Genomic DNA, 56159 nt, shown 5'->3' with positions numbered 1-56159 from the left:
GGGCGCCGAGATCGGCCGGGCGCAGGCCATGCAGGCGGCAGCCGCAAGGGTGGAGCCGTCCGCGCTGATGAACCCGGTGCTGCTGAAGCCCGGCGGCGACCGCACCAGCCAGGTGGTGGTGCTGGGCAGGCCCGTCGGCGAGCTGAGCGCCCGCGGCTACCACGGGGGCCGGCGCGAGCAGCTGCTCGGCACGGTGACCGACTGCCTGGCCGAGCTGCGCCGCAGTCACGACGCGGTGATCTGCGAGGGCGCGGGCAGCCCCGCCGAGATCAACCTCCGCCGGGGCGACATCGTCAACATGGGCCTGGCCAGGGCGGCGAACCTGCCGGTGGTCGTCGTCGGCGACATCGACCGCGGCGGCGTGTTCGCTTCCTTCTTCGGCACCACCGCGCTGCTGTCCGCCGAGGACCAGCAGCTGGTCAGCGGATACCTGATCAACAAGTTCCGCGGCGACGTCGGCCTGCTGGAGCCGGGCCTCGACATGCTGCGGCAGGTCACCGGGCGGCCCACGGTCGGTGTGCTGCCGTTCCGGCACGGGCTGGGCATCGACGAGGAGGACGGCCTGCGGGTCTCGCTGCGCGGCACCGTGCGCGAGTCCAGCACCGCGCCGCCGCACGGCCGGGACGTGCTGCGGGTCGGCGTGCTGGCCGTGCCGCTCATGTCGAACTTCACCGACGTGGACGCGCTGGCCGCCGAGCCCGGCGTGGTGGTGCGCTTCTGCGACCGCCCGGAGGAGATGGCCGACGCCGACCTGGTCGTCGTGCCGGGCACCCGCGGCACGGTCGGCGCGCTGCGCTGGCTGCACGAGCGGGGGCTGGCCACCGCGCTGCGCCGACGCGCCGCGGAGGGGCGTCCGGTGCTGGGCGTCTGCGGCGGCTTCCAGGTGCTCGGGGAGCGCATCGAGGACGACGTGGAGTCCCGGGCCGGAGTCGTCGACGGGCTGGGCCTGCTGCCGGTGCGGGTTCGGTTCGCGGTGGAGAAGACCCTCGCCCGGCCGGTCGGCGAGGCGCTGGGAGCCCGGGTGGAGGGCTACGAGATCCACCACGGGGTCGCCGAGGTCACCGGCGGTGAGCCGTTCCTGGACGGCTGCCGCTCGGGAGCGGTGTGGGGCACCCACTGGCACGGCTCGTTGGAGAGCGACGACTTCCGCCGCGCGCTGCTGCGGGAGGTCGCCTCGATCAGCGGACGCGCGTTCGTGCCCGCGCCGGGCACCTGCTTCGCCGCGCTCCGCGAGGAGCAGCTCGACCGGCTCGGGGACCTGGTCGAGGAGCACGCCGACACCGACGCCCTGTGGCGGCTCGTCGAGAAGGGCGCGCCCGCCGGGCTGCCGTTCCTGGCACCCGGGGCGCCGGCATGACCCCTCGCATCTCCCGCCGGGCCGCCCGGTCGTCCCGTCCCGCAGCGTCCGTGCCGTCCGGCCGGGCCACCGATGAAGGAGTGATCACCTCATGAGCACCCCGTACCCGTTCACCGCGATCGTCGGAATGGACGACCTGCGGCTGGGTCTGCTGCTCAACGCGGTCAGCCCGGCCATCGGCGGGGTGCTCGTCCGCGGCGAGAAGGGCACCGCGAAGAGCACCGCGGTGCGGGCGCTGGCCGCGCTGCTCCCGCGAGTCGCGGTGGTGCCCGGCTGCCGCTTCGCCTGCGACCCCGCGGCGCCCGACCCGGGTTGCCCGGACGGTCCGCACGCGGCGGCGGACGCCGCGCACCGGCCGACGCGCATGGTGGAGCTGCCGGTCGGCGCGTCCGAGGACCGACTGGTGGGCGCGCTCGACATCGAGCGGGCCCTGTCGGAGGGCGTCAAGGCGTTCGAGCCCGGCCTGCTGGCCGAGGCGCACCGCGGTGTGCTCTACGTCGACGAGGTCAACCTGCTGCACGACCACCTGGTGGACCTGCTGCTGGACGCCGCCGCGATGGGCGCCTCCTACGTGGAGCGGGAGGGCGTGTCGGTACGGCACGCCTCGCGGTTCCTGCTGGTGGGCACCATGAACCCGGAGGAGGGCGAGCTGCGTCCGCAGCTGCTTGACCGCTTCGGCCTGACGGTGGAGGTCGCCGCGTCCCGGGAGACCGACGAGCGGGTGGAGGTCGTGCGCCGCCGCCTCGCGCACGACGACGACCCGGCCGCGTTCACCGCCCGCTGGATGGAGCAGGAGCGGGCGCTGCGGGAGGCGATCGCGGCCGCGCGCGAGCTGCTGCCGAAGGTGGTGCTGGGCGACACCGCGCTGCGGCAGATCGCGGCCACCTGCGCCGCGTTCGAGGTGGACGGCATGCGCGCGGACATCGTGATGGCCCGCACCGCCACCGCGCTGGCGGCCTGGGCGGGCCGCTCGGACGTGCGCGCCGAGGACGTCCGGCAGGCGGCTCTGCTGGCGCTGCCGCACCGCAGGCGCCGCAACCCCTTCGACGCGCCCGGCCTCGACGAGGACAAGCTGGACGAGACGCTGGAGCAGCACCGCGGCGACGACGACCCGGACCCCGACGGCCCCGACGGCGGTGGGCGGCCCCCGCAGGACGGTGACGGTGGCCCGGAAGGGCCGGAGGGCCCGCAGGACGGCGTGACGTCCGAGGAGCAGGCACCGGCCGACGGCACCACCTCCCAGCCGCCCGAGCCGCCCGAGCCGCCCGAGCCGGTCGAGTCACCGGCGCCCGACGGGTCCGAGGCGCCGGACGGGCCCCGGCAGGAGGGGGACGGGCCGCAGCAGGAGCCGGGCGGCACCGGCGGCGGACGCCCGGGAGACGGGCAGCCCGCCGCGGCGGGTGAGCCGTTCCGTACCCGCAACCTGTCCGTGCCCGGTCTGGGCGAGGGTTCCGCGGGCCGGCGCTCCCGGGCGCGCACCGCGCACGGCCGCACGACCGGCTCCCGCCGCCCCCGCGGCAGCCTCACCCGCCTGCACCTGGCGGCGACCGTGCAGGCCGCCGCGCCGCACCAGCACGGCCGGGGCCGGTCGGGGCCGGGACTGGTGGTGCGGCGGGACGACCTGCGGGAGTCGGTGCGCGAGGGCCGGGAGAGCAACCTGGTGCTGTTCGTGGTGGACGCCTCCGGTTCCATGGCGGCCCGGCAGCGCATGGGAGCGGTGAAGGGCGCGGTGCTGTCGCTGCTGCTCGACGCCTACCAGCGGCGGGACAAGGTGGGGTTGGTGACGTTCCGGGGCTCGGACGCGGAGCTGGTGCTGCCGCCGACCTCGTCGGTGGACGCGGCGGCGGCCCGGATGGAGTCGCTGCCGACGGGCGGCCGGACCCCGCTGGCCGGCGGCTTGCTGCGGGCCCGCGAGGTGCTGCGGATCGAGCGGATGCGCGACCCGTCCCGGCGTCCGCTGCTGGTCGCCGTGACGGACGGTCGGGCGACGGGCGGGCCGGAGCCGCTGGAGCGCGCCCGGCGGGCGGCGCGGCTGCTAGCGGCCGAGGGCACCGCCTCGGTGGTTGTCGACTGCGAGTCGGGCCATGTGCGGCTAGGACTTGCGGGTGTGCTCGCCCGCGAGCTGGGCGGGCTCGCGGTGACGCTGGAGGAACTTCGTGCGGACACCATGTCCGCGCTGGTCAAGGACGTGACGAAGGGAGCCGCCTGATGCCCAAGGGACAGCCGAGCGTGGTGCCGGAGGATGGTCTGACCACCCGGCAGCGCCGCAACCGGCCACTGCTGATGGTGCACACCGGTACCGGCAAGGGGAAGTCGACGGCCGCGTTCGGACTGGCGCTGCGGGCCTGGAACCAGGGCTGGCCGGTCGGGGTGTTCCAGTTCGTGAAGTCGGCGAAGTGGAAGGTCGGCGAGGAGCGCGCACTGCGGGTGCTCGGTGACTCCGGCGAGGGCGGGACGGTCGCGTGGCACAAGATGGGCGAGGGCTGGTCCTGGGTCCAGCGCGACATCTCCTCCAGTGAGGACGCCGCCCGTGAGGGCTGGGAGCAGGTCAAGCGCGACCTGGCCGCCGAGACGTACCGGCTCTACGTGCTCGACGAGTTCGCCTACCCGATGCACTGGGGCTGGGTGGACCCGGAGGAGGTCGTCGCGGTTCTGCGGGACCGCCCCGGGCAGCAGCACGTCGTGGTCACCGGCCGCAACGCGCCGCAGCCGCTGCTGGACGCGGCCGACCTGGTGACCGAGATGGGCAAGGTGAAGCACCCGATGGACGCCGGCCAGAAGGGCCAGCGGGGCATCGAATGGTGAGCGTCCCCCGGCTGGTCGTCGCGGCTCCCTCCTCTGGCAGCGGCAAGACCACCGTGGCCACCGGGCTGCTGGCGGCGTTCGCCGCGTCGGGGATGACCGTCTCGCCCCACAAGGTGGGGCCCGACTACATCGACCCCGGCTACCACTCGCTGGCCGCCGGGCGCAGGGGGCGCAACCTCGACGCCTACCTGTGCGGCCCCGAGCTGGTCGCGCCGCTGTTCCTGCACGGTGCGGCGGGCGCGGACCTCGCGGTGGTCGAGGGGGTGATGGGTCTGTACGACGGGGCCGCCGGGCAGGGCGAGCTGGGCTCGACCGCGCAGGTGGCGAAGCTGCTGCGGGCACCGGTGGTGCTGGTGGTCGACGCCTCCTCGCAGTCCCGTTCGGTCGCGGCGCTGGTGCACGGCTTCGCGTCCTGGGACCCGGGCGTGCGGCTGGCCGGGGTGATCCTCAACAAGGTGGGGTCCGACCGGCACGAGCTGCTGCTGCGGGAGGCCCTCGACGCGTCGGGCGTGCCGGTGCTGGGAGTGCTGCGGCGCGACCGGCAGGTGCGCACGCCCTCCCGCCACCTGGGGCTGGTGCCGGCCGCCGAGCGGCACGGCGAGGCCGTCGACGCGGTCGCGGCCCTGGCCGCGCAGGTCCGGGCCGGGGTGGACCTGCCGGCGCTGCTGGAGGTGGCGCGGTCCGCGCCGCCGCTGCCGGAGCAGCCGTGGGACCCCGAGGAAGCGCTGCGTGCCGCGGCCTCCCCGGTTCCGGCCGCCACCGGGGCCGGGGAGCCCGCGGCGGCGGGCGGCGCGCAGGCCGGGCGGCGGCCGGTGGTGGCGGTGGCCGGCGGGCCGGCGTTCACCTTCTCCTACGCCGAGCACGCCGAGCTGCTGGCCGCGGCGGGCGCGGACGTGGTGCCCTTCGACCCGCTGCGCGACGAGCAGCTCCCGGACGGCACCCGGGGTGTGGTCGTCGGCGGCGGCTTTCCCGAGGTGTACGCGGCGGAGCTGTCCGCCAACGAGCCGCTGCGCCGGGCGGTCGCCGCGTTCACCGGACCGGTCGCCGCCGAGTGCGCGGGACTGCTCTATCTGGCGCGGGAACTCGACGGCAAGCCGATGTGCGGACTCCTCGACGCCTCCGCCCGCATGACGGACAAGCTCACCCTGGGCTACCGGGAGGCGGTGGCGCTGTCCGACAGCCCGCTGGCGGCGGCCGGCACCAGGGTGCGCGGCCACGAGTTCCACCGGACCGCCACCGACCCCGGGGCCGGGGACCGCCCCGCGTGGGGCCTGGTGCGCCCCGAACGCCGCACGGAGGGCTTCACCACCGACCGGGTGCACGCGTCCTACCTGCACGTGCACTGGGCGGCGGAGCCGTCGCTGGCCGCCCGCTTCGTGCACGGCTGCCGTTCGTGACCGGGGGACGGGCCTCGGCGCCGGGAGTGCTGGCGGTCGGGGTCGGGGGCTGTCGGGACGTGCCGGCCGAGGAGGTCGTCACCCTGCTGCGTGAGGTGCTGGCGGCGCACGGACTGGACCCGGCCGCGGTCGCCGAGCTGGCCACCGTGGACGTCAAGGCCGCCGAGCCCGGCCTGCTGGCCGCCGCCGCCTGGCTGGGCGTGCCGCTGCGGGCCCATCCGGCGGCGGTGCTGGCGGCGGTGCCGGTCGCCGAACCGTCCAGCCGCTCGCTGCGCTCGGTCGGTACGCCGAGCGTCGCCGAGGCGGCGGCGCTGTGCAGCGCGGGCCCCGGGGCGCGGCTGCTGGTGGGCAAGGTGAAGTCGGCCCCGGTGGGACGGCTGCCGGGAGCCACCTGCGCGGTGGCCTACCGGCCCGGGCCGGCGGCGCACCCGTCGGCGCCGGCTCAGGACCACGAGGAGAAGCGGTGACCGCCACCCCCGCCACCGGCCGCAGCGCCGTGCCCCAGCCCGACCGCCCCGGCCCGATCGGGGACGAGCCGGACCTCCGCCACCACGGCGACGCCGAGCTGCGCGACGCGGGTGCCGGGCTGACCGACCTGGCGGTGAACGTCCGGACCGGCACTCCCCCCGACTGGCTGCGGGAGCGGATCGCCGAGGCCCTGGGCGGGCTGGCCGCCTACCCGGACGGGCGGGGGGCCCGCAGGGCGGTCGCCGGCCACCACGGCATGCCCGAGGAGTCGGTGCTGCTGACGGCGGGCGCGGCCGAGGCGTTCGTCCTGCTGGCCCGCGCGCTGGGCGGCAGCCGGCCGGTGGTGGTGCATCCGCAGTTCACCGAGCCGGAGGCGGCCCTGCGTGACGCCGGACTCGCGGTGCGGCGGGTGCTGCTGGACGCCGCGGACGGGTTCCGGCTCGATCCGGACGCGGTGCCGCCCGAGGCGGACGTCGTGGTGGTCGGCAACCCCACCAACCCGACCTCGGTACTGCACCCGGCGGAGGCACTGGCCCGCCTGGCCCGGCCGGGGCGGACGCTGGTGGTCGACGAGGCGTTCATGGACGCGGTGCCCGGCGAGAGCGAGTCGCTGGTCCCCCGGATCGGGACGCTGCCCGGCCGTACGGTGGTGCTGCGCAGCCTCACCAAGACGTGGGGACTGGCCGGTCTGCGGATCGGCTATGTGCTGTCCGATCCGCAGACCGTCGCCGGGCTGGCCCGGCAGCAGCCGCTGTGGCCGGTGTCCTCCCCCGCGCTGGCCGCGGCCGAGGCGTGCTGCACCGAGCGGGCGGCGGCCGAGGCCGCCGAGGCCGCCGCCCGTTTCACCGCCGACCGGGCCCACCTACTGGCCCGGCTGTCCGGTTTTGCCGAGCTGACCGCGGCCACGCCCGATCCGCGCGGTCCGTTCCTGCTGGTCCGGCACCCGGACGCGGCGGCGCTGCGGGAGCGGCTGCGCACCGCGGGCTTCGCGGTGCGGCGCGGTGACACCTTTCCCGGCCTGGGGCCGGAGTGGTTCCGGCTGGCCGTGCGCGACCGGGCCACCACGGACCGCTTCGCCGCCGCACTGACCGCCGCCGGGGTCCGCTGACCGGCGTCCGCTGACCGCCGCGGACCCGAGAACGGTCCAGGCGGCGAGGCTGACCGGCCGCGCCCGTGAGCGGGCAGCGGCCGGTCGCTGCCGTCAGCTGCGGCGTCGCCGGGCGAGCACCAGGCCGCCACCGGCGCCGAGCAGCAGGGCCGCACCGCCGACGAGGTACGGCGTGCGGGAGTCGCCGCCGGTCGCCGCCAGGTTGGGTCCGTTCGGCTCCTCCTTCTCCACCCGCACCGCGGGCTCCTCGTCGGCCTCCTCGCCGGCCTTCTCCTCCGGCTTCTCCTCGGGCTGCTCGGTGGGCACCGTCTGGGTGGTGACCTCCTTGGCCGCCTTCGGCGTGCGGCAGCTGACCTCGGCGAGCGTGACGCTGCCCTCGACCTCGGCCACGTTCAGATCGAGCGGGTTGACGGCCACGTCGAGTGAGAGGGCTGCGGCAGCGGCGGTGCGGCTGGTGGTCTCGGTCCTGGAGAGCTCCAGCGTGACCTTGCCGATCTTGGGCACTTCCACGACCGTCGGTCCGCCCGCGGTGAGCTTGACCTTCTTGCCCAGGACGGAGACCGACCCCAGCACGTTGGACTCGGCGGTCGGCTGCGCTCCGGCCGCGCAGACCGCCTTGGAGGTGACCTTCTCGACCTCGATGACGGACAGCAGCGGTAGGCCGGGCACGTGGACCCGGGCCCGGGCGAGCACCACCTCGGCCTCGGCCTTCTTGTCCTGGACGTCGGCCCGCGCGGTGGCGACGTCGGCGCGCAGCACGCTGAACGGCTTGCCGCGGTTCACCCCGTCCAGTTCGGCGGTGAGCGCGGTGTTCTCCGCGCTGCCGCCGCTTTGACCGGGGGCGGAGACCTCGTTGAGCGTGACGGAGAGCGGCACGTCGACGGTCTTGTTGAGCAGTCCCACGTCCAGGCCGGTGCGCAGCACGGACGCCCTGGCCTCGCCGGGGTCGGCGTCCCCGGTGGCGTGGGCGGGGACACCGGCGACCCCGACGAGGGCGGCGGCGGCGAGCAGGCTGAGAGCGGGACGGCGAACGGTCGAATACACGGTGAGAAACCCCCACATAAGGCATGGCGTCACCGGCACGGCCATGGGGGACATCGCTCGTACCGGTGACGGAGACCACGCCATCGTTGACGCACGGAGCGTGGTCTGCCAGCTACGTCACGTGGGTTCACTCGTACGGGGGGTTTCCGCACGAGTACTCGAATCCGCAGTCGCTACTGCACGACGCGCCCCCGCAGCACCACGTGCCGAGGCGCGGCCAGCACCCGGACGTCGGCGCGCGGGTCCGCCTCGTAGACCACCAGGTCCGCAGGGGCGCCCTCCTCCAGGCCGGGACGGCCCAGCCAGGTACGGGCCCGCCAGGTGGTGGCGGACAGCGCCTCCAGCGGGGGGAGGCCCGCGCGGACGAGTTCGGCGACCTCCTCCGCGACCAGGCCGTGCGGCAGCGACCCGCCCGCGTCGGTGCCGACGAAGACGGGGATGCCGGCGTCGTACGCCGCGCGCACGGTCTCGTAGCGGCGGGCGTGCAGCGCGCGCATGTGGGCCGACCAGCGGGGGAACTTGCCCTCACCCCCGGCGGCGAGCTGCGGGAAGGTCGCGATGTTGACCAGGGTGGGCACGATCGCCACCCCGCGCTCGGCGAACAGCGGGATGGTGTCCTCGGTGAGGCCGGTGGCGTGTTCGACGCAGTCGATGCCCGCCTCCACCAGGTCGCGCAGCGACTCCTCGGCGAAGCAGTGCGCGGTGACCCGGGCGCCCTCCTCGTGGGCGGCGGCGATGGCCGCCTCCAGCGCGCCGCGCGGCCAGCACGCGGTCAGGTCCCCGTGCTCGCGGTCGATCCAGTCCCCGACCAGCTTCACCCAGCCGTCACCCCGGCGGGCCTCCCGCCGTACGTAGGCGGGCAGGTCGCCGGGCTCGATCTCGTGCGCGTAGTTGCGGATGTAGCGGCGGGTCCGCGCGAGGTGGCGGCCGGCCCGGATGATCTTCGGCAGGTCCTCCCGGTCGTCGACCCAGCGGGTGTCGGCCGCGGAACCGGCGTCGCGGATGAGCAGCGTTCCGGCGTCGCGGTCGGTGAGCGCCTGCTTCTCGGTGGTCGGTTCGTCGACCGCGCCGTGCGCGTCCAGCCCGACGTGGCAGTGGGCGTCCACCAGCCCGGGCAGCACCCAGCCCTCCAGCACGGTGGCGCCCAGGGCCGCCGGGGGCCGCTCGAAGGTGACGCGGCCGTCGACCGCCCACAGCTCGTCCCGGACGTCGTCGGGCCCCACCAGGACCCGCCCCTTGATGTGCAGCACCGCGCTCTGGCTCATGCCCGCACTGTACGAGCCGGACTGCGGGCGACGGCAGGGGGACGGGCCGCTACGGGCGGTGAGGAGGGAAGGGGGCCGCCGCCGTGGGGCGGTTTCTCCCGCGCCGGGCCGGTAAACCGGGAGAGCGGAGGATGAGAGCCAGCTCACATTCCACCGGGGGTATAGTGGGCGCGGAATCTGCCACATGAATTCGCGTGCAGAAGCCCACATTCTTCTGCCCCGTTTTCCGGACTTCAAACATCCTTCTTTTCAAGGGTGAGCGACGACTCTTAATTCGGACAGGTTCCGGCAACGTTACGCAGCTGTGATCGACCCAACAGCGGGTGCGGTTCGTCCGGTATTTTCCCCATATGGCGTCCCGTTCTGAGCGCGTCCGCATCGGCGGGCGAGTGCGCGCGATAACATATCGACGCCGCTGGCGTAACCCCTCACCGCGATGCATTTTCAGATTCTGCTGGGTAAATTTGATGCCATGACCCCCGCACAAGCAGACCATGCACGTGCCCCTCGCACATTCCTGGAAATGCCGGAAGGACTGAAGCTCGACGCCCCACGCCTGGAGGACGGATCCGCAATGTGGCGGATAGCCCGTGACTCCCGGGTGCTCGATCTCAACTCCTCCTACAGCTACCTGCTGTGGTGCCGGGACTTCTCCGCCACCTCCGTGGTGGCGCGCGACGGCGACGGCGGGCCGGTCGGCTTCATCACCGGCTACCTGCGCCCCGAGCAGCCCGGGACCCTGCTCGTCTGGCAGGTCGCGGTGGACCACTCCCAGCGGGGCCGGGGCCTCGCCGGGGCCATGCTGGACGGGCTCTTCGCACGGGTCGCGGAGCAGTCCGGTGCCGACCGCGTCGAGACGACCGTCACCCCTGACAACGCCCCCTCCAACCGACTGTTCACCTCCTTCGCCGAGCGGCACGGCGCCGCTGCGGAGCGCGAGGTGCTGTTCGACGGCGAGGTGTTCCCGGAGAGCGGACACGAGCCGGAGGTGCTGTACCGAATCGGCCCCCTGACGCCGGAGCCGGCGCCGGGCGCCGCACAGCGCTGACCCCGCCGCTCCGCTACAGGTCCGCCCCCAGACTTCCCCACACTTCAACTCTTCAGGAGTTCCCTGTGACCATCACGCAGCCCGACCTGAGCGTTTTCGAGACCCTTGAGTCCGAGGTCCGCGGTTACTGCCGCGCCTGGCCGACGATCTTCGACCGTGCGCAGGGCAGCTACATGCACGACGAGGACGGCCACACCTACCTGGACTTCTTCGCCGGCGCCGGCTCGCTGAACTACGGCCACAACAACCCCGTGCTCAAACGCGCCCTCATCGACTACCTGGAGCGGGACGGCGTCACGCACGGCCTGGACATGTCCACCGTCGCCAAGCGCGCCTTCCTGGAGACCTTCCAGAACCTGGTGCTGCGCCCCCGCGACCTGCCGTACAAGGTCATGTTCCCCGGCCCGACCGGGACGAACGCCGTCGAGGCGGCGCTGAAGCTGGCGCGCAAGGTCAAGGGCCGCGAGTCGATCGTGTCCTTCACCAACGCCTTCCACGGCATGTCGCTGGGATCGCTGGCCGTCACCGGAAACGCCTTCAAGCGCGCCGGAGCCGGCATCCCGCTGGTACACGGCACCCCGATGCCCTTCGACGACTACCTGGGCGGCGTCACCGACGACTTCATCTGGTTCGAGCGGCTGCTGGAGGACTCCGGCTCCGGTCTCAACAAGCCGGCCGCGGTCATCGTGGAGACCGTGCAGGGCGAGGGCGGCATCAACGTCGCCCGGGTCGAGTGGCTGCGCGCCCTGGCCGACCTCTGCGAGCGGCACGACATGCTGCTGATCGTCGACGACATCCAGATGGGCTGCGGTCGCACCGGTGCCTTCTTCTCGTTCGAGGAGGCCGGCGTCACCCCGGACATCGTGACGGTGTCGAAGTCCATCAGCGGCTACGGCCTGCCGATGTCGCTGTGCCTGTTCAAGCCCGAGCTGGACATCTGGGAGCCCGGAGAGCACAACGGCACCTTCCGCGGCAACAACCCGGCCTTCGTCACCGCCACGGCGGCGCTGGAGACCTACTGGGCCGACAACCAGATGGAGAAGCAGACCCTTCTCCGCGGCGAGCAGGTCGAGGCCACGCTCAAGGCCATCGCCGAGGAGCACCCCGAGGCCGTGGTCGAGTACCGCGGACGCGGACTCGTGTGGGGCCTGGAACTGCATGACAAGCCGCTGGCCGGGAAGGTGGCCAAGCGTGCCTTCGAGCTGGGACTCCTCATCGAGACCTCCGGCCCGGAGAGCGAGGTCGTCAAGCTGCTCCCGGCACTGACGATCAGCCCGGAGGAGCTGGACGAGGGGCTCCGCATCCTGGCCCGCGCGGTCCGCGAGACCGTCTGACCCGAGCCGCCACGGCCCGCCCCTCACCACCAGGGGGGCGGGCCGCCCCCTTTACCGCAGAGCGCGGGACGCGGGCACGGCACGCCCGCCCGCGTCGTGACGAGAAGACCACGAAAAGAAAGGCAGCACACGCTGTGATCGTGCGATCCCTCCAGGAAATCGAGGACACCGACCGCGACATCAGGTCCGCGTCCGGGACGTGGCGCAGCAAGCGCCTCATCCTGGCGAAGGAGAGGGTCGGGTTCTCCTTCCACGAGACCGTGCTCTACGCGGGTACCGAGACGTCGATGTGGTACGCGAACCATGTGGAAGCCGTACTCTGCGTAGAGGGTGAGGCAGAGCTCACCAACGACGAGACCGGCGAGAAGCACTGGATCTCGCCCGGCACGATGTACCTGCTCGACGGGCACGAGAAGCACACGCTGCGCCCGAAGACCGACTTCCGCGTGGTGTGCGTCTTCAACCCGCCGGTCACCGGCCGGGAGGACCACGACGAGAACGGCGTCTACCCGCTGCTCACCGAGGACGACGCGAGCTGACGAGCGGCCCGCTTCGTCCGGTCTCACGAAGGACAGACCGTACGAGAGGAGAGGAAGGCAAGCCCATGACCACCGCACCGATGCGAACCGCCGACCTGTACCCGACACGCGGCGCCACCGAGGTCGCCGTCCCGCGGCAGGACCCGGTGGTCTGGTCCGAGCCGGGAACTGCGGGGCCGCTGGACGGCTCCGAGCTGGACGGCTTCGAGCGTGACGGGTTCCTCGCCATGGAGCAGCTCATCACCCCGGAAGAGGTACTGCTCTACCGCGGTGAGCTGGAGAAGCTGACGACCGACCCGGTGATCCGGGAGGACGAGCGCTCGATCGTGGAGCCGAAGTCGCAGGAGATCCGGACCGTCTTCGAGGTCCACAAGATCAGCGAGATCTTCGCCGGCCTGGTCCGCGACCCGCGCCTGGTCGACCGTGCCCGGCAGATCCTCGGCTCGGACGTCTACGTCCACCAGTCGCGGATCAACGTCAAGCCCGGGTTCGGTGCCAGCGGCTTCTACTGGCACTCCGACTTCGAGACGTGGCACGCCGAGGACGGCCTGCCGAACATGCGGACCGTGTCGGTGTCGATCGCTCTCACCGAGAACTTCACCACCAACGGCGGCCTGATGATCATGCCTGGGTCGCACCGCACCTTCCTCGGCTGCGCGGGGGCAACGCCGGAGGACAACTACAAGAAGTCGCTGCAGATGCAGGACGCGGGCATCCCCTCCGACGAGGCGCTGACCGACTTCGCCTCGGAGCACGGGATCAAGCTGTTCACCGGCCCCGCAGGATCGGCCACCTGGTTCGACTGCAACTGCATGCACGGGTCGGGCGACAACATCACGCCGTACCCGAGGAGCAACGTCTTCATCGTGTTCAACAGCGTGGAGAACCCCGCCGTGGAGCCGTTCGCGGCTCCCGTCCCGCGTCCGGAGTTCCTGGGCGCCCGGGACTTCACCCCGGTGAGGTGACCGCCCGTCCGGGAGCGGCCGCGACCGCTCCCGGACCACCGCGCACGGCGACGGGCGCCCCCGCACACAGCAGGGGCGCCCGTCGCCGTGCGGCCCGGTCAGCGGGCCGGGGTCACGCCGGCGAGTGCGTCGAGCAGACGGTCCACGTCCTCGGCGGTGTTGTAGAGGTGGAAGGCCGCGCGCAGGCTGCCGGCCCGGACCGCGACCCGCACCCCGGCCTTCTCCACCTGCTCGGCCGCCTCACCCAGACCCGGCACGGCGGCCACCGCCGAGTCGCCGGGGACCGGGCGCAGCCCCAGCTCCAGCGCTCCCGAGCGGAAGCGGGCCGCCAGCGCGCGGTCGTGCGCGCCGACGCGCTCCTGGCCCAGTTCCTCGATCAGCGACAGCGAGGCCGCCGCTCCCACGTACGGCAGGAACGCCGGGGCCTCGTCGAAGCGCCGCGCGGAGCGCGCCAGTTCGGTCACCGGCCCGTAGCAGCTGTCCCACGGGTGCTCGCCCGCGATCCAGCCGGCGTGCAGCGGGCGCAGGTCGCCGCCGTCCTCCGGCACGGTGAGGAACGACGTACCGCGCGGGCAGAGCAGCCACTTGTAGGCGCCGCACACCGTGTAGTCGAACAGGTTGTGGTCCAGCGGCAGCCAGCCGGTGGACTGGGTGGTGTCGACGAGGGTGCGGGCACCGTGCGCGCGGGCGGCGGCGGCCACCGCTTCGAGGTCGGCCACCCGCCCGTCAGCCGACTGCACGGCGCTGACCGCGACGAGGGCGGTGTCCGGACGGACCGACTCGGCCAGTTCCGCCAGCGGCGCGATGCGCACCACAAGGTCGCCGCGCATCGTGAAGGGGTTGATGACGGAGCTGAAGTCCCCCTCCGCCACCAGGACCTCCGCTCCCGGCGGCAGGGAGCCGGCGATCAGGGAGGCGTGCACGGCGACGGTGGAGCCGGTGGCGACCTGCTCGGGGGGCAACCCGGCCAGGCGGCCGAAGGCGGCACGGGCGCGCTCCACGTCCTCGAACCAGCGGAGCTGGTCCATGCTGCCGTCGGCGGTCTGCTCGACCACGGCGCGCAGCGCGGCGGTGGTGCGTGCCGGGTGCAGGCCGTGCGAGGCGGTGTTGAGGTAGGTGGTCCGCGGGGCGAACTCGGCTGCTGCCAGTGACTGCTGCATGCTCCCACTGTCGTGTCCTGGTGCTGCCGTGTCCATTGCCGCCCTCCTTGCGCGGAGGCCAAGCGCTGCTTATCCGCCCTGCTCGGAGCGGTTGCCGGGCGCTTCGAGCAGGGCCGAACACGAGGGGCGGGCGCGGCCGGTCAGCCGCCGACGCGTCCGCCGTCGGTGCGGCGGATCACGAGGGTCGCGGACCGCGGCCGGCCCTGCGGGTCGAAGTCGGGCCAGTTGCTGACCGCCCGCGGGTTCTGCGCGGTCGCCTCGCCCCAGGCCGGCGTGGTCTCCCCCGGGTGCTGGACGTTGACGAACATGGTCCGCTGGTCGGGTGTGGTGACGACGCCGGTGATCTCGCAGCCGCGCGGGCCGACGAGGAAGCGGCGGATCTCACCGGTCGCGGGGTCGGCGGCGAGCATGGCGTTGTTGCCGATCCGGTCGTACCCCTTCTCCGGCAGGTTCTGCGAGGAGTTGGAGACGTCGGTCTGGATCCACAGGCGCCCCTGCGGGTCGAACCACAGCCCGTCGGGTGAGCCGAAGAGGTTGTCGCCCAGCTCGACGCGGTCGTCGCGCTCGGGGTCGCCGGCCAGGACGAAGATGTTCCAGCGGAAGGTGGTGGCGGTGTTGTCGCCGTGCTTCTCCCGCCAGCGGATGATGTGCCCGTACGGGTTCGGTGTGCGGGGGTTGGCCTCGCCCGGGTGGCCGCTGCCGTTGGTGAGGGTGCAGTAGACGTCGTTGTTGCGGGGGTTGACGGCCGTCCACTCCGGGCGGTCCATGCGGGTCGCGCCGACCGCGTCGGCGGCCTCCCGGGTGCGCAGCAGCACGTCGGCCTGGTCCCGCCAGCCGTTGGCCGAGGTCAGCGGTCCGCGGCCGAACTCCAGCGGCAGCCAGGTGCCGGACCCGTCGTCGTCGAAGCGGGCGACGTAGAGCGTGCCGTGGTCGAGCGGGCTGCGGCCCAGTGCCCGGTGCATCCGCCAGGGGCCGGACCCGACGAACTTGTAGACGTACTCGCCGTCCTGGTCGTCGCCCATGTAGGCGACGATCCGGCCGCGGGAGACGGTGATGGTGCAGCCCTCGTGCTTGACGCGGCCGAGCGCGGTGCGCTTGACGGGGGTGGCGCGGGCGTTCATCGGGTCGATCTCGACGACCCAGCCGAAGCGGTTCACCTCGTTCGGGTTCACGGCGATGTCGAACCGGGGGTCGGCCCGGTGCCAGCGGTAGCCGAAGCCTTCCTTGCTGACGCCGTAGCGGGCCTGCTGCGGTGAGGGCGCCCAGGACGGGTCGTCGGTGCCGAAGTAGGAGTTCCAGTTCTCCTCGCAGGTCAGGTAGGTACCCCACGGGGTGACGCCGTGCGAGCAGTTGTTGAGGGTGCCGCGGGCGGGCCCGGCGGCGCGCAGCGCGGGGTGCCCGGCGACGGGGCCCGAGAAGGCCACCGGGGTGTCGCCGGTGACCTTGCGGGCCCGGGGCGAGGCGACGACCTGCCAGCGCCCGCCGCGGCGGGCGATCTCCACCGCGCTGACGCCGTGCGCGGCCAGTCCCTTGGCGACCTTCTCCCGGGTCATCTCCGCGTCGCCGTCCCGGTAGAGCAGCGCGGGCTGGACGTACTCGTGGTTGAGGACGAGCATGCCCCGGTCGCTCCGGCCGCCCAGCGGGAAGAAGTGCATGCCGTCGTGGTGCATGCCGATCTGCTGGGCCTGCTCGGCCGCGCTGTTGGAGGCGTCCTTGCGCCAGGCCGGTCCGTCGGGCTGGATCGGCGTGCCCCACGGGATGAGGACCTGCACCTGGTAGCCGTCGGGCACGGTCACGGTGTCGGCGTCACCGGGCGGGACCTGGCGGAAGCCGAGCAGGCCGCGGCCGGGCCGGGACGCGGCGGGTGCCGGCGCCGCCGCCGCGGTGCCCGGCAGCGACGCGGTGCCCAGGGCGAGGAACCCGGCGGCAGCCGCGGTACCGCCGCGCAGCGCGTCCCGGCGGGTCAGCGCCGCGGCGGCCACCTCGCGGAAGGGCCGGTTGGCCGAGGGGTTGGAGCTGACGTCGTCGGGGTCGTGTTCGGGGAAGACGGGACGGTCCTCGGTCATCTTCGGTCCTCACTTCGATGCGGCGCCCGTTCCGGAGTCCGGCGGTCACCCGGGTGAGCAGAATGGTGCGCCCGGTCGCCGGAACGGCGCCGCGACACCCGTGCGGGGCCTGCGGACCGTCGCCAACCGCACGGATGGACGACGTCCGGCCGGCTTGCGGGCCGTTCTCCGACTGCGGTCCGCAAGCCGGGAGTTCCGCTGCTCTTCCGGTTCCGCCCGGCTCTCCCGTCCGGCTCGGCGTGCGACGGGACGCGGCACGGCGTCCCGGTGGGGGGATGGACTGCTTGGGACGGTACGACCGCGCGCACGGGAGGGTCAACAGGGGCGGCAGCGGCGGTCCCGGCGCCGCCGCCGCCCAACCCCGTGGTGCGGGGGGAGGTTTGACGGGCTGGTGGGGCGTCACCTCCCGCCCCGCGGGGGCCTGCGGGCCGGGAGGACGTACGGGGTTGCGGCTCAGCCGACGCCCAGCAGTTGCTGGATCGGGTCGATGGCGAAGTAGACGACGAACAGCGCGGCCGTGCCCCACAGCAGCCAGTGCACCTCGCGGGCCTTGCCCAGCACGGCCTTCAGCAGCACGTAGGCGAGGAAGCCCGCGCCGATGCCGTTGGTGATGGAGTAGGTGAACGGCATCACGGTGATGGTGAGGAAGGCCGGGATCGCGATGCTCAGATCCGTCCAGTCGATGTGCCGCACCTGCGTCATCAGCAGGAAGCCGACCGCCACCAGCGCGGGGGCGGCGGCCTGGCCGGGGACGACGGCGGCCAGCGGCGCGAGGAACAGCGCCACCACGAACAGGCCGCCGGTGACGAGGTTGGCGAAGCCGGTCCTGGCCCCCTCGCCGACGCCGGCCGCCGACTCGATGTAGGAGGTGTTCGACGAGCCGGACGCGGCGCCTCCGGCCACGGTTGCCAGGCCGTCGACGAACAGCAGTCGGCCCAGGCGCGGCACCCGGCCCTGCTCGTCGAGCAGTCCGGCCTCGTTGGTCACCCCGACGGCGGTACCCATGGTGTCGAAGAAGTCCGTCAGGAACAGCGTGAAGACCAGCAGCACCACGGTGATGGCGCTGACCTCGGCGAAGGCGCCGAACAGGCTGAACGCGCCGAGCAGCCCGAAGTCGGGGGCGGCCACGATCTCGCTGGGCAGCCCCGGCACGGTGAGGCCCCAGGAGGCGTCCTCGATGTCGGCGAACTGGTTGATCACGACGGCCAGCACGGTCATCGCGACGATGCTGATCAGGATGGCACCCTTCACTCCCCGGGCGAGCAGCGCCAGCGTCAGCAGCACACCCAGGCAGAACACCAGGACCGGCCAGCCGCTCAGCTCGCCGCCGGCTCCCAGCTGCACGGGCACGGTGGTGCCGGCGGCGTCGGGCATGCGGGTGGCGAACCCGGCGTTGATGATGCCGATGAAGGCGATGAACAGGCCGATGCCGACGCTGATGGCCTGCTTCATCGCCACCGGGATGGCGTGCATCACCGCCTCGCGCAGCCCGGTGGCCGCGAGCAGGCAGATCAGGATGCCCTCCAGCACCACCAGGCCCATCGCGTCGGGCCAGGTCATCAGCGGCGCGATCTGGTACGCCACCATGGCGTTCAGGCCCAGTCCGGCGGCGAGCGCCAGCGGCAGGTTGGCGGTGACGCCCATCAGCATGGTCATCACCGCGGCCACCAGGGCCGTGACGGTGACCAGCTGCGAGTAGGAGAGCTGGTCACCGTTCACGTCGGTGGCGCCGCTGAGGATGATCGGGTTGAGCACCAGGATGTAGGCCATGGTGAAGAACGTGGCGAAGCCGCCACGGGTCTCCCGGCCGAGGGTGGAACCGCGCTCCGAGATCCGGAAGTACCGGTCGAGGGGTTCGAAGCGGGTGGTGGGCGGCGACGACATGGGTCTCCTCGGCGCGTACGCGTGCGGGGTTACGGGTCCGAGGGGGGATTCTGCCTGGTCGGCGGCCGGGTTGGGTTACCGGTGTGTCACGCCTGCCGGGAGCGCCGGGAACGCGGGTCGGCCTGGCCTCCTGCGCCGGGCTCCTCCGCCGGGCGGGGGACCCCCGTTTGCCACGTCTCACCCGTACGGCGCAGCGCACCCCGGCTGAGCTGGCACGGGACGCCGCGGCTGCGGCACCCGGCGCACGCGTTCGGAGCAGTCCCGGGGTGCGCCGGCTCGCGGGGGGCTCGGGTCGGCGGTTGGCTCGACTGATACCGAGTGCGGCCCGGTCCCTGTGCAGCGGCCCCCCGACGCCGCAGCCGCGCTCGAAGGAGGAAGAGCAGCTCATGCGATCCGTCAGTGTGTTCACCGGTGCCGCCCTGTCCATAGCCGTGCTCGCCGTTCCGGCTTCCTCCGCGTTCGCCCAGGAGGACGTCAGCGGTGCGAGCGTGTCGCTCTCACCGCCGGCCGTGACGGCGGGAGGCGTCGTGGAGGTCCGGGTGGACTGCACCGCCTACAACGCGCCGAGCCCGACCGTCGTGCAGTCGGACGGCTTCCGGGACGGTCCCCTCACGCTCAAGCCCACCGGCCAGGAAGGGCGGTTCTGGGGCCAGGCCACCACCGTCGCCAAGCCCGGCAGCTACGCGGTCAAGGGCGCCTGCACCAGTGTGCCGGGCGGCTCCTCGGCGTTCTCGGCCACGCTCACCGTCAACGCCGCCCCCGCGCCGCACTCCCCCTCGCCCTCGCCCTCGGCCTCGCACAGTGCCGCCCCGGCGCCCAGCGGCCCGGTGCGGACCGGTACGGGAAGCACCGCGGACCCGGCCGGCGGCGGTCAGCTGCTGGCGGGCGCCGCCACCCTGCTGGTCGCCGCCGCGGGCGGCGTCTGGTTCCTGCGGCGGCGCGGCGAGCAGCGGCCGTAGGAACCCGTCGCGCCGCGCACCCGGGCGGGTCGGGGGCCCGCGGGTCCCGACCCGCCCGGGGGGAACCGCCGCCGGGCTCCGCCGCCCCTCGCGCCGCCCCGGCCCCTGCCGGAAGGAGGGCTCCATGGACCGATCGCACCGCCGCCGGGAGACCGTGGCCGCCACCCTCACCGCGCTCGGGCTGTGCACGGGTGTGTGGCTGATCGACAACAGCCCCGAGGACAGCTCGCCGCCGCAGCCCTCCCCGGCGGAGGCGGTACGGCCGGACCGGGCCGAGAAGCCCAGCGGGGTGGAGCCGCTGCCGTCCTCGGTGCCCGTGCGGGTGCGCATCCCGGCGATCTCGGTGGACGCCCCGGTCACCGGTCTCGGCCTGGAGCGGGACGGCAGCCTGCAGACCCCTCCGGAGGCGGACGCCAACCTCACCGGCTGGTACCGCGACGGCACCTCCCCCGGCGCGCCCGGCACCGCCATCATCGCCGGCCACGTGGACAACACCGAGGGGCCGAGCGTGTTCTACGGACTGGGCTCGCTGAAGAAGGGCAACACCGTGGCCGTGGACCGGGCGGACGGCCGGTCGGCGGTCTTCACCATCCACGCGGTGGAGGTGCACGACCGCGAGGACTTCCCAGACGACAAGGTCTACGGGCCGTCGTCGCGCCCTGAGCTGCGTGTCATCACCTGCGGCGGCGGCTACTCCGCGGCCGAGGGCTACCAGGGCAACGTGGTGGTGTACGCGCATCTGACCGGCACCCGGTGACCCGCGGCCCCGCCGGCGCCGCGCGCGGCGGGGCGGCCTGCGGCGACCGGATCGGGTGGAACCGCCTGCCGTCACCGGTCGTTACGCTGGGCATGACCGCTATGACTCCCGGCTCGAACCTCGCCCTGCCCGTCGCCCGTGTGGCGGTGGACGTCTCCGCTCCGGTGCGGCTGGACGTGTCGGGTCTGCTCGTCGGCGCCGACGGCAAGGTCCGTTCGGACGCAGACTTCGTCTTCTACAACCAGCCCGCGGCACCCGGTGTGACGCACAGCGGCGGCGGCAGCGCCGACACCATCACGGTGGACACCGCCGCCGTGCCCGCCGACATCGACAAGATCGTCGTCACCGCCAGCCTGGACACGGCGGGGGCGACGTTCGCGGGCACCGAGCCCACCGGCACGGTGCGCGACGCCGCGACCGGCGCGGTCGTCGCCAGTTTCACGCCGCCGCGGCTCGGTGCGGAGACGGCCGTGGTCGTCGTCGAGGTGTACCGGCGCGGCGGCGCCTGGAAGGTGCGCGCGGTCGGGCAGGGCTACTCGAACGGCCTGTCGGGCATCGCCACCGACTTCGGTGTCACCGTCGAGGAACCCGCGCCGGCCCCCGCCCCGACCCCCGCCGCACCGGTTGCGGCGCCGACGCCGCCGGCCGCCGCACCGGCACCCGCCCCGGCCCCGGCCCCGGCGGCAGGGGGCCCGATCAACCTGGACAAGGGCCGCGTCGACCTGCGGAAGAACCAGACCGTCTCCCTGGTGAAGAACAACCAGCCGCTGCGCTCGGCGCTGGTGATGGGCCTCGGCTGGGAGCCGGCGTTCCAGGGGAAGAGCATCGACCTGGACGCCTCGGTGATCGCCTACGACGCGAACCGCAAGAAGATCGACGCCTGCTACTTCGGCAAGCTGGCCATCCTCAACGGCGCGGTCCAGCACTCCGGCGACAACCTGACCGGTGAGGGCGCCGGCGACGACGAGTCCATCACCGTGCACCTCGACGGGCTGCCCCCGGAGGTCACCGGGCTCGTCTTCACCGTCAACTCCTTCAGCGGACAGAAGTTCTCCGAGGTCGCCAAGGCCTACTGCCGGCTGCTCGACGAACGCGGCCAGGAGCTGGTGCGCTACAGCCTCACCGGCGCGGAGCCGCGCACCGCGGTGCTGATGTGCAAGTTCGTGCGGCAGTTCACCGGCGAGTGGCAGATGACCGCGCTCGGCGAGTTCCTCGACGCCCGGACCGTGCGCGGCATGGTCAAGCCGGGCGGCCAGGCGCTCTGAGCCCGACCGCACGCGCCGCCGCACCCGTGCGCTTTCCGGGTGCGGCGGCGCGTGCGGGGCGGTGCGGGGGCGTCAACCGCGGCGCTGCCAGGGCCCGGTGATGGCGCACATGATGCCGGGCTCCTGGATGTTGGCGTACAGCGTGCGCCCGTCCGGTGAGAAGCACACCCCGGTGAACTCCTGGTACTCCGGTTCCTCCTCGGTGCCCAGGTTCACCTCGTTGCGGGCCAGGGGGTACGTCCGGCCGTCGTCGGTCGCGCCGAACAGGTGCTGGAGGCCTTCGCCGTCCTCGGCGATGATGAGGCCGCCGTGCGGGGAGACGGTGATGTTGTCCGGGCCGTCCAGGCCGCCGTTCGCCGGGTCCGGGTTCACCTGGAGCAGCACCTTCAGCGTGATGGTGCGCCGCCCCGGGTCGTAGAACCAGACCTGGCCGTCGTGCGGCACACCGCCCGGTGCCTCGTCACGGGCGTAGGAGGACACGAAGTAGGCGCCGCCGTCGCCCCACCACATGCCCTCCAGCTTGCGGCCCCGGGTGACGGCACGGTCCGCGAACTGGCGGCGCACCGGCACCTCCCGGGCGTCCCGGTCCGCCACGTCGACCCAGTCGACGCCGTAGACCACGCCGGCGCGGGCGGCGTGCGAGAGGTCCTCCACGAACCTGCCGCCGGAGTCGAAGCACCTCATCGTCTGCAGCGTGCCCGCGTCGTCCGCGAGGGTCCGCAGCCTGCCCCGCCCGTGGCGGAACCCGCGTGGCGGGACCCACCGGTAGAACAGGCCGTTGGGCTGCTTGTCGTCCTCGGTGAGGTAGATGTGGCCGCGGCGGACGTCCACCACCGCCGCCTCGTGGTCGAACCGGCCCAGCGCCTTGATCGGGCGCGGGTCGCGGTTGGCGCGGACGTCGAGCGGGTCCACCTCGAACACGTAGCCGTGGTCGCGGGTCATGCCGTTCTCGCCCGCCCGGTCGGAGTTCTCCTCGCACGTCAGCCAGGTGCCCCACGGAGTGGTGCCACCGGCGCAGTTGGTGGACGTGCCGGCGATGCCGACCCGCTGCCTGACCTCACCGCCGCGCCGGTCCACCTCCACCACTGTGCAGCCGCCGGCCGCGGCCGGGTCGTAGACGAAGCCGTCGAGGCGCGGCACCGGGTGCTCCCAGTCGCCGTGCGGGCCCTTCAGCTCGTGGTTGACGACCAGCACGTCGGCCCCGCGGGTGCCGGCGAAGCAGCCGGTGCCGTCGGGCTTGAACGGAGTCGGCTCGCCCGTCTCCAGCCGGGTGCGGCCGGTCTCAGCCAGTACCCGGTAGCTGAAGCCGGCCGGCAGCGACAGCACACCGTCCGGGTCGGGGACCAGCGGCCCGTACCCCAGTTGCGGGCGGGCGCCCGCAACCGCCCCCGGCGCGGCGGTCAGCGTGCCCACGCTCCCGGTGAGCGCGATGCCCGCTCCGGCGACGGCGGCGGACGTCCGGGCGAACTCCCTGCGGCTGAGCGGCATCGCTTCTCCCTCTGAGTGCGACGATGGCGTTCCGCTCAGCGTCGGCCCCACGGGCGAACACGGGTTGAACTCCGGCCGACGGCCGGTGGCACGCCGGGCAGCCGGGAAACCGCAGGGCCCCGCTCAGGCGCGAGAGCGGGCCCGGTAGGCCGCCTTGCGGGCCTCCTTGGCCGCCGCACGGTCCGGGTGCAGCCGTGCGACGGCGTCCAGCACCTCGGCCGTCGCCGGGTGCGGGACCCGCCACACCTTGTCGAAGAAGCCGCTGTGCTGGTCGGCCAGGCCCTGCACCAGCTCGCGCAGCTCCTCCGCCCCGGCTTCCTCCTGCGGGCCGCCGAGCTGCGCGGCGAGGGTGTCCACCGTCAGCCAGAAGACCAGCTCCTCCCCCGGCGGCGGCACGTCGGTGATGCCGTGCTCGGCGAGCCACACCCGGGCCAGACCGCCCAGCTGCCCGTCGTCGAGCACCTCGCGCAGCGCCGGCTCGGCCGCCGTGTCGACCAGGGACAGCGCCTGCTGGCACAGCAGGCGGCGGCGCGGCGCGAGCGGGTCCTCGCCGCGGGCGGCGTCCAGCAGGTCGCGGGCGGCCTGCAGCCGGTCCCGCCCGTCCAGCCACTGCTCAAGCTCCGCCTGGGCGGCCGGCTCCGGGTAGGCGGGCAGCACACCGAGCAGTTCCGCCGCGTCGGCGTCCGCCAGGTCTCCCACGGCCGGCGCGGTGAGGCCGGCGTCCAGCATCCGGGCGCGCACGCCGTAGACGCCGAGCGCCGTCAGCCGCACCAGCCCGTAACGCTCGGGGTCCTCCTCGCCGGCCGCGTCGGCGGCGTCGGGGTCCTCCTCGTCGGCGCCACGGATCAGCTCCTCGTCCACCGGCCGGTACTCCAGCGCGCCGAGCGGGGCGAGCAGCCGGAACTGCTCGTCCAGGCGCATCATCACCGCCGAGACCTCCTCCAGCACGTCGTCGGTGGGTTCGACGCCCTCCGCCCCGTCGGGCACCACCATCGACGCGGCGAGCACCGGCAGCGGCACGGGCTCCCCGGCGAGCACGGCCGGATCGGTGGCCGTCAGCAGGTACAGGTTGCCGAGCGCACCGTCGAGGAAGGCGGCCTCCTCCTCCGGGTCCCACTCCAGGTCCTCCGGGTCGAAGGCGTCCGGGTCGACGCTGCCGTCCTCGGCCACCGCGCCCTCCAAGCCGGACAGCAGGTCCTCCAGGTTCGGGGTGGCGGCGTCGGCGAGGACCGTCTCCAGCGCGCCCAGCCAGATCTCCAGCACGTCACCCGGGCTGCCTGCGGTGAGCAGTCCCAGTTCCTCACCGGGCGTGGCCGTGCCGACCGGTTCGTCGCTCTCCAGCGACGGCTCGGCGTCGGCGTCCTCCTCGATCTCCACCAGCCCGGTGTCGACCGCGAGGCTCCAGGCCTCCGCGGCCAGTGCGGGGCCGTCCGCGTCGGCGCCCAGGCCCAGTTCCGCGGCGGCCGACTTCAGCTGCTCGCCGAGGAGTTCACCGCCGGCACCGACCCGGATGCCCTCGCCGGCCCAGCGCGCGAGCTGCGCGGACCTGGTCAGCAGGGGCGACGAGAGTGCGGCGCGCGCCAGTTCGGCGGCGGCGGGCAGCAGCACGGGCGGCATGGGGAGACGGTCGTCACCGGACATGGCTGGCAGGGCTCCTCGATGGGCTGTGAAGGTGGCAGTGCCCCAGCCTAGACGGATTTGCAGTGCCCCGCCGGGTTCGCCCGGCTGCCTCCCCGCGTCCACCCGGCGTCCCTTGACAACTGACCCCGGGTCCGCGAGTTTTACGCGCGTAGAAGTCCCACACTCCCCTGTTCCGGCTTGTCCCGGTGCCCCATACCGCCGTCCCCGGAGGGACCCCTTGACCACTCGTCGCCATGCCGCGCTCGGTGCGCTGACCGTCACCGCGCTGGCCTCCTCGCTGCTGTCCGCCCAGGCCGTGGCCGCGCCCGCTGCCGACTCCGGCACCACGCGGATCCACGACATCCAGGGCAGCACCCGCGTCTCGCCGCTCAGCGGCACCACCGTCACCGACGTGCCGGGCATCGTGATCGGCGTCCGCACCTACGGCTCGCGCGGCTTCTGGATGCAGGACCCGCGTCCGGACCGGGATCCGGCCACCAGCGAGGGCATCTTCGTCTTCACCGGTTCGGCCGCCCTCACCGTCGCCCCAGGGGACTCGGTCCTGGTCAGCGGCCGGGTCGGGGAGTTCACCCCGGGCGGGGTCAACTCGGGCAACCAGTCCGGGACCCAGATATCCGCGCCGCAGGTGACGGTGGTCTCCTCCGGCAACCCCCTGCCGGCCCCCGTGGTGCTGGACTCCCGCACCCTGCCCGCCCGTTACGCACCCGCCGGCGCCGAGGACAGCAGCATCGACGCGCTGCCCCTGCGCCCGGCCCGCTACGCGCTCGACCGGCTGGAGTCGCTGGAGGGCATGCACGTGGAGATCCGCGACGCCCGCGTGGTGGGCGCCACCTCCCCCTACCACGACCTGTGGGTCACCGTCCGACCGCAGGACAACCCGACCGTTCGCGGCGGGACCCGGTACGGCTCCTACACCTCGCAGAACTCCGGCCGCCTGAAGGTGACCTCGCTGACCCCGGCGGCCCAGCAGCCGTTCCCGGTGGCGGACGTCGGCGACCGGCTCACCGGCACCACCGCCGGCCCGCTGGACTACGACCAGTTCGGCGGCTACCTGCTGGCCGCCCGCGAGCTGGGCACCGTGAAGTCCCGCGGCCTGAAGCGGGAGACCACCCGCAAGCAGCGGGCCGCGGAGCTGGCCGTGGCCACCTACAACGTGGAGAACCTGTCGCCCGCCGACAGCGCGGAGAAGTTCCGGCGGCTCGCCGAGGGCGTCGTGCGCGACCTCGCCACCCCCGACATCCTCGCCCTGGAGGAGATCCAGGACGACTCCGGCCCGGTCGACGACGGCACCGTCGGCGCCGAGCGCACCCTGCAGACGCTGGCCGACGCGATCGTCGCCGCGGGCGGCCCGCGCTACGACTGGCGCGGCATCGACCCGCAGGACAAGGCGGACGGCGGCCAGCCCGGCGGCAACATCCGCAACGTCTTCCTGTTCAACCCCGCCCGGGTGTCGTTCACCGACCGGCCCGGCGGCGACGCCACCACCGCGGCCGGCGTGTTCAAGCAGAAGGGCCGGGCGGCGCTCACCCACTCCCCCGGCCGCGTCGCGCCGGCCGACGCCGCCTGGCAGAACAGCCGCAAGCCGCTCGCCGGGGAGTTCCGCTTCCGCGGCCGGCCGGTGGTGGTCATCGCCAACCACTTCAACTCCAAGGGCGGCGACCAGCCCCTGCACGGCCGCATCCAGCCGCCGGTCCGCTCCTCCGAGGTGCAGCGGCTGGCCCAGGCACGTGCCGTGAACACGTTCGTGAAGGACCTGCGCGCGGTGGAGCGCAACGCCCGCTACGTGGTGCTGGGCGACATCAACGACTTCGAGTTCTCCGGCACCACCAAGGCGCTGACCGCCGGCGGCGTGCTGCGCAGCGCGGTCGAGTCGCTGCCGGCGAAGGAGCGCTACACCTACGTCTTCCAGGGCAACTCCCAGGTCCTGGACCAGACGCTGGTCTCCCCCGGCATCCGCCGCTTCGACTACGACATCGTGCACAACAACGCGGAGTTCGCCGACCAGGCGAGCGACCACGACCCGCAGGTGCTGCGCTTCGTCCCCTGATCCCGTCGGGGGCGGCCCTACCGGACCGCCCCGATGGGACGCGGATGCCGGGCCCTTCCGGCATCCGCGGCTGCCGGCAGTAGGCGGCAGCTCTCAGGAGGGTCGAGGCGCTGGCCGCCCGGCCCTGACGCGCCGCCTCCCCGCGGCGACGCCTCGCAGGCGGGCAGCGTGTGCCCGCCTGCGAGGCGGGCTCCCACCCACGTTTCGGTGCGGAGGCCTCCGCACCGGATACCCGCCCCCAGGTGCACGCGCCGGAAGCTCCGGGTCCAGACTCCTGGCATGAGCCCGGAACCCTTCGGCCGCCGTGCCGCCGCCATGATCACCCCCTTCCGCTCGGACGGAGCGCTCGACCCGGTCGGTGCGCGCCGCCTGGCGGCACACCTCGTCGACCGCGGCGGCTGCGACGCGCTGGTGCTGAACACGGCGGTGGGCGAGGGGGCCACCACCTCCGACGCGGAGAAGTCGGCGCTGCTGCGGGCGGTGGCGGCGGAGGTCGGCGACCGGGCCGCGCTGACCGCCGCGGTCGGCGGCACCGGCGGCACCCGTCAGGCGGGCGAACTCGCCCGCGCCTGCGAGGAGGCGGGCGCAGTCGGCCTGCTCCTGTCTCCTCCCGGTGAGCCGCGGACCACTCCCGAGCAGGCCGCCCATCACCTGGGCACCGTGGCCGACGCGACGAGCCTGCCCGTGCTGCTGCACCACACCCCCGCCCCTCCCGGCGCGGCGGCGCTGCCCGTGCGGACGCTGCTGGGCCTGGCCCAGCACCCCCGGGTGCGCGGCGTCGTGGACGGCGGCCACGATCTGCTGGCGCCGGGCCTGGTCCTCGCCTCGTCCGGCCTGGCCTGCTACTCCGGCAGCGACGAGCGCAACCTGGCGCTGCGCGCCCTCGGCGCCCACGGCTGGGTCAGCACGGTGGCCAATGTCGCAGGCCCGCTGGTGTGGGCTGTACTGGACGCCTTCGACCGGGGCGACCACGCGGAGGCGGCCCGCCGCCACCTGGTACTGCTGCCGCTGGTCGACGCCGTACTCAGCGCGACCTCCGGCGCCGTCGCCGTCAAGGCCCTTTTCGCCGCCGCCGGCCTGCCCGGCGGCCCGGTGCGCGGGCCGCTGCTGCCCGCGGACGGCACGCTGACCGAGCGGCTGACCGAGGCCCTCAGGACGGCGGCCGGCTGAGCGGCGGTCCGGCGGGCGGACCGAACGAAGGCGGCGGCGGACCGAAGGAGGGTGGCGGGTCGGCCTGCCACGGGCCGCCCGGCGACTTCGGCGCGGCGGGCCGGCCGTCCGATTCGGCGAGCAGGTCCCGTACCAGCAGCGTGGCTCCGGCCACCGCGCCCGGCATGAGGAACACCGCGGCCAGCGGCACCAGGAAGGACAGCACCAGGGGCACCCCGAAGCCCACCGCGAGTGCCTTGCGCTTCCGCAGCCGCGCCAGCCGGTCGCGGACGGGCACGTCGCGGCGCTGGAGGGCCACCGAGGTCAGTTCCACGGTGAGGAAGAAGCCGGAGACGGCAAAGCCGATCGCGGGCACGACGGTCTGCCCGATCACCGGTACGAAGCCGAGCAGGAACAGCGGCACCACGAACGCCAGTGCCCGCAGCAGCACGTACACGCTGTCGCAGACCGAGATCCACAACTCCCGCCACAGCGGCCGGTCGGTGCTCTTGGGCACGCTGCCCTGGCTGGCCTCCACGTGCTCCGACAGCGACTCGTAGAACGGGTCGCCGATGAGCAGCGTGACGGCGGTGAAGGTGAGCACCGCCAGCAGCAGGCCCGCCACGAAGAGCAGCGCCGCGAAGAGGGTGCGCAGCGACGACTGCCACCCGGCGGACCAGGAGTCCGCGAACGGCGTCGCCCACTGCGCGATCTCCGGCGCCTGCATGCCGAGCAGCACCAGGGCACCCGTGTACAGCAGCAGCGCGATCAGGCCGGGCAGCAGCCCGAACCCGTACCAGCGGCCGTGCCCGGCCACCCAGCGCTGTCCCCGACCGAAGTACCTCAGGCCGGCCACCAGATCGCTCATCGGGCCAGCCTAACCAAGTCAGCCGCAGGCCCGTGCCGGTCGGCGGTCACGGGCCTGCAGCGGTGCCTGACACACCGGCCGGGTGCGGTCGGCGGCGTTCCGGGGATCTGTCAGTTGTTGCTGTGCAGCGCGTCGTTGAGACCGCCCCACGAACCGGACCGCGGCAGCGCCTCGACGGCGCCGCTGGTGGAGTTGCGGCGGAACAGCAGGTTGTCCGCGCCGGACAGCTCGACCGCCTTGACGATCTTGCCGTCGGGCAGCGTGACCCGGGTGCCGGCCGTCACGTAGAGGCCGGCCTCCACGATGCAGTCGTCACCGAGCGAGATGCCGATGCCGGCCTCGGCGCCGAGCAGGCAGCGCTCGCCGATGGAGACGGTCTGCTTGCCGCCACCGGACAGCGTGCCCATGATCGACGCGCCGCCGCCGATGTCGGAGCCGTCACCGACCACCACCCCGGCGCTGATCCGGCCCTCGACCATGGAGGTGCCCAACGTGCCGGCGTTGAAGTTGACGAAGCCCTCGTGCATGACCGTGGTGCCCTCGGCGAGGTGCGCGCCGAGCCGGACCCGGTCGGCGTCGCCGATGCGCACGCCCTTGGGCGCGACGTAGTCGGTCATCCGGGGGAACTTGTCGACACTGGTCACCGCCAGGTGCCTTCCCGCCGCCCGGGCGGCGAGGCGCACCTGCTCCAGGCTGTCGACCGGTACCGGGCCGAGCGTCGTCCAGGCCACGTTGGCGAGCAGACCGAAGACGCCGTCCAGGCTCTGCCCGTGCGGGCGGACCAGTCGGTGGCTGAGCAGGTGGAGGCGGAGGTAGGCGTCGTGCGCGTCCAGCGGCTTCTCGTCCAGCGAGCTGATCGTGGTGCGCACGGCCACGGTCTCCACGCCGCGCAGCGGGTCGGTGCCCAGCGCGTCGGGGGCGGCCTCGCCCAGTGCCTGAGCGGCCTGCTCGGCCGTCAGGCGCTCGGTGCCGGACGGGCCGGAGTCGGCGGTCAGCTCGGGGGCGGGGAACCAGGTGTCGAGAACGGTTCCGTCGGCGGCGATGGTGGCGAGCCCGGCGGCGACGGCGCCGGTGGTACGGGTGGTGGCTGCATCGGTCATGGCAAAAACCTAGCCGCAGGTGCCCGGCGGAAGCGAACCGGTCTCACGCCGCGGGCTCCGGCGGGGCGGGTACGGGGTGCGCACGGGTCGCACGCTGAGGAGGGGTGGCCCGGGTGGCCGGCTCGGACCGCGGGGTGGGCGGGCCGCGGTCAGCCGAGCAGGCGGGCGATCAGGGTGCGCAGTTCGTCCACCTCGCAGGGGCGGCCGGTCAGCAGGGACTGGATCATCAGGCCGTCCATCAGGGAGGTGAGGGCGCGGGCGGTGGTGTCGTCGCCGGTACGGCGGCGCAGCAGGACCGTCAGCTCGTCCAGGCACTCCGCGGCGAGCGGGCGCACACTCTCGTGCCGCAGCGCGGCGAGGTACAGCTCGTACTCCAGGGCGGCGCGGGTGCGATCGGCGGTGAGCTTGTGCACGATCAGTTCGGCCAGGGCCCGGGCGAACGGTGCTCCCGGCGGCAGTTCCGCCTCCCACCGGCGGATGCCGTCCAGCCACGCGTCGTTGGCCTGGCGCAGGGCGGCGACCAGCAGGTCGTCGAGGCCCGCGAAGTGGTAGGTCGTCGAGCCGAGCGGCACGTCCGCCTCGGCGGCCACCGCGCGGTGGCCCAGCCCGGCGATGCCGTCCCGGGCGACGACCCGCAGCGCGGCGTCGATGATGCGCTGCCGGCGCTCGGGGTCGTGGCGGCGGGCCATCAGTGGGCTCCGTCGAGGTTGAGCATCACCACGCCGGCGATGACGAGCAGCAGCCCGGCGATCTTGGCAGCGGTGACGGCCTCGCCGATGAAGACCATGCCGATCACGGCGACCGAGGCGGTACCGGCGCCCGACCAGATCGCGTAGGCGGTGCCCACGGACATCGTCCGGAGGGTCTGGGCCAGCAGGTAGAAGGCGATGAGGTAGCCGACGGCCGTGCCGAGGGACGGCCACAGGCGGGTGAAGCCGTCGCTGTACTTCATGGAGGTGGTCGCCAGGACCTCGGCGAAGATCGCGCTGGAGAGCATGAGGTAAACCATGTGTACAACTGTACGCATCAATAGGTACAGCTGTACACATGACCGGGCCGCGGCGGTCGGTGACCGGCCGCGGCCCGGTGTTTCAGGCGAAGGCGAGAAGTCAGGCGCGGGGGATTGCGGAGCCGAGTCCGCCGGTGGAGGGGAGGCTGTCCATCGAGGGCAGCGCGTCCTTCGAGCGCAGGGAGTCGGTGGGCAGCGCGTCGGTCGGCAGCGAGTCGGTGACACCGGCGAGATCCGGCAGGCTGACCGGCGCCGGCGCGGCACCGGCGGGCTTGTCGTCGTGGCCACCGGGGGTGGGAGCGACCAGGGAGGCCACCACACCGGCGGCGAGGGAGGCAACGGCGGCCATGCTTCGCTTCTTCATGCCCGGCACAACGCCCGGCACGGCCGATAGGTCACGGCCACCGGCCGAACCCGGCCGTTGCCCGAACGCAAGGGCTGTCCCGCAATCCGCGGCGGGCGCACGACGCAGCACCGCCGCGCCCGGTCGGGGCGCGGCGGTGCTGTCGGTCGTACCGCGGTGGGCTCGCGTGCCTCAGACGTTGAAGCCGAGGGCGCGCAGCTGGTCGCGGCCGTCGTCGGTGATCTTGTCCGGGCCCCACGGCGGCATCCAGACCCAGTTGATCTTCAGTTCGTTGACGATGCCCTCGGTCGCCGACTTCGCCTGGTCCTCGATGACGTCGGTCAGCGGGCAGGCCGCCGAGGTGAGCGTCATGTCCAGGGTGGCGATGTTGGAGTCGTCGACGTGGATGCCGTAGATGAGCCCCAGGTTGACGACGTCGATGCCCAGCTCGGGGTCGACGACGTCGTAGAGGGCCTCGCGGACCTCTTCCTCGCTCGCCGGCTTGGTCGTGGTCTCGGTCATGCCTTCTCCTTCAGCGCGGCGTCGCCCAGCGCCTGGGCGGTGGCGTCCTTCCATGCCATCCAACTCAGCAGAGCACACTTCACCCGGGCCGGGTACTTCGAGACCCCGGCGAAGGCGACGGCGTCCTCCAGCACGTCCTCCATGGCGTCGTCCGGGGTGAGCTGCCCCTTGGACTGCATCAGCTCCAGGAAGGTCTCCTGGACCAGGCGGGCCCGGGCCAGGTCCTTGCCCACCAGCAGCTCGTTCAGCACCGAGGCGCTGGCCTGGCTGATGGAGCAGCCCTGCCCCTCGTAGCTGACGTCGGCGATCGTGTCGCCGTCGTACCGCACCCGCAGCGTGATCTCGTCACCGCACGTGGGGTTGACGTGGTGCACCTCGGCGTCGCCGTCGCGCAGCCCGCGCCCGTGCGGGTGCTTGTAGTGGTCCAGGATCACTTCCTGGTACATCGAGTCCAGCTTCACGGGTCAGACCGCCCTCATCCGAAGAAGTTCCGTACGTGCTCCAGCCCGTCGACCAGGGCGTCGACCTCGGCCGGCGTGGAGTACAGATAGAACGACGCTCGCGTGGTCGCAGGAATTCCGTACCGCAGGCACACCGGCCGGGCGCAGTGGTGCCCCACCCGCACCGCGATGCCCTGCTCGTCGAGCACCTGGCCCACGTCGTGCGGGTGGATGTCGCCCAGCACGAACGAGATCGCCGCGCCGCGGTCCTCGGCGGAGGTGGGCCCGATGATGCGAAGGTCGGGCACCTCCTGGAGGCGCCGGACCGCGTACTCGGTGAGGGCGTGCTCGTGCGCCGCGATCTTCTCCATCCCTATGGAGGAGAGGTAGTCCACGGCCGCGCCCAGTCCGACCGCCTGCGCGATCGGCGGGGTGCCCGCCTCGAACTTGTACGGCGCCGGCGCGTAGGTGGAGGAGTGCATCGAGACCGTCTCGATCATCTCGCCGCCGCCGAGGAACGGCGGCAGGTCCTCCAACAGCTCCTGGCGGCCCCACAGCACGCCGATGCCGGTCGGCCCGCACATCTTGTGGCCGGTGAAGGCGACGAAGTCCGCCTGCAGCGCCTGCACGTCCAGCACCATGTGCGGGGCCGCCTGCGAGGCGTCGATCAGGACGAGCGCGCCGACCTCCTGGGCCCGGCGGACGATCGCCTCGACCGGGTTCACCGTGCCCATGATGTTGGACACCAGCGTGAAGGAGACGATCTTGGTGCGCTCGGTGATGACCTGGTCGATCGCCGACAGGTCGAGCCGTCCGTCGTCGGTGAGGCCGAACCACTTCAGCTTCGCGCCGGTGCGCTGCGAGAGCAGCTGCCACGGCACGATGTTGGAGTGGTGCTCCATCTCCGTGATGACGACCTCGGTGTCCTGGTCGACCCGGTAGGGCTCCTCGGCCCAGCCGAGCATGTTGGCCACGAGGTTGAGCGACTCGGAGGCGTTCTTGGTGAAGATCACCTCGTCGCGGCTCGGAGCGTTGATGAAGGCGGCGACCTTGTCCCGCGCGCCCTCGTACAGCGCCGTGGCCTCCTCGGCGAGCACGTGCACTCCGCGGTGCACGTTGGCGTTGTGCCGCTCGTAGTAGGCGTTCAGCGCGTCGAGCACCTGGCGCGGCTTCTGCGAGGTCGCCGCGTTGTCCAGGTACACGATCCGCCGCCCGTCGTGGACCACGCGGTCCAGGATCGGGAAGTCCTTCCGGATCGCCTCGGTGTCGAGCAGGCCCGGCAGCTGTGTCACGCTCCCACTTCTCCGTTCGTCTCTCGGCCCGTGCCGCGTCGCGTCACAGGCGTCGCACCCGCGTCCGGCCAGAAGGCCGGGGGCGCGTCACGCACCGGGCGTACCGGTGTACTGCTCGTAGCCCTCGGCCTCGAGCTTGTCCGCCAGCTCGGCGCCGCCGGACTCCACGATGCGGCCCTTGGCGAACACGTGCACGTGGTCGGGCTTGATGTAGCGCAGGATGCGCGTGTAGTGGGTGATCAGCAGGGTGCCGACCTCACCCGACTCGCGGACCCGGTTCACGCCCTCGGAGACCACCCGCAGCGCGTCGACGTCCAGACCGGAGTCCGTCTCGTCGAGCACCGCGACCTTCGGCTTGAGCAGCTCGAGCTGGAGGATCTCGTGGCGCTTCTTCTCACCGCCGGAGAAGCCCTCGTTGACGTTCCGCTCGGCGAAGGCGGGGTCGATCTGGAGGCGCTGCATGGCCTCCTTGACCTCCTTCACCCAGGTGCGGAGCTTGGGGGCTTCACCGCGGGTGGCGGTGGCGGCGGTGCGCAGGAAGTTGGACACCGAGACGCCGGGGACCTCGACCGGGTACTGCATGGCCAGGAACAGGCCCGCGCGGGCGCGCTCGTCGACGGACATCTCCAGCACGTTCTCGCCGTCGAGCGTGACGGTGCCACCGGTGACGGTGTACTTGGGGTGGCCGGCCAGCGAGTAGGCGAGGGTGGACTTGCCCGAGCCGTTGGGGCCCATGATGGCGTGCGTCTCACCCTGCTTCACGGTCAGGTCGACACCCCGCAGGATCTCTTCGGGACCGTTCTCGGCCTCGACGGTGACGTGCAGGTCGTGGATCTCAAGGGTTGCCATGGGGCTTCAGGACTCCTGGGTGACGGAGACGAGCACGGCCGCTTCGGGGCCGTCTCCTTCGATCTTTACGGGGTATACGGGCACCGGCCGGGTGGCGGGCAGGCCGGAGGGCTTGCCGGTGCGCAGGTCGAAGCTGGAGCCGTGCAGCCAGCACTCGATCGCGCAGTCCTCCACCTCGCCCTCCGACAGGGAGACGTTCGCGTGCGAGCAGATGTCGTTGATCGCGAACACCTCGCCCTCGGTGTGCACGAGCGAGACGGGCACGCCGTCCACCTCCACCCGCTTCGGGGTGTCGATCTCCAGCTCGGCGAGCCGCGCGACGCGGACGAACTCACTCATGCCACGGACGCTTCCAGCTCGGCGTCGATCCTGGCGAGCAGGCGCTCCTGCACGTCCGGCAGGCCGATCTGCTGGACCAGCTCGGCGAAGAAGCCGCGCACCACCAGGCGGCGGGCCTCGTCGGCGGGGATGCCGCGGGACATCAGGTAGAACAGCTGGGCGTCCTCGAACCGGCCGGTCGCCGAGGCGTGGCCGGCACCGGCGATCTCACCGGTCTCGATCTCCAGGTTGGGCACCGAGTCGACGCGGGCGCCGTCGGTGAGCACCAGGTTGCGGTTCAGCTCGTAGCTGTCGGTGCCCTCGGCGGCCTTGCGGATGAGCACGTCGCCGATCCACACCGCGTGCGCGCCCTCGCCCTGCAGCGCGCCCTTGTAGGCGACGTTGCTGCGGCACTGCGGGCTGTCGTGGTCGACGAGCAGGCGGTGCTCCTGGTGCTGGCCGGCGTCGGTGAAGTACAGGCCGTACAGCTCGGCCTCACCGCCGGGGCCCGCGTAGTTGACCCGCGGGTGCAGCCGGACGACGTCGCCGCCGAAGGTGACGACCACGGACTTGAAGCTGGCGTCCCGGCCGACGAGCGCGTTGTGCTGCGAGCAGTGCACGGCCGAGTCGTCCCAGTCCTGCACGGACACCACGGTCAGCTTGGCGCCGTCGCCGAGCACGTACTCGACGTTGGCGGCCCGCACCGCGTCGCCGGTGTGGTCCAGCACGAGCACGGCCTCCGCGAAGGCGCCCAGCTCGAAGACGGTGTGCCCGTAGGTGACGCCGCCCTCTCCGTGCAGGGAGACGCGGATCGGCTCGGCCAGCACGGCCTCGCGCGGCACGGTGACGACCGTTGCCTTCTCGAAGGAGCTGAACGCCTGGGCGGCGACCCGGTCGACCGGCTTGCCGGCCCGGCCGAGACGGGCGTCGTCCCGTCCGACCGTCTCGACACTCACCTCGTCGGGGGCGGAGATCTCCACCTTCAGCGTGCCGGAGGCCTCGGCCGTCCCGTCGTGCAGGCCCTTGAGGCGGTCCAGCGGCGTGAACCGCCACTCCTCCTCGCGGCCGTGCGGCACGGGGAAGTCGGCGACGTCGAAGGACGGCTCCGCGCTCATCCGGGTGGCGACGGTCGACTCGGCGGCCACCGCGATGGAACCGGAGGTGGTGGCACCCGCCGGAGGGGGTCCGCCCTGGACCGCGGTCTGTCGCTGGTCCGCGGGCGGGTTCTGGGCCTCAGCCATGGCTGTCGTCGTGCTCTCTCTCGTGGGTCGGGGTGGCAGGTGCGGAAGGGCGGGCGGCGTCAGCCGACCGAGCCCTCCATCTGCAGCTCGATCAGCCGGTTCAGCTCCAGGGCGTACTCCATCGGCAGCTCCTTGGCGATCGGCTCGACGAAACCTCGGACGATCATGGCCATCGCCTCGTCCTCGGCCAGGCCGCGGCTCATCAGGTAGAACAGCTGGTCGTCGCTCACCTTGGAGACGGTCGCCTCGTGGCCCATGGTCACGTCGTCCTCGCGGACGTCCACGTAGGGGTAGGTGTCCGAACGCGAGATGGTGTCGACCAGCAGCGCGTCGCACAGCACGTTGGACTTGGAGCCGTGCGCGCCCTCGCCGATCTCGATGAGGCCGCGGTAGGAGGTGCGGCCACCGCCCCGGGCCACCGACTTGGAGACGATGTTGGAGGAGGTGTTCGGCGCCATGTGGACCATCTTGGCGCCGGCGTCCTGGTGCTGGCCCTCACCGGCGAAGGCGACCGACAGGGTCTCGCCCTTGGCGTGCTCGCCCATCAGGTAGACGGCCGGGTACTTCATGGTGACCTTGGAGCCGATGTTGCCGTCGACCCACTCCATGGTCGCGCCCTCGTAGGCCACGGCCCGCTTGGTGACCAGGTTGTAGACGTTGTTCGACCAGTTCTGGATCGTCGTGTAGCGGCACCGGCCGCCCTTCTTCACGATGATCTCCACGACGGCCGAGTGCAGCGAGTCGGAGTTGTAGATCGGCGCGGTGCAGCCCTCGACGTAGTGCACGTAGGCGTTCTCGTCGACGATGATCAGCGTGCGCTCGAACTGGCCCATGTTCTCGGTGTTGATCCGGAAGTAGGCCTGCAGCGGGATGTCCACGTGCACGCCCGGCGGCACGTAGATGAAGGAGCCGCCGGACCACACCGCGGTGTTCAGCGCGGAGAACTTGTTGTCCCCGGCCGGGATCACGGTGCCGAAGTACTCCTGGAAGATCTCCGGGTGCTCCCGCAGCGCGGTGTCGGTGTCGAGGAAGAGCACACCCTGCTGCTCCAGGTCCTCGCGGATCTGGTGGTAGACGACCTCGGACTCGTACTGGGCCGCGACGCCGGCGACGAGGCGCTGCTTCTCCGCCTCGGGGATGCCCAGCCTGTCGTAGGTGTTCTTGATGTCCTCCGGCAGGTCCTCCCAGGACTGCGCCTGCTTCTCGGTGGACCGCACGAAGTACTTGATGTTCTCGAAGTCGATGCCGGAGAGGTCGGAGCCCCAGTTGGGCATGGGCTTCTTCTCGAACAGCTTCAGGCCCTTGAGGCGGAGCTTGAGCATCCACTCCGGCTCGGACTTCTTCTGCGAGATGTCACGCACGACCTCCTCCGAGAGGCCGCGCTTGGCGGCGGCGCCGGCCGTGTCCGAGTCGGCCCAGCCGTACTCGTACGTACCCAGGCCATCGAGCTCGGGGTGGGCGGTCTCCGTGGGGAGAGTCATGCGGGGTTCCTCCCGGCTGTGCTTGCGGATGCTGTGGTGGTCTGTGCGGTGGACTGCCCGGCGGGGTCCGCGGGGCCGCGGGGCACGAACGTCGTGCACACGCCGTCGCCGTGGGCGATGGTGGCCAGCCGCTGCACATGGGTCCCGAGCAGGCGGGAGAAGACCTCTGTCTCCGCCTCGCACAGCTGCGGGAACTGTTGTGCGGCGTGCGCCACCGGGCAGTGGTGCTGGCAGAGCTGCTCGCCGGTCGAAGCAGGCGCGCTGCGCGCAGTGGCAGCGTACCCGTCCTCGGTGAGCGCCTCGGCCAGAGCGCGGGCGCGGTCCTGCGGGGCCACGTGGGCCAGGCGTTCGCGGTACCGCTCGGTCTGCGCCTCGACCCTGGCCAGGGCGAACGCGGCCACCGCGGCCTCGCCGCGCTCCCCGCCGCCGGCGGACCGGGCGATCCAGCGCATCGCGTCCGCGGCGAGCTGGTCGTAGGCCTGGTCGAAGGCGTCCCGGCCGCAGTCGGTCAGCGCGAAGACCTTCGCGGGGCGGCCCCGGCCGCGGGCGCCGTAGACCCGCTGGGCGCGGGCCTCGACCACTCCCTCAGCGACCAGGGCGTCCAGGTGGCGGCGGACCGCGGCCTGCGTCAGCTCCAGCCGTTCGGCGAGCTCGGCAGCGGTGGACGGTCCGTGGTCGAGGATGGAGCGCGCCACCTTGTTGCGGGTGCCGTGCTGCTCGTCGGGGAGTGCGGGCACGCCGGGAGCGCCGGCGGCATGGCCCGCGGTGGGGCCTGCCGTCTGCGTCCGCTCAGCGCGTCCCGTGTATTTCACAACACCATTGTTGCGTAATTCGCGGAGCAGCGGCAAGCCTGGTCCTGACCAGGCGCAATGGGGTACGTCACGTAAGGCAAGCCTTACCCGGGAGGCCGCGCCGGTCCCGCTCACCCCCGGGCGGCCGGTCGCGCGGGCGATCCCTAGACTCGCCGGTATGCACAATACGGCGGCCGTCGAGGTCGCAGGGCTGGTGAAGCGCTACGGGCGCAAGGCCGCGGTGGACGGGCTCGACCTGCGGGTGGCCCGCGGCACCGTGACAGCGGTGCTGGGACCCAACGGGGCCGGCAAGACCACCACCGTCGAGGTCTGCGAGGGCTACCGGCGGCCGGACGCCGGGACGGTGCGGGTGCTGGGCCTGGACCCGGTCGCCGACGCTGCGGCGCTGCGGCCCCGGATCGGGGTGATGCTGCAGAGCGGCGGCGTGTACCCGGGGGTGCGCGCGGAGGAGATGCTGCGGCACATGGCCCGGCTGCACGCCCACCCGCTGGACGTGGACTCGCTGATCACCCGGCTCGGCCTGGGATCGTGCGGGCGCACCCCCTACCGGCGGCTCTCCGGCGGCCAGCAGCAGAGGCTGGCGATGGCGATGGCCCTCGTCGGGCGCCCCGAGCTGCTGTTCCTGGACGAGCCCACCGCGGGGCTCGACCCGCAGGCCCGGCACGCCGTCTGGGCCCTGGTCCGCGAGCTGCGGGCGGACGGCGTGACCACCGTCCTGACCACGCACTACATGGACGAGGCGGAGGAGCTGGCCGATCAGGTGGCCATCATCGACGCCGGGCGGGTGATCGCCGAGGGCAGCCCGGAGGAGCTGTGCCGCGGCGGCGCGGAGAACTCGCTGCGCTTCACCGGCCGCCCCGGCCTGGACGTCGGCTCGCTGCTCAAGGCGCTGCCGCCCGACTCGGCCGCCGCCGAGCTGACCCCGGGCAGCTACCGGGTCACCGGCGCCGTCGACCCGCAACTGCTGGCCACCGTCACCTCCTGGTGCGCGCAGCACGGGGTGATGCCCGAGCGGCTCTCGGTGGAGCGGCACACGCTGGAGGACGTCTTCCTGGAACTGACCGGCAAGGAGCTGCGCGGGTGAGCGAGTCGAGCACGGGCACCTACACGCCGAAGCCGGGCGCCGCCCCGGCGGTGCGGATGATCGCGGCGCAGGCGGCGCTGGAGACCCGGATGCTGCTTCGGCACGGTGAGCAGCTGCTGCTGACGGTGGTGATCCCGACGCTGCTGCTGGTGCTGTTCGGCACCGTGCAGCTGGTGGACACCGGCTCCGGCGACCGCATCGGTTTCCTGACGCCCGGCATCCTGGCCCTGGCTGCGCTGTCCACGGCGTTCACCGGCCTTGCCATCTCCACCGGCTTCGAGCGGCGCTACGGCGTGCTCAAGCGGCTGGGCACCTCCCCGCTGCCGCGCTGGGCGCTGCTGACCGCCAAGGCCTGCTCGGTGCTGGTGATCGAGCTGTTGCAGGTGGTGCTGCTGGTGTCGGTGGCGCTCGCCCTGGGCTGGTCGCCGCGCGGCAACCCGCTCGCGGCGGCGGCGCTGCTGGTTGCCGGTACCGCGGCGTTCGCCGGGCTCGGCCTGCTGATGGCCGGCACGCTGAAGGCCGAGGCGACGCTGGCCGCCGCCAACCTGGTCTTCATCCTGCTGCTGATCGGCGGCGGTGTCGTGGTGCCGCTGGAGAAGTTCCCCGAGGTGGCGCAGGGCGTACTGGGGCTGCTGCCGGTGGCGGCGCTCTCCGAGGGCCTGCGGGACGTGCTGCGCGACGGCGCGGGCATGCCGTGGGGCGCGCTGGGTGTGCTCGTGGCGTGGGCAGCGGTGGGGCTGGCCGCGGCGGCGCGCTTCTTCAAGTGGGAGTGAGCCCGCGGGCGGCGTCAGCCTGCGGGCGGGAGTGGGCCGCCCGGCGCGGTGACGGCCCGGGCAGCGGGCCGGAGAACGGCTCTGGGGGCGTCCACCTGGTCCGGTGGACGCCCCCAGCGGGTTGCGGACGGGCTCAGGAGAGCGCGTCGCGGACCGGCTCCGGAAGCTGACCGGCGGCGGCCTCGTCGAGCAGCCACAGGGTGCGTTCCGTCCCCCGCGCGCCGGCCGCAGGGGCGACGGCCGGGTCGGCCCCGGCCACGGACAGCGCCGCGGCCTGGGCCTTGTCCTCGCCGGCGGCCAGCAGCCACACCTCCCGGGCGGCCCGGATCGCCGGCGGGGTCAGCGTGATCCGGGTCGGCGGCGGCTTGGGCGCGTCGCGGACCGCTACCACGCTGGCGCCCGTCTCGTGCACCGCGGGGAAGCCGGGGAACAGCGAGGCCACATGGGTGTCGGGGCCCACGCCGAGCAGCAGCACGTCGAAGGCGGGCACCGCTTCGGCGCCGGCCGCCGCGGCGCCGGCCGCCTCGGCGAGTTCCCCGGCGTAGGTCTCCGCCGCAGCGTCGGGGTCGTCGCCGTGCGGGCCGTCGGACGGGGGCATGGCGTGCACCCGGGCCGGGTCGAGCGGCAGTGCGTCGAGCAGCGCCTCCCGGGCCTGGGTGTGGTTGCGCTCGGGGTCGCCGTCCGGCAGGAAACGCTCATCGCCCCACCACAGGTCCACCCGGGACCAGTCGACGGTGTCCCGGGCGGCGGAGCCGGCCAGCGCGGCGAGCACCGCGTTGCCGTTGCGTCCGCCGGTGAGCACCGCCGAGGCGGTGCCGCGGGCGGTCTGCGCCTCGGCGAGCAGCGTCAGCAGCCGGGCCGCGGTCGCTCGGGCCATCTCGGCGGTGTCGCGGTGGACCACCACCTGGGAGCGGTCGTTCATCCGTCTGCCTCCTTCGCGGCTGCTGCGGCACGTTCCTCGACGGCCTCGGGGGACGGCTCGGGGTCGGTCCGCTGCTGCCCGGACGCGGCCGGCGCCACGGGTGCGGACGTCGGCGGTTTGGGCTTGGGGGCCTGGTCGGGCCGGAGCCTCCGCAGGCTCTCCTCGGCCGGGGGCCGGGTCGTGGACGCCTGCCCGGCCGGGGCCGAGGCGTCCGAAGCCGCGGTGGACGCGGTGGCTGTGGGAGACGCGGTGGCTGTGGGAGACGCTGCGGCCGGCGCACCGGCAGGGGGCTGCGAGCCGCCGTCGAGCTTGCTCAGGCCGTGGCACAGCGCCTCGTGGTACGCCTCGTCCGGGTCGAGGCGGCGCAGTTCCTCCGCGATGAGGTCCGCGGTGGAGCGGCGGTGCAGTGCCACCTGGCGGTCGGGCTGCCCCGGCACCGAGAGGTGCGCGACCGGGCTGTCCGCGCGGTTGAGGCTGATCTCGCCCTCGCGGGTGTCCATCCGGACCGAGGTGATGCCGGGACCGGCCGACCGGGCCCGCTCCACCGGGATGCGCAGCCGGGCCGCGAGCCACAGCGCGAGCAGGTCGACGCTGGGGTTGTACTCCTCCCCCTCGACCACGGCGGCGGTGAGGGTGCCGTGCCGCTGGTCGAGCGCCGCCGCAAGCACACTGCGCCACGGGGTCACCCGGGTCCAGGCGAGGTCGGTGTCGCCGGGGCTGTAGGTCTCGGCGCGGCGGTCGAGGGCGGCCACCGGGTCCTCGCTGGCCGCCGCGTCGGTGATGCGGCGCTGCGCGAGTGTGCCCAGCAGGTCCTTGGCCGGGTTGTCCGGGGCGTCCTCTGGCCACCACACAACCACCGGGGCGTCCGGCAGCAGCAGCGGCAGCACCACGCTGTGGGCGTGCGAGGCCAGTTCGCCGTGCAGGCGCAGCAGGACCGTCTCGCCCGTCCCCGTCTCGCCGCCGAGGCGGACCTCGGCGTCCAGCCGGGCCCTGGCCCGGTCGCGGGGGGAGCGTCCCGGTCGCCGGATGACGACCAGGATGCGGGAGGGGTGCTCCTTGGAGGCGTCGTTGGCGGCCCGCAGCGCGTCGTAGTGGTTGCCCTCGTCGGTGACGATGACCAGGGTCAGCACCATGCCGACGGCGGGGAAGCCGGCCGCCCGCCGCGCCTTCACCAGCGCGGCGTTGACCTGGCTGGAAGTGGTGTCTGTGAGGTCGATGTTCATGGCCTGCGCCAGCTCCTGCCGTCGCGTGCGAGCATCTCGTCGGCCGCCTTGGGACCCCAGGTCCCGGCGGTGTACGGCTCGGGCTTGCCGTGGTTGTCCCAGTACTCCTCGACGGGGTCGAGGATCTCCCAGGACCGCTCGACCTCCTGGTGCCGGGGGAAGAGGTTGGCGTCGCCGAGCAGCACGTCCAGGATGAGCCGCTCGTAGGCCTCCGGGCTGGACTCGGTGAAGGACTCGCCGTAGGCGAAGTCCATCGTGACGTCCCGGATCTCCATCGAGGTGCCGGGCACCTTGGAGCCGAACCTGATGGTGACGCCCTCGTCCGGCTGCACCCGGATGACCAGGGCGTTCTGCCCCAGCTCCTGGGTGTCGGTGGTGTCGAACGGGGAGTAGGGGGCCCGCTGGAAGACCACCGCGATCTCGGTGACGCGGCGGCCGAGCCGCTTGCCGGTGCGGAGGTAGAAAGGCACCCCCGCCCAGCGGCGGTTGTCGATCTCCAGCTTGATGGCGGCGAAGGTGTCGGTGGTCGACTCGGGGTCGATGCCCTCTTCCTCCAGGTAGCCGGGCACCTTCTCGCCGCCCTGCCAGCCGCCCGTGTACTGGCCGCGCACGGTGTGCAGGCCCAGGTCGGACGGCAGCCGGACGGCGTTCAGCGCCTTCAGCTTCTCGGTGACCAGCGCCTTGGCGTCGAAGGAGGAGGGCTCCTCCATCGCGGTGAGCGCGAGCAGCTGGAGCAGGTGGTTCTGGATGACGTCCCGCGCCGAGCCGATGCCGTCGTAGTAACCGGCCCGGCCGCCGATGCCGATGTCCTCGGCCATGGTGATCTGCACGTGGTCGACGTAGCTGCGGTTCCACAGCGGCTCGAACATCGTGTTGGCGAAGCGCAGCGCCAGGATGTTCTGGACCGTCTCCTTGCCGAGGTAGTGGTCGATCCGGAAGACCTCGCTGGCGCGGAACACGCCGTGCACGACCTGGTTGAGGTCCTGGGCGCTCTTGAGGTCGTGCCCGAAGGGCTTCTCGACGACGGCCCGCCGCCAGGAACCCTCGGGAGCGTCGGAGAGGCCGTGCTTCTTCAGCTGCTGCACGACCGTGGGGAAGAACTTGGGCGGCACGGACAGGTAGAAGGCGAAGTTGCCGCCGGTGCCGCGCGCCTTGTCCAGTTCCTCGATGGTGCTCTTGAGGGTGTGGAACGCCTCGTCGTCGTCGAAGACGCCCGGCACGAAGCGCATGCCCTCGGCGAGCTGCTGCCAGACCTCCTCGCGGAACGGAGTACGCGAGTGCTCCTTGACGGCGTCCCGCACCACCTGGGCGAAGTCCTCGTGCTCCCAGTCGCGGCGGGCGAAGCCCACCAGGGAGAAACCCGGGGGCAGCAGGCCGCGGTTGGCGAGGTCGTAGACGGCCGGCATGAGCTTCTTGCGTGACAGGTCGCCGGTGACGCCGAAGATGACCAGGCCGGACGGCCCCGCGATACGCGGGAGCCGCCGGTCCTGAACGTCACGCAGCGGGTTGGCATTGCTGCCGGAAGCGCCGCTCAACTGCTTTACGCCTCCTTCGGGGCGAGTCGCTCGAGCTCCGCCTGGGTGGAGTCCAGCAGTTCGTTCCAGGAGGCCTCGAACTTCTCCACCCCCTCGACCTCGAGCAGTTCGACGATCTCCTCGTAGGGGATGCCCAGCGCGGCGACGGCGTCCAGGTCGGCCCTGGCCTGCTGGTAGGTGCCGCGCACGGTGTCGCCGGTGATCTTGCCGTGGTCGCCGGTGGCCTCCAGCGTGGCCTCGGGCATGGTGTTGACCGTGTTCGGCGCGACCAGCTCGGTCACGTACAGGGTGTCCGGGTAGGACGGGTCCTTCACGCCGGTCGAGGCCCACAGCGGGCGCTGCACGTTGGCGCCCTTGGCCTCCAGGGCCTTCCAGCGGTCGGAGGAGACGACCTCCTCGTACGCCTGGTAGGCCAGCCGCGCGTTGGCGAGGGCGGCCTTGCCCTTGAGAGCCGCCGCCTCGTCGGTGCCCAGCGCGTCGAGGCGCTTGTCGATCTCCGTGTCGACCCGGGAGACGAAGAACGACGCCACCGAGTAGATGCTGGAGATGTCCAGGCCCTTGGCGTCGGCCTTCTCCAGGCCCGCCAGGTAGGCGTCCATCACCAGACGGTAGCGGTCCAGCGAGAAGATCAGCGTGACGTTGACGCTGATGCCGGTGGCGATCACCTCGGTGATCGCCGGCAGGCCCCCCTGGGTGGCCGGGATCTTGATGAGGGTGTTGGGCCGGTCCACCAGCCAGGCCAGCTGCTTGGCCTCGGCGACGGTGGGCGCGGTGCGGTGGGCCAGGCGCGGGTCGACCTCGATGGACACCCGGCCGTCGCGGCCGTTGGTGGCGTCGAACACCGGGCGCAGGATGTCCGCGGCGTCGCGCACGTCAGCGGTGGTGATCATCCGCAGCGCCTCCTCCACGCTGACACCGCGGGTGGCCAGGTCGGCGAGCTGCTGGTCGTAGCCGTCGCCCGAGGAGATCGCCTTCTGGAAGATCGACGGGTTGGTGGTGACACCGACGACGTGGCTCTGGTCGAGCAGTTCGGCGAGGTTGCCGGACGTGATGCGCTGGCGCGACAGGTCGTCCAGCCAGATCGCGACGCCTTCGTCGGAGAGGCGCTTGAGTGCGTCTGTCATGGGGATTGCATCTCCTGGTGAGTCGGGTGCAGGCGTCAGCGTGCGGCGGCTTCGAGTGATTCCCGGGCAGCCGCGACCACGGCGTCGGCGGTGATGCCGAACTCGCGGTAGAGGGTCTGGTAGTCGGCGGAGGCGCCGAAGTGCTCCAGCGACACGATCCGGCCGGCGTCGCCGACGAAGCGGTGCCAGGTCAGGGCGACCCCCGCCTCCACGGCCACCCGGGCCCGGACCGACGGCGGCAGCACCGCGTCGCGCCACTGGGCGTCCTGCTCGTCGAACCACTCCACGCACGGCATGGACACCACACGCGTCGGCACGCCGGCGGCCTGCAGCGTCTCACGGGCCTCCACGGCGAGCTGGACCTCGGAACCGGTGGCGATCAGCACCACCTGCGGGGTGCCGCCCTCCGCCTCGAACAGCACGTAGCCGCCCTTGGCCGCGTCCGGGTTCGCCTCGTAGGTGGGCACGTTCTGCCGGGTGAGGGCGATGCCGTGCGGCGCCGGGTGCAGCGCGTGCCGGTCCAGGACCTCGGCCCAGACGGTGGCCGTCTCGTTGGCGTCGGCGGGCCGGACCACGTTGAGGCCGGGAATGGTGCGCAGCGCCGACAGGTGCTCGACGGGCTGGTGCGTGGGGCCGTCCTCGCCCAGACCGATCGAGTCGTGCGTCCAGACGTAGGTGACGGGCGCCTTCATCAGGGCGGCCAGCCGCACCGCGGGGCGCATGTAGTCGGAGAAGACCAGGAAGGTGCCGCCGTAGATGCGGGTGTTGCCGTGCAGCGCGACACCGTTCATCACCGCGCCCATGGCGTGCTCGCGGATGCCGTAGTGCACCGTCCGGCCGTACGGGTGGGCGCCCGGGAGGCTGTTGCCTTCCGGCAGGAACGAGGTGTCGGCGATGGTGGTGTTGTTGGAGCCGGCCAGGTCGGCGGAGCCGCCCCACAGCTCGGGCAGGACCTCGCCGATGGCCTTCAGCACCGCGCCGGACGCCTTGCGGGTGGCGACGTCCTTGCCAGGCTCGAAGCTCGGCACCGCGTCCCGCCATCCGTCGGGCATCTGGCGCTCGCGGATCCGGTCGAAGGTCACGGCGCGCTCGGGCTGGGCGCTGCGCCAGGCGGCGAGGGACTTGTCCCACTCGCCGTGCATCTCACGGCCGCGGTCGAGGGCCGACCGGGTGTGGGTGAGCACCTCCTCGTCGACCTGGAACTGCTGCTCCGGGTCGAAGCCGAGCACCCGCTTGGTGGCGGCGACCTCCTCGGCGCCGAGCGCCGAGCCGTGCGCGGCCTCGGTGTTCTGCGCGTTCGGCGCGGGCCAGGCGATGATCGACCGGGCGGCGATGAGCGACGGGCGGGAGGTCTCGGCACGCGCCGCGACCATCGCCTCGTGCAGGGCCCTGGGGTCGAGGTCGCCGTTCTCGCCCTGCTCGACACGCTGCACGTGCCAGCCGTACGCCTCGTAGCGCTTGAGGGTGTCCTCGGAGACGGCCGTCTCGGTGTCGCCCTCGATGGAGATGTGGTTGTCGTCCCACAGCATCACCAGGTTGCCGAGCTTCTGGTGGCCGGCGAGCGAGGACGCCTCCGCGGCCACGCCCTCCTGGAGGTCGCCGTCGCCGCAGAACACCCAGACGGTGTGGTCGAAGGGCGACTCGCCCTGGGGGGTCTCCGGGTCGTACAGGCCGCGCTCGTAGCGGGCGGCCATCGCCATGCCCACCGCGTTGCCGATGCCCTGGCCGAGCGGCCCGGTCGTGGTCTCCACACCGGTGGTGTGGTGGACCTCCGGGTGCCCGGGGGTCTTGCTGTCCCAGGTGCGGAACGACTTCAGGTCCTCCAGCTCCAGGCCGTATCCGGCCAGGTAGAGCTGGATGTACAGCGTCAGACTGGAGTGGCCTACGGAGAGCACGAAGCGGTCGCGGCCACTCCAGTGCGAGTCGGCCGGGTCGTGCCGCATCAGCTTCTGGAAGAGCACGTAGGCGGCCGGCGCGAGGGACATGGCCGTGCCGGGGTGGCCGTTGCCGACCTTCTGCACGGAGTCCATCGCCAGGACCCGGACCGTATCGACGGCTCGCTGGTCCAGATCGGTCCACTCGAACGTCGACTCGGGATGTGTGGTGGTCGGCTTGCTGCTCACCCTGACTCAGGGCTCCTCTCCACATGACGGAAGCCGGTGACCTGTGCCGCACCGGGCGCTGCCGAGCCTACCCCTGACGGGTCACGCGGCATTTCCTCTGTTCGCTCGTTGGTCACCCGTTCCTCAGGGCAACCGCTCAGTATTACGTGCTGTTCCCGCGAACCACTCATCCGGGGTCGGTCGGGGTACCCGGGGGCGCCTGACGGGAAACCGCGGCGGCCGCTCGGGCGCCGCGATCGGGACCGGCGGGCACCCGGTCGGCGGCACCCGGTCATGCCGAACGCCGCCGACCGGGTGCCACCGGCCGTACGGAGGGGCGCGCGGCGGGGCACCGCCAACACGGCGACCCCGGGGGCGGACGAACTTCGCAGGGCGTCTAAAGTGGCGTGGTACGTGCGAGTCCTACACCGGGTCTGCACGCCGGTACTCGCTTGTTCCCTCGCGGCAGTCTGCCGCGGATGTCGCTTGTGATCAGGGGTGTTCGTGACGGCCGTCGAATCCCGTCCCGCGGGGACGCTCGAAACGGGGACCGGCCACCGGTCGCCGTTCGGCGTCCGGGTCAAGGCCTTCGTGGCTCTGACCAAGCCCCGGATCATCGAACTCCTCCTCATCACCACCGTTCCGGTGATGTTCCTCGCCGCGCAGGGCGTGCCCGACCTGTGGCTGGTGCTCGTCACCTGCGTCGGCGGCTACCTCTCCGCAGGTGGTGCCAACGCGCTGAACATGTACATCGACCGCGACATCGACGCGCTGATGTCCCGCACCGCGCAGCGGCCCCTGGTGACCGGTGTCGTCACCCCCCGCGAGGGGCTGGTCTTCGGCCTCACCCTGGCGGTCGTGTCGACGCTCTGGTTCGGGCTGCTCGTCAACTGGCTCTCCGCCGCGCTGTCGCTGGGCGCCCTGCTCTTCTACGTGGTCGTCTACACCATGCTGCTCAAGCGGCGGACCTCGCAGAACATCGTGTGGGGCGGCATCGCGGGCTGCATGCCGGTGCTCATCGGCTGGTCCTCGGTGCGCAACGAGGTGAGCTGGGCGGCGATCGTGCTGTTCCTGGTCATCTTCTTCTGGACGCCGCCGCACTACTGGCCGCTGTCGATGAAGGTGAAGGACGACTACGCCCGGGTCGGCGTGCCGATGCTGCCGGTGATCGCCTCCAACCGGACCGTGTCCCGGCAGATCGTGCTCTACAGCTGGATGATGGTCGCCGTGTCCCTGGCCCTGTGGCCGCTGGGCTACGTCGGCTGGTTCTACCCCCTGGTCGCCGCGGTGGCCGGCGGCTGGTGGCTGTGGGAGGCGCACGCCCTGCACTCGCGGGCGAAGTCCGGCGTGACCGGGACGAAGCTGAAGGAGATGCGGCTGTTCCACTGGTCCATCACCTACGTGTCGCTGCTGTTCGTCGCCGTCGCGATCGACCCCTTCCTGCGCTGACGGGCGCCTGCCTCCGCGTTCGCATCCCCCTGGCAGCCCCCTTGTCAGCCCCAGTCGATGCGTCTCGGTTCGGCCTGCGCACCTCCCGCACCCGGGGTGGCGCAGGCCACCGGCGCACCCCGTCGCCCGTTGATCTACCCGCGGGTAGCATCGGGGCATGGCAGAGACGAAGCAGCACGACGACAAGCCCGCCGAGCCGGCCGTCGACAAGCGCGCCGAGCGCCGCACGGCCCGCCTCGTCCGGCACATCCAGGCGTTCACCGCCGCCCACGGCGGCAGCGCCGACGGCCACATCGCGTACCTGGGCCAGGCCGGCGCCCGCATCTCCCTCGTCGGGGCCGACGGGCAGTGGGGCGACCTGGTGGCCGACAGCGTGGCGCAGGCCGAGGAAGCCGTGCGCCAGTCGGGCATCACCGTGCACGAGGAGTTCGACGGCGAGATGGCGGCCCGGGTGCACACCGGCCCCTACGAGTGGTCGCGCATGGCCGGCATCCAGATCGGCGGGCCGAGCAATACCTGAGCGGTCACCCGGGCGTTAGACCCGGCATGGAGCCCCTTGTCGACCAGTACAGCCGTGGCGCCCTGCACGGAGAACTGGGTCTGGGTGCGTTCGAGGCCCATCTGGCCGTCGCCGCAGGCGGCGGCCCCTCCCCCGGGCCGGCCGGGGCGACCTTCTTCGACAGCCGGCTGGGACTGGCCGTGCGCCGCTGGTGTCCGCCGCTGCTGGGGCTGGAGCCGCACTGCTCGGCGGTGCGGTATCTGGCCCGGCGCCGGGAGCTGGGGGCCTACGCGGCGGGGCGGGCGCTGCTGCGCGGCAGCGGCATCGGCACCTACCTGGTGGGGCCCGATCCGCAGACCGGCGGGGAGCTGACCACCCCCGCCGAGCTGGCCTCGGCGGGCCGCGCCCGGGCGCACGAGGCGGTGTGCCTGGACCAGCTCGCCGCCCAGGTCGCCGACACCTCGGGGACGGTCGGCTCGTTCCTGTCCAACACCGCAGAGGCGCTGCACGCCGCGGCACGCCAGACCGTCACCTTCGTCTCCGGCGACGGCTTCCTGGAGGCCGAGGCTCCCGCCCTGCCCGAGGTGCTGCGGGCCGCCGGACGCTGGCTGCGCGACCGCGACAGGCCGCCGGAACCGGTCGTCGTCCGGCACCTGCTGTGGAGCGCGCTGGCCACCGGCCGCCCGGTCCAGGTGCACTGCGGTGACCCCGCTCCACTGGCCGCCTTCCTGCGGACCACCCAGAGTCTGGGCGCCACCGTGGTGCTGCTGCCCCGGCACCCCCACCACCGCCGGGCCGCCCAGCTCGCGGCGGCGTTCCCGCACGTCTACGCCGACGTGGGCCCCGATCCGGCGCGCACGCTCGGCGAGGCCCCGTTCGGCAAGCTGCTGTTCTCCAGTGGTGCGCGGGCCCTGCCGGAGCTGTACGTGGTCGCCGCCCGCCGGTTCGTCTCGGCACTGGACCGGCTGCTGGCGGCTTGGGTGGCGGAGGGCCAGTGCGCCCGCACCGACGCAGACCGGGTGGCGGCGATGGTGTCGGCCGCCACCGCCCGCCGCGTCTACCGTCTGGGCCAGAGCTGAGGCGCACCGGCGGGCCGCCCGCCGGTGCGCGGTGGCCGGGGTCCGCCGGTCAGGCGACCGGTACGGCGCTGCGGCCGGAGCCGTCGCCCTGGGACGCGTCCGGGTCGGATCCGGTCCTGGGCTTCGCCGGGCCGTCCGCTGCCGGGGGCGGGCCGGCGGCCATCACCGGCGCGCCGCGCTCCCGCAGGGAGAGCAGCACCCGCAGCACCGCGATCCACACCAGGGTGGAGCCGAGGAGGTGGATGCCGACCAGCAGTTCCGGCATGTCCAGGAAGTACTGGGCGTAGCCCACGACGACCTGCGAGGCGAGCACCACCGCGAGGTCGCGGACGCGGGCACGCGGTCCGGGCGGCGCGTCTGCGGCCCGCAGCGCCAGCCACAGCGCCACCGTCAGCAGGACCACCAGCCAGGCGAAGGCGGCGTGCACCCGGGTGATGGTCTCCCAGTCGACGGCGATGCGCGGCACGTCGCGGCTGTCGCCCGCGTGCGGCCCGGCGCCGGTGACGACCGTGCCGACCACGACGAGGGCGGCGGAAGCCCCGGTCAGGACGACAGCAAGCTGCCGCAGCCGCGGCCCGACCAACAGGCGCGGCGCCTCGTCGCCCTCCCTGGCGCGCTGCCAGGTGATCACGGTGACGGTGATCAGGGAGGTGGCGAGCAGGAAGTGCCCGGCGACCGAGTACGGGTTGAGGCCCGTCAGCACCGTGATGCCGCCGAGCACCGCGTTGCCGAGCACGATGAAGAACTGCGTCCAGGCGAGGCGGGACAGCCCCCGGCGCCGGGGCTTGGCCGCCCGGGACGCCACGATGGCCCAGCCGACCGCGGCGCACAGCACGTAGGTCAGCAGCCGGTTTCCGAACTCGATGGCACCGTGCATGCCCATCTCGGCCGTCGCGAAGAGGCTGTCGTCGGTGCACTTGGGCCAGGTGTCGCAGCCGAGGCCGGACCCGGTCAGCCGCACCGCGCCGCCGGTGACCACGATGAGCACGCTCATCACCACCGCGGCCATGGTGGCGCGCTGCAGGGTGCGCTGCGTGGGGGTCCAGCGGCGGGCGACGTACGCGATCGGGTTGCGCGCGAGTTCGAGCAGTGGGGACACGCCACCATGGTAGGCGAGCGCTTGTGCGCGCTTTCACGAGGGGCGGGCGGGGGTGCACCGCTGGCGGCAGGGGCGGGCGCCCGGCGCACGGCCGGGTGCCCGCCCCTGCCGCGTCAGCGTCCGCGCAGGCGGCGGTAGGTGTCCAGCAGGCCCCGGGTGGAGCCGTCCAGACCCGCGACCTCGGCGCCCTCGGTGAGCGCCGGCTCGATGCGCTTGGCCAGCACCTTGCCCAGCTCGACGCCCCACTGGTCGAAGGAGTCGATGTCCCACACCGCGCCCTGGACGAACACCTTGTGCTCGTACAGCGCGATCAGCTGGCCCAGCACCGACGGAGTGATCGCCCGGGCCAGCACGGTTGTCGTGGGGCGGTTGCCCTGGAAGGTGCGGTGCGGCACCTGCTCCTCCGGCACGCCCTCGGCCCGCACCTCGTCGGCCGTCTTGCCGAACGCCAGGGCCTGGCCCTGTGCGAAGAGGTTCGCCATCAGCAGGTCGTGCTGGTCGCGCAGCGGCCCCAGCTCGTCCAGCGGTTCGGCGAAGCCGATCAGGTCGGCCGGGACGAGCTTGGTCCCCTGGTGCAGCAACTGGTAGTAGGCGTGCTGCCCGTTGGTGCCCGGGGTGCCCCACACGACCGGACCGGTCTGCCAGCTGACGGGTTCGCCCTGCCGGTCGACCGACTTGCCGTTGGACTCCATGTCGAGCTGCTGGAGGTAGGCGGTGAACTTCGACAGGTAGTGCGAGTACGGCAGCACCGCGTGGGCCTGCGCGTCGAGGAACTCCCCGTACCAGACGCCCAGCATGCCCAGCAGCAGCGGCGCGTTGGCCTCCGGCGGGGCGGTCCGGAAGTGCTCGTCCATCAGCCGGAAGCCGTCCAGCATCTTCCGGAAGTGATCCGGGCCGATGGCCGTCATCAGCGACAGGCCGATGGCGGAGTCGAAGGAGTACCGGCCGCCGACCCAGTCCCAGAACTCGAACATGTTGGCCGTGTCGATGCCGAAGCGCTCGACATCGGCCGCGTTGGTGGACACCGCGACGAAGTGCCGGGCGACCGCCTCGGGACCGGCCCCGAGACCGTCCAGCAGCCAGCCGCGGGCGGCGGTGGCGTTGGTGATGGTCTCGATGGTGGTGAAGGTCTTCGACGCCACGACGAAGAGGGTCCGCGCCGGGTCCAGGCCGCGCACCGCCTCGTGCAGGTCGGCGCCGTCGACGTTGGAGACGAACCGGAAGTCCATGTCCCGGGCGGTGTAGGGCCGCAGCACCTCGTAGGCCATGGCCGGGCCCAGGTCGGAACCGCCGATGCCGATGTTGACGACGGTGGTGATGCGTTCACCGGTGTGCCCGCGCCACTCGCCCGAACGCACCGCCTCGGCGAAGCCGGCCATGCGGTCCAGCACGGCGTGCACGCCGGGGACGACGTTCTCACCGTCCACCTCGATGACGGCGTCCCGCGCGGCTCGCAGGGCGACGTGCAGCACGGCCCGGTCCTCGGTGTTGTTGACGCGCTCACCGCGGAACATCGCGTCCCGGCGCTCGGCCACACCCGTTGCGGCGGCCAGGTCCAGCAGCAGCGCCAGGGTCTCGTCGGTGACGAGGTGCTTGGCGTAGTCGATGTGAAGGTCACCCACGTCGAGGCGGTACCGTTCGGCGCGCCGGGGGTCTTCGGTGAACAGTTCGCGGAGGCCGACCTGCGCCGTCTTCTCCCGGTGAGCGGCCAGCGCGGCCCACTCGGGCATCCGGTCCAGCCTGGTCCGGTCGGCTGCGGCGTGTGCGTTCATCTGCGAATTCAGCCCATTCTCTCGTTCGAGCCCCGCCGCACCCCAACCTAATGGAGAAACGGCCCGGTCGTGCACTTCGCCGAGTGTGCGTCCGGGCCGTGAGAGCCGTGCTGTGCGGCGGTCAGATCTCGCCCCTGAGCTTGGCCAGGGCCTCCGCGAGGATCGCCTCGCCGTCGGCGTCGCTGCGCCGCTCGCGCACGTAGGCGAGGTGGGTCTTGTACGGTTCCGTGCGCGGCGGGTCCGGTGGGTTCTCCCGGTCCTTGCCGGCCGGGAACCCGCAGCGGGGGCAGTCCCATGCCTCGGGGACCTGAGCGTCGCTGGCGAAGCTCGGCTGCGTCTCGTGCCCGTTGGAGCACCAGAAGGAGATTCGGAGGCGTGGCGCGGACTCGCCGCGCTCCGCCTCCCCCATCGGCCCCGCTCCGACCCGGCTTCCCCGGATCGCGTTGCCACTTGCCACGGTTGTCACTCCCTGCCTCATGGTGCTGCGAAGTCGCCCTGGTGTACGTAAGGCCCAACGCGCGTCCGGTGACCGTGGTTACCCCGTCGGGGACGCGAGCCTCATGATAGGCAGGGAGCACGACGCCGTGTCAGCAGTCCTCAGCAGTCCACCGGCTTCAGGACGCCTGCGTCATGACGACTTCATCATGATGCCGAGCGCCACGATGATGGCGAACCAGACGAGCGCCACCACGACGGTGATGCGGTCGAGGTTGCGTTCGGCGACCGAGGAGCCGCCGACGGAGGACTGCATGCCACCGCCGAACATGTCGGAGAGACCGCCGCCCTTTCCCTTGTGCATCAGCACCAGCAGCATCAGCAGCAGGCTGAACACGATCAGGGCGATCGACAGACCCAATTCCACGGCTGGACCAACTCTCTCGGACTTCGAAGCAAGACGTTTCGGATGAAGGGTTCGGGGCCGGGCGCGAGCCCGGCCCCGATCAGGGTACGACGGGATTCACCCGTCGGCCTAGCTGCTACTGATCGCGGAAGCGGACGATCTTGACGAACTCGTCCGCGTCCAGGGCGGCGCCACCCACCAGCGCGCCGTCCACGTCCGGCTGCGCCATGATCGCGGCGACGTTGCCGGACTTGACCGAGCCGCCGTACTGGATGCGCACCGCGTCGGCGACCTCCTGGGAGTACAGCTCGGCCAGCCGGCCGCGGATCGCGCCGCAGACCTCCTGCGCGTCCTCGGGCGTGGCCACCTCTCCGGTACCGATGGCCCACACCGGCTCGTACGCGATGACGATGGTCGCGGCCTGCTCGGCGGTGACCTCGCGCAGCGCGCCGTCGACCTGGGCGAGGGTGTGGCCGACCTGGTTGCCCGCCTTGCGGACGTCCAGGCCCTCGCCGACGCAGAGCAGCGGCGTCAGGCCGTGGCGGTAGGCCGCCCGCACCTTCGCGTTGCAGACGTCCTCGTCCTCACCGTGGTACTGGCGGCGCTCGGAGTGGCCGACCACCGCGTAGGTGCACTTCAGCTTGGCGAGCATCGCACCGGAGACCTCGCCGGTGTAGGCGCCGGAGTCCTTCGACGAGATGTCCTGGGCGCCGTAGCTGAACTTCAGCTTGTCGCCCTCGACGAGGGTCTGCACCGAACGCAGGTCGGTGAAGGGCGGCAGCACGGCCACCTCGACCTGCTCGTGGTCCTTCTCCTCCAGGGCGAAGGCCAGCTTCTGGACGTGGGCGATGGCCTCGAGGTGGTTGAGGTTCATCTTCCAGTTGCCCGCCATCAGCGGCTTGCGGGAGCTCATGCGGCTGCCTTCCTGTGCGCTGCGCCCGCACCGCGGGCCCAGATAGTGGTCCTGGTCGCGGTACCGGCCGGGCCCGTGACCGTGGTGGTGTCACTCACCGCTGCTCACTTCTCCAGCGCGTCGAGACCCGGGAGCGTCTTGCCCTCCAGGTACTCCAGGCTGGCGCCGCCACCGGTGGAGATGTGGCCGAAACCCGACTCGTCGAAGCCCAGGATGCGGACCGCGGCGGCGCTGTCCCCACCGCCGACGACCGTGAAGGCGCTGCTGGCCAGCAGCGCCCGGGCGACGGCTCGGGTGCCCTCCGCGAAGTCGGGGTGCTCGAAGACGCCCATCGGGCCGTTCCAGAACACCGTCTCCGCGTCGGCCAGCTTCGCCGCGTACAGCTCGCCGCTGCGCGGGCCGATGTCCAGGCCCATCAGGTCGGCGGGGATGGCGTCGGCGTCCACCACCACGCCGTCGGCGGGCGCCTTGGCCGCCAGGTCGGGGAACTGGGCGGCGGCGCGCACGTCGACCGGGAGCACGAACTCCACACCGAGCTTCTCGGCCCGCTCCAGGTAGCCGCGGACCACCGGGACCTGGTCCTCCTGCAGCAGCGAGGCGCCCACCTCGTGGCCCTGGGCCGCGAGGAAGGTGTACGCCATGCCGCCGCCGATGAGGATGCGGTCGGCGCGCTCCAGCAGGTGGTCGATGACGCCGAGCTTGTCGGAGACCTTCGCACCGCCGAGCACCACCGCGTAGGGCCGGCGGACGTCCTCGGTGAGCCGTTTGAGCACGTCGACCTCGGTGGCGATGAGACCGCCGGCGGCGTGCGGCAGCAGGGCCGGGAGGTCGTACACGGAGGCGTGCTTGCGGTGCACGGCACCGAAGCCGTCACCGACGTAGATGTCGGCGAGAGCGGCGAGTTCGGCGGCGAAGGCCCGGCGCTCGGCGTCGTCCTTGGCGGTCTCACCGGCGTTGAAGCGGAGGTTCTCCAGCAGCGTGACCCCGCCGTCGCCGAGACCGGCGACGGTGGCCTTCGCGCTGTCCCCCACGGTGTCGGCCGCGAACGCGACCGGCCCGGCGACGGAGTCGCCGAGCAGTTCACCGAGCCGCCCGGCCACCGGCGCGAGCGAGAACTTCGGGTCCGGCGCGCCCTTGGGCCGGCCCAGGTGGGAGGCCACGATCACCTTGGCGCCGGCTTCGGCGAGGCGGGTGATGGTGGGGACGGCGGCGCGGATGCGGCCGTCGTCGGTGATGGTGGTGCCGTCGAGGGGCACGTTGAGGTCGGCCCGGACGAAGACTCGCTTCCCGGTGACACCCTCGGCGACGAGTTCGTCGATCGTCTTCATGCTTACTGCAACTCCTTGGGAGAGGGCCCGCCTTACGGGAACCGGGCCCGTGCGGCGCGTCAGCGCGCCGCACGGGCCCGGTTCCGCTCACAGCTCGCTGGGTGGGAGCGGTGCAGGTGTCAGAGCCGGCCGCCGACGAAGACCGTGAGGTCCACGAGGCGGTTGGAGTAGCCCCACTCGTTGTCGTACCAGCCGACGACCTTGACCTGCTTGCCCTGCGTCATCGTCAGGGAGGAGTCGAAGGTGCAGGACGCGGGCCAGTTGACGATGTCGGAGGACACGATCGCGTCCTCGGTGTAGTCCAGGAAGCCCTTGAGCTGGCCCTCGGCCGCCTTCTGGAACGCCGAGTTGATCTCGTCGACGGTGACCTCGCGGTCCAGCTCCAGCACCAGGTC

The 56159-nt window shown here is 72.8% G+C and carries 52 protein-coding genes (2 of these 52 only partly in view); 20 read left to right on the top strand and 32 right to left on the bottom strand.

What is annotated here, in order from left to right; translation table 11 throughout:
* The 6 genes from QNO07_RS12565 to cobC form a co-directional block, all read left to right on the top strand.
* Window positions 1–1357: the 3' portion of a cobyric acid synthase gene (locus QNO07_RS12565; protein ID WP_283991911.1), read on the top strand. Its footprint begins 218 nt before the window's first position; 1357 of the gene's 1575 nt are visible here — the last part of the coding sequence; the start codon falls outside the window, past its left edge; its stop codon occupies window positions 1355–1357.
* A 91-nt stretch (window positions 1358–1448) separates the two neighbouring features.
* Complete coding sequence (locus QNO07_RS12560) at window positions 1449–3566, top strand: putative cobaltochelatase (protein WP_283991910.1); 2118 nt, start codon at window positions 1449–1451, stop codon at window positions 3564–3566.
* Window positions 3566–4162, top strand: a complete 597-nt coding sequence (cobO, locus tag QNO07_RS12555) for a cob(I)yrinic acid a,c-diamide adenosyltransferase (RefSeq protein WP_283991909.1) — start codon at window positions 3566–3568, stop codon at window positions 4160–4162. Before QNO07_RS12560 ends, cobO begins: the two co-directional genes overlap by 1 nt.
* Window positions 4156–5559: a cobyrinic acid a,c-diamide synthase CobB gene (locus QNO07_RS12550; RefSeq protein WP_283991908.1), complete on the top strand. Its 1404-nt coding sequence runs from the start codon at window positions 4156–4158 to the stop codon at window positions 5557–5559. Before cobO ends, QNO07_RS12550 begins: the two co-directional genes overlap by 7 nt.
* Before the next feature lie 59 nt (window positions 5560–5618).
* Window positions 5619–6026: a cobalamin biosynthesis protein gene (locus QNO07_RS12545; protein WP_283991907.1), complete on the top strand. Its 408-nt coding sequence runs from the start codon at window positions 5619–5621 to the stop codon at window positions 6024–6026.
* Window positions 6027–6055: 29 nt separating this feature from the next.
* Window positions 6056–7135 carry an Rv2231c family histidinol phosphate aminotransferase CobC gene (gene cobC / locus QNO07_RS12540; RefSeq protein WP_283991984.1) on the top strand — a complete coding sequence of 360 codons (1080 nt, stop codon included), beginning with the start codon at window positions 6056–6058 and terminating at the stop codon, window positions 7133–7135.
* Between the two features lie 93 nt (window positions 7136–7228).
* On the opposite strand, the gene QNO07_RS12535 is transcribed toward cobC, so the two are convergent.
* On the bottom strand, window positions 7229–8179 hold the full coding sequence (locus QNO07_RS12535) for an SCO1860 family LAETG-anchored protein (RefSeq protein ID WP_283991906.1): 951 nt from the start codon (window positions 8177–8179) through the stop codon (window positions 7229–7231).
* A 173-nt stretch (window positions 8180–8352) separates the two neighbouring features.
* Window positions 8353–9444: an amidohydrolase family protein gene (locus QNO07_RS12530; RefSeq protein ID WP_283991905.1), complete on the bottom strand. Its 1092-nt coding sequence runs from the start codon at window positions 9442–9444 to the stop codon at window positions 8353–8355.
* Window positions 9445–9967: 523 nt separating this feature from the next.
* On the opposite strand from QNO07_RS12530, the gene ectA reads away from it, so the two are divergent.
* The 4 genes from ectA to thpD all read left to right on the top strand — a co-directional run bounded on the left by ectA (window position 9968) and on the right by thpD (window position 13330).
* Complete coding sequence (ectA, locus tag QNO07_RS12525) at window positions 9968–10492, top strand: diaminobutyrate acetyltransferase (protein WP_283991903.1); 525 nt, start codon at window positions 9968–9970, stop codon at window positions 10490–10492.
* 65 nt (window positions 10493–10557) lie between these two features.
* Window positions 10558–11826 carry a diaminobutyrate--2-oxoglutarate transaminase gene (ectB, locus tag QNO07_RS12520; protein WP_283991901.1) on the top strand — a complete coding sequence of 423 codons (1269 nt, stop codon included), beginning with the start codon at window positions 10558–10560 and terminating at the stop codon, window positions 11824–11826.
* A 134-nt stretch (window positions 11827–11960) separates the two neighbouring features.
* Window positions 11961–12365 carry an ectoine synthase gene (locus tag QNO07_RS12515; protein WP_283991900.1) on the top strand — a complete coding sequence of 135 codons (405 nt, stop codon included), beginning with the start codon at window positions 11961–11963 and terminating at the stop codon, window positions 12363–12365.
* A gap of 65 nt (window positions 12366–12430) precedes the next feature.
* Window positions 12431–13330, top strand: a complete 900-nt coding sequence (thpD, locus tag QNO07_RS12510) for an ectoine hydroxylase (RefSeq protein ID WP_283991899.1) — start codon at window positions 12431–12433, stop codon at window positions 13328–13330.
* A 98-nt stretch (window positions 13331–13428) separates the two neighbouring features.
* Here the strand turns inward: thpD and QNO07_RS12505 are convergent, their stop codons facing one another.
* The 3 genes from QNO07_RS12505 to QNO07_RS12495 form a co-directional block, all read right to left on the bottom strand.
* Window positions 13429–14490 carry an aminotransferase class V-fold PLP-dependent enzyme gene (locus QNO07_RS12505; RefSeq protein WP_283991897.1) on the bottom strand — a complete coding sequence of 354 codons (1062 nt, stop codon included), beginning with the start codon at window positions 14488–14490 and terminating at the stop codon, window positions 13429–13431.
* Between the two features lie 140 nt (window positions 14491–14630).
* Window positions 14631–16556, bottom strand: a complete 1926-nt coding sequence (locus QNO07_RS12500) for a PhoX family protein (RefSeq protein ID WP_283991896.1) — start codon at window positions 16554–16556, stop codon at window positions 14631–14633.
* A gap of 453 nt (window positions 16557–17009) precedes the next feature.
* Entirely contained in the window at window positions 17010–18440 is a 1431-nt protein-coding gene (locus QNO07_RS12495) for an NCS2 family permease (RefSeq protein WP_283991894.1), read from the bottom strand.
* Window positions 18441–18826: 386 nt separating this feature from the next.
* Here QNO07_RS12495 and QNO07_RS12490 point away from each other — a divergent pair, with 386 nt between their 5' ends.
* The 3 genes from QNO07_RS12490 (at window position 18827) to QNO07_RS12480 (ending at window position 21421) form a co-directional block, all read left to right on the top strand.
* On the top strand, window positions 18827–19399 hold the full coding sequence (locus QNO07_RS12490; RefSeq protein WP_283991893.1) for a GVDTG sorting domain-containing protein: 573 nt from the start codon (window positions 18827–18829) through the stop codon (window positions 19397–19399).
* Between the two features lie 124 nt (window positions 19400–19523).
* On the top strand, window positions 19524–20156 hold the full coding sequence (locus QNO07_RS12485; RefSeq protein WP_283991891.1) for a class F sortase: 633 nt from the start codon (window positions 19524–19526) through the stop codon (window positions 20154–20156).
* Window positions 20157–20248: 92 nt separating this feature from the next.
* On the top strand, window positions 20249–21421 hold the full coding sequence (locus QNO07_RS12480; RefSeq protein ID WP_283991890.1) for a TerD family protein: 1173 nt from the start codon (window positions 20249–20251) through the stop codon (window positions 21419–21421).
* 72 nt (window positions 21422–21493) lie between these two features.
* Here the strand turns inward: QNO07_RS12480 and QNO07_RS12475 are convergent, their stop codons facing one another.
* Window positions 21494–22909, bottom strand: a complete 1416-nt coding sequence (locus tag QNO07_RS12475; RefSeq protein WP_283991888.1) for an alkaline phosphatase PhoX — start codon at window positions 22907–22909, stop codon at window positions 21494–21496.
* Between the two features lie 123 nt (window positions 22910–23032).
* Window positions 23033–24550, bottom strand: a complete 1518-nt coding sequence (locus tag QNO07_RS12470; RefSeq protein ID WP_283991887.1) for a hypothetical protein — start codon at window positions 24548–24550, stop codon at window positions 23033–23035.
* 217 nt (window positions 24551–24767) lie between these two features.
* Between QNO07_RS12470 and QNO07_RS12465 the strand changes: the two genes are divergently transcribed.
* Window positions 24768–26597, top strand: coding sequence for a DUF8508 domain-containing protein (locus QNO07_RS12465; RefSeq protein WP_283991886.1), 1830 nt, complete (start codon window positions 24768–24770; stop codon window positions 26595–26597).
* Window positions 26598–26876: 279 nt separating this feature from the next.
* Window positions 26877–27767 carry a dihydrodipicolinate synthase family protein gene (locus QNO07_RS12460; protein WP_283991885.1) on the top strand — a complete coding sequence of 297 codons (891 nt, stop codon included), beginning with the start codon at window positions 26877–26879 and terminating at the stop codon, window positions 27765–27767.
* Here the strand turns inward: QNO07_RS12460 and QNO07_RS12455 are convergent.
* The 13 genes from QNO07_RS12455 to QNO07_RS12395 form a co-directional block, all read right to left on the bottom strand.
* The gene (locus tag QNO07_RS12455) at window positions 27748–28614 is read right to left on the bottom strand and encodes an EI24 domain-containing protein (protein ID WP_283991884.1); all 867 of its coding nucleotides are present in this window, start codon (window positions 28612–28614) and stop codon (window positions 27748–27750) included. The two genes, QNO07_RS12460 and QNO07_RS12455, sit on opposite strands and share 20 nt — an antisense overlap.
* Window positions 28615–28724: 110 nt before the next feature.
* Window positions 28725–29714, bottom strand: a complete 990-nt coding sequence (gene dapD, locus QNO07_RS12450; protein WP_283991883.1) for a 2,3,4,5-tetrahydropyridine-2,6-dicarboxylate N-succinyltransferase — start codon at window positions 29712–29714, stop codon at window positions 28725–28727.
* 149 nt (window positions 29715–29863) lie between these two features.
* Window positions 29864–30403 (bottom strand): TetR/AcrR family transcriptional regulator, encoded by a 540-nt coding sequence (locus tag QNO07_RS12445; protein ID WP_283991882.1) that lies wholly within the window; start codon window positions 30401–30403, stop codon window positions 29864–29866.
* On the bottom strand, window positions 30403–30723 hold the full coding sequence (locus tag QNO07_RS12440; RefSeq protein ID WP_283991881.1) for a DMT family transporter: 321 nt from the start codon (window positions 30721–30723) through the stop codon (window positions 30403–30405). The genes QNO07_RS12445 and QNO07_RS12440 overlap by 1 nt, the downstream gene beginning before the upstream one ends.
* 100 nt (window positions 30724–30823) lie before the next feature.
* A complete protein-coding gene (locus tag QNO07_RS12435) occupies window positions 30824–31072 on the bottom strand; it encodes a hypothetical protein (protein ID WP_283991880.1) in 249 nt (82 codons plus the stop codon).
* Between the two features lie 186 nt (window positions 31073–31258).
* Window positions 31259–31588, bottom strand: a complete 330-nt coding sequence (locus tag QNO07_RS12430) for a metal-sulfur cluster assembly factor (RefSeq protein ID WP_283991879.1) — start codon at window positions 31586–31588, stop codon at window positions 31259–31261.
* Complete coding sequence (gene sufU, locus QNO07_RS12425) at window positions 31585–32049, bottom strand: Fe-S cluster assembly sulfur transfer protein SufU (protein WP_283991878.1); 465 nt, start codon at window positions 32047–32049, stop codon at window positions 31585–31587. Before sufU ends, QNO07_RS12430 begins: the two co-directional genes overlap by 4 nt.
* 14 nt (window positions 32050–32063) lie before the next feature.
* On the bottom strand, window positions 32064–33320 hold the full coding sequence (locus tag QNO07_RS12420; RefSeq protein ID WP_283991877.1) for a cysteine desulfurase: 1257 nt from the start codon (window positions 33318–33320) through the stop codon (window positions 32064–32066).
* An 87-nt stretch (window positions 33321–33407) separates the two neighbouring features.
* Window positions 33408–34169 carry a Fe-S cluster assembly ATPase SufC gene (gene sufC / locus QNO07_RS12415; RefSeq protein ID WP_283991876.1) on the bottom strand — a complete coding sequence of 254 codons (762 nt, stop codon included), beginning with the start codon at window positions 34167–34169 and terminating at the stop codon, window positions 33408–33410.
* A 6-nt stretch (window positions 34170–34175) separates the two neighbouring features.
* Window positions 34176–34508: a non-heme iron oxygenase ferredoxin subunit gene (locus tag QNO07_RS12410; protein ID WP_283991875.1), complete on the bottom strand. Its 333-nt coding sequence runs from the start codon at window positions 34506–34508 to the stop codon at window positions 34176–34178.
* The gene (sufD, locus tag QNO07_RS12405; RefSeq protein ID WP_283991873.1) at window positions 34505–35728 is read right to left on the bottom strand and encodes a Fe-S cluster assembly protein SufD; all 1224 of its coding nucleotides are present in this window, start codon (window positions 35726–35728) and stop codon (window positions 34505–34507) included. Before sufD ends, QNO07_RS12410 begins: the two co-directional genes overlap by 4 nt.
* 59 nt (window positions 35729–35787) lie before the next feature.
* Entirely contained in the window at window positions 35788–37209 is a 1422-nt protein-coding gene (sufB, locus tag QNO07_RS12400; protein WP_283991871.1) for a Fe-S cluster assembly protein SufB, read from the bottom strand.
* A complete protein-coding gene (locus QNO07_RS12395; RefSeq protein ID WP_502961824.1) occupies window positions 37206–38021 on the bottom strand; it encodes a helix-turn-helix transcriptional regulator in 816 nt (271 codons plus the stop codon). Before QNO07_RS12395 ends, sufB begins: the two co-directional genes overlap by 4 nt.
* 157 nt (window positions 38022–38178) lie before the next feature.
* Between QNO07_RS12395 and QNO07_RS12390 the strand changes: the two genes are divergently transcribed.
* Together QNO07_RS12390 and QNO07_RS12385 are read left to right on the top strand one after the other, a co-directional pair.
* Window positions 38179–39105, top strand: coding sequence for an ABC transporter ATP-binding protein (locus QNO07_RS12390; RefSeq protein WP_283991870.1), 927 nt, complete (start codon window positions 38179–38181; stop codon window positions 39103–39105).
* A 56-nt stretch (window positions 39106–39161) separates the two neighbouring features.
* Window positions 39162–39878: an ABC transporter permease gene (locus QNO07_RS12385; RefSeq protein WP_283991982.1), complete on the top strand. Its 717-nt coding sequence runs from the start codon at window positions 39162–39164 to the stop codon at window positions 39876–39878.
* Between the two features lie 133 nt (window positions 39879–40011).
* On the opposite strand, the gene pgl is transcribed toward QNO07_RS12385, so the two are convergent.
* Genes pgl through tkt form a run of 5 tightly spaced genes read right to left on the bottom strand, consistent with a single transcriptional unit; the run spans window position 40012 to window position 46805 of the window.
* Window positions 40012–40800, bottom strand: a complete 789-nt coding sequence (gene pgl, locus QNO07_RS12380) for a 6-phosphogluconolactonase (RefSeq protein WP_283991868.1) — start codon at window positions 40798–40800, stop codon at window positions 40012–40014.
* A complete protein-coding gene (gene opcA / locus QNO07_RS12375) occupies window positions 40797–42023 on the bottom strand; it encodes a glucose-6-phosphate dehydrogenase assembly protein OpcA (protein WP_283991867.1) in 1227 nt (408 codons plus the stop codon). The genes pgl and opcA overlap by 4 nt, the downstream gene beginning before the upstream one ends.
* On the bottom strand, window positions 42020–43558 hold the full coding sequence (zwf, locus tag QNO07_RS12370) for a glucose-6-phosphate dehydrogenase (protein WP_283991866.1): 1539 nt from the start codon (window positions 43556–43558) through the stop codon (window positions 42020–42022). Before zwf ends, opcA begins: the two co-directional genes overlap by 4 nt.
* 5 nt (window positions 43559–43563) lie before the next feature.
* Window positions 43564–44682: a transaldolase gene (gene tal, locus QNO07_RS12365; protein ID WP_283991865.1), complete on the bottom strand. Its 1119-nt coding sequence runs from the start codon at window positions 44680–44682 to the stop codon at window positions 43564–43566.
* 35 nt (window positions 44683–44717) lie between these two features.
* Window positions 44718–46805, bottom strand: a complete 2088-nt coding sequence (gene tkt / locus QNO07_RS12360) for a transketolase (RefSeq protein ID WP_283991864.1) — start codon at window positions 46803–46805, stop codon at window positions 44718–44720.
* A gap of 483 nt (window positions 46806–47288) precedes the next feature.
* Between tkt and QNO07_RS12355 the strand changes: the two genes are divergently transcribed.
* From QNO07_RS12355 to QNO07_RS12345, 3 genes are all read left to right on the top strand, one after another.
* On the top strand, window positions 47289–48233 hold the full coding sequence (locus QNO07_RS12355; protein ID WP_283991863.1) for a heme o synthase: 945 nt from the start codon (window positions 47289–47291) through the stop codon (window positions 48231–48233).
* 157 nt (window positions 48234–48390) lie between these two features.
* On the top strand, window positions 48391–48753 hold the full coding sequence (locus tag QNO07_RS12350) for a hypothetical protein (protein ID WP_283991862.1): 363 nt from the start codon (window positions 48391–48393) through the stop codon (window positions 48751–48753).
* Window positions 48754–48779: 26 nt separating this feature from the next.
* Window positions 48780–49811, top strand: coding sequence for an amidohydrolase (locus tag QNO07_RS12345; RefSeq protein ID WP_283991861.1), 1032 nt, complete (start codon window positions 48780–48782; stop codon window positions 49809–49811).
* A gap of 49 nt (window positions 49812–49860) precedes the next feature.
* On the opposite strand, the gene QNO07_RS12340 is transcribed toward QNO07_RS12345, so the two are convergent.
* From QNO07_RS12340 to gap, 7 genes are all read right to left on the bottom strand, one after another.
* Window positions 49861–50910 carry a COX15/CtaA family protein gene (locus QNO07_RS12340; RefSeq protein WP_283991860.1) on the bottom strand — a complete coding sequence of 350 codons (1050 nt, stop codon included), beginning with the start codon at window positions 50908–50910 and terminating at the stop codon, window positions 49861–49863.
* Between the two features lie 113 nt (window positions 50911–51023).
* Complete coding sequence (gene pgi / locus QNO07_RS12335; protein WP_283991859.1) at window positions 51024–52682, bottom strand: glucose-6-phosphate isomerase; 1659 nt, start codon at window positions 52680–52682, stop codon at window positions 51024–51026.
* 121 nt (window positions 52683–52803) lie between these two features.
* On the bottom strand, window positions 52804–53139 hold the full coding sequence (locus tag QNO07_RS12330; protein ID WP_283991858.1) for an RNA polymerase-binding protein RbpA: 336 nt from the start codon (window positions 53137–53139) through the stop codon (window positions 52804–52806).
* Window positions 53140–53310: 171 nt separating this feature from the next.
* Window positions 53311–53544, bottom strand: a complete 234-nt coding sequence (gene secG / locus QNO07_RS12325; protein ID WP_283991857.1) for a preprotein translocase subunit SecG — start codon at window positions 53542–53544, stop codon at window positions 53311–53313.
* A 115-nt stretch (window positions 53545–53659) separates the two neighbouring features.
* On the bottom strand, window positions 53660–54436 hold the full coding sequence (gene tpiA, locus QNO07_RS12320; protein ID WP_283991856.1) for a triose-phosphate isomerase: 777 nt from the start codon (window positions 54434–54436) through the stop codon (window positions 53660–53662).
* Between the two features lie 104 nt (window positions 54437–54540).
* Entirely contained in the window at window positions 54541–55764 is a 1224-nt protein-coding gene (locus tag QNO07_RS12315) for a phosphoglycerate kinase (RefSeq protein WP_283991854.1), read from the bottom strand.
* 119 nt (window positions 55765–55883) lie between these two features.
* Window positions 55884–56159: the end of a type I glyceraldehyde-3-phosphate dehydrogenase gene (gene gap, locus QNO07_RS12310; protein ID WP_283991853.1), read on the bottom strand. It continues 729 nt past the right edge of the window; the window shows 276 of its 1005 coding nt (coding positions 730–1005); its start codon lies off the right edge, out of view — the gene reads right to left on this strand; it ends in the stop codon at window positions 55884–55886.

It is taken from the genome of Streptomyces sp. 549, from assembly GCF_030124175.1.
Taxonomy (GTDB): domain Bacteria; phylum Actinomycetota; class Actinomycetes; order Streptomycetales; family Streptomycetaceae; genus Streptomyces.
Note: the sequence above shows the minus strand (reverse complement) of the source record. Positions and strands in the feature narration are given on the sequence as shown.

Excerpts from the sequence above, each read along its gene's own strand:
- QNO07_RS12560 (WP_283991910.1), top strand. The coding sequence starts at position 1,449 with ATGAGCACCCCGTACCCGTTCACCGCGATCGTCGGAATGGACGACCTG.
- cobO (WP_283991909.1), top strand. The coding sequence starts at position 3,566 with ATGCCCAAGGGACAGCCGAGCGTGGTGCCGGAGGATGGTCTGACCACC.
- QNO07_RS12550 (WP_283991908.1), top strand. The coding sequence starts at position 4,156 with ATGGTGAGCGTCCCCCGGCTGGTCGTCGCGGCTCCCTCCTCTGGCAGC.
- QNO07_RS12530 (WP_283991905.1), bottom strand. The coding sequence starts at position 9,444 with ATGAGCCAGAGCGCGGTGCTGCACATCAAGGGGCGGGTCCTGGTGGGG.
- ectA (WP_283991903.1), top strand. The coding sequence starts at position 9,968 with ATGCCGGAAGGACTGAAGCTCGACGCCCCACGCCTGGAGGACGGATCC.
- thpD (WP_283991899.1), top strand. The coding sequence starts at position 12,431 with ATGACCACCGCACCGATGCGAACCGCCGACCTGTACCCGACACGCGGC.
- QNO07_RS12505 (WP_283991897.1), bottom strand. The coding sequence starts at position 14,490 with ATGCAGCAGTCACTGGCAGCAGCCGAGTTCGCCCCGCGGACCACCTAC.
- QNO07_RS12500 (WP_283991896.1), bottom strand. The coding sequence starts at position 16,556 with ATGACCGAGGACCGTCCCGTCTTCCCCGAACACGACCCCGACGACGTC.
- QNO07_RS12495 (WP_283991894.1), bottom strand. The coding sequence starts at position 18,440 with ATGTCGTCGCCGCCCACCACCCGCTTCGAACCCCTCGACCGGTACTTC.
- QNO07_RS12490 (WP_283991893.1), top strand. The coding sequence starts at position 18,827 with ATGCGATCCGTCAGTGTGTTCACCGGTGCCGCCCTGTCCATAGCCGTG.
- QNO07_RS12485 (WP_283991891.1), top strand. The coding sequence starts at position 19,524 with ATGGACCGATCGCACCGCCGCCGGGAGACCGTGGCCGCCACCCTCACC.
- QNO07_RS12480 (WP_283991890.1), top strand. The coding sequence starts at position 20,249 with ATGACCGCTATGACTCCCGGCTCGAACCTCGCCCTGCCCGTCGCCCGT.
- QNO07_RS12475 (WP_283991888.1), bottom strand. The coding sequence starts at position 22,909 with ATGCCGCTCAGCCGCAGGGAGTTCGCCCGGACGTCCGCCGCCGTCGCC.
- QNO07_RS12470 (WP_283991887.1), bottom strand. The coding sequence starts at position 24,550 with ATGTCCGGTGACGACCGTCTCCCCATGCCGCCCGTGCTGCTGCCCGCC.
- QNO07_RS12460 (WP_283991885.1), top strand. The coding sequence starts at position 26,877 with ATGAGCCCGGAACCCTTCGGCCGCCGTGCCGCCGCCATGATCACCCCC.
- QNO07_RS12455 (WP_283991884.1), bottom strand. The coding sequence starts at position 28,614 with ATGAGCGATCTGGTGGCCGGCCTGAGGTACTTCGGTCGGGGACAGCGC.
- dapD (WP_283991883.1), bottom strand. The coding sequence starts at position 29,714 with ATGACCGATGCAGCCACCACCCGTACCACCGGCGCCGTCGCCGCCGGG.
- QNO07_RS12445 (WP_283991882.1), bottom strand. The coding sequence starts at position 30,403 with ATGGCCCGCCGCCACGACCCCGAGCGCCGGCAGCGCATCATCGACGCC.
- QNO07_RS12440 (WP_283991881.1), bottom strand. The coding sequence starts at position 30,723 with ATGGTTTACCTCATGCTCTCCAGCGCGATCTTCGCCGAGGTCCTGGCG.
- QNO07_RS12435 (WP_283991880.1), bottom strand. The coding sequence starts at position 31,072 with ATGGCCGCCGTTGCCTCCCTCGCCGCCGGTGTGGTGGCCTCCCTGGTC.
- QNO07_RS12430 (WP_283991879.1), bottom strand. The coding sequence starts at position 31,588 with ATGACCGAGACCACGACCAAGCCGGCGAGCGAGGAAGAGGTCCGCGAG.
- sufC (WP_283991876.1), bottom strand. The coding sequence starts at position 34,169 with ATGGCAACCCTTGAGATCCACGACCTGCACGTCACCGTCGAGGCCGAG.
- QNO07_RS12410 (WP_283991875.1), bottom strand. The coding sequence starts at position 34,508 with ATGAGTGAGTTCGTCCGCGTCGCGCGGCTCGCCGAGCTGGAGATCGAC.
- sufD (WP_283991873.1), bottom strand. The coding sequence starts at position 35,728 with ATGGCTGAGGCCCAGAACCCGCCCGCGGACCAGCGACAGACCGCGGTC.
- sufB (WP_283991871.1), bottom strand. The coding sequence starts at position 37,209 with ATGACTCTCCCCACGGAGACCGCCCACCCCGAGCTCGATGGCCTGGGT.
- QNO07_RS12390 (WP_283991870.1), top strand. The coding sequence starts at position 38,179 with ATGCACAATACGGCGGCCGTCGAGGTCGCAGGGCTGGTGAAGCGCTAC.
- QNO07_RS12385 (WP_283991982.1), top strand. The coding sequence starts at position 39,162 with ATGATCGCGGCGCAGGCGGCGCTGGAGACCCGGATGCTGCTTCGGCAC.
- pgl (WP_283991868.1), bottom strand. The coding sequence starts at position 40,800 with ATGAACGACCGCTCCCAGGTGGTGGTCCACCGCGACACCGCCGAGATG.
- opcA (WP_283991867.1), bottom strand. The coding sequence starts at position 42,023 with ATGAACATCGACCTCACAGACACCACTTCCAGCCAGGTCAACGCCGCG.
- tal (WP_283991865.1), bottom strand. The coding sequence starts at position 44,682 with ATGACAGACGCACTCAAGCGCCTCTCCGACGAAGGCGTCGCGATCTGG.
- QNO07_RS12350 (WP_283991862.1), top strand. The coding sequence starts at position 48,391 with ATGGCAGAGACGAAGCAGCACGACGACAAGCCCGCCGAGCCGGCCGTC.
- QNO07_RS12345 (WP_283991861.1), top strand. The coding sequence starts at position 48,780 with ATGGAGCCCCTTGTCGACCAGTACAGCCGTGGCGCCCTGCACGGAGAA.
- pgi (WP_283991859.1), bottom strand. The coding sequence starts at position 52,682 with ATGAACGCACACGCCGCAGCCGACCGGACCAGGCTGGACCGGATGCCC.
- tpiA (WP_283991856.1), bottom strand. The coding sequence starts at position 54,436 with ATGAGCTCCCGCAAGCCGCTGATGGCGGGCAACTGGAAGATGAACCTC.
- QNO07_RS12315 (WP_283991854.1), bottom strand. The coding sequence starts at position 55,764 with ATGAAGACGATCGACGAACTCGTCGCCGAGGGTGTCACCGGGAAGCGA.